The organism is Brevibacillus sp. NL20B1, from assembly GCF_018195675.1.
Lineage (GTDB): Bacteria > Bacillota > Bacilli > Brevibacillales > Brevibacillaceae > Brevibacillus > Brevibacillus aydinogluensis.
In genome coordinates, this window is the sequence record NZ_JAGTPT010000017.1 from 1 (window position 1) to 56,560 (window position 56,560).

Annotated in this window: 55 protein-coding genes, 1 pseudogene and 2 riboswitches (1 of these 58 cut by a window edge); of the genes and pseudogenes, 12 read left to right on the forward strand and 44 right to left on the reverse strand. The window is 57.3% G+C overall.

The genetic code is table 11. The features are described from left to right. The 3 genes and pseudogenes from KDN35_RS12575 to KDN35_RS12585 all read right to left on the reverse strand — a co-directional run. Positions 1 to 441, reverse strand: a 441-nt coding sequence (locus tag KDN35_RS12575) for a spore germination protein (RefSeq protein WP_212132855.1), incomplete at its 3' end; no start/stop codon positions are given. A gap of 302 nt (positions 442 to 743) precedes the next feature. Then, positions 744 to 1,763, reverse strand: a pseudogene (locus KDN35_RS12580) (flotillin domain-containing protein); the annotation flags it as partial. Between the two features lie 181 nt (positions 1,764 to 1,944). After that, positions 1,945 to 3,402, reverse strand: coding sequence for an aminotransferase-like domain-containing protein (locus KDN35_RS12585; RefSeq protein WP_212132856.1), 1,458 nt, complete (start codon positions 3,400 to 3,402; stop codon positions 1,945 to 1,947). 154 nt (positions 3,403 to 3,556) lie between these two features. Here KDN35_RS12585 and KDN35_RS12590 point away from each other — a divergent pair, with 154 nt between their 5' ends. Beyond that, positions 3,557 to 4,495 carry a DMT family transporter gene (locus KDN35_RS12590; protein ID WP_212132857.1) on the forward strand — a complete coding sequence of 313 codons (939 nt, stop codon included), beginning with the start codon at positions 3,557 to 3,559 and terminating at the stop codon, positions 4,493 to 4,495. 41 nt (positions 4,496 to 4,536) lie between these two features. Here KDN35_RS12590 and KDN35_RS12595 read toward each other — a convergent pair whose 3' ends face one another. The 25 genes from KDN35_RS12595 to KDN35_RS12715 all read right to left on the reverse strand — a co-directional run bounded on the left by KDN35_RS12595 (position 4,537) and on the right by KDN35_RS12715 (position 27,904). Then, positions 4,537 to 5,610 (reverse strand): M42 family metallopeptidase, encoded by a 1,074-nt coding sequence (locus KDN35_RS12595; protein WP_481752775.1) that lies wholly within the window; start codon positions 5,608 to 5,610, stop codon positions 4,537 to 4,539. A 365-nt stretch (positions 5,611 to 5,975) separates the two neighbouring features. After that, complete coding sequence (locus KDN35_RS12600; RefSeq protein ID WP_171566873.1) at positions 5,976 to 6,437, reverse strand: NUDIX domain-containing protein; 462 nt, start codon at positions 6,435 to 6,437, stop codon at positions 5,976 to 5,978. A gap of 16 nt (positions 6,438 to 6,453) precedes the next feature. After that, positions 6,454 to 6,990 (reverse strand): suppressor of fused domain protein, encoded by a 537-nt coding sequence (locus KDN35_RS12605; protein WP_171566872.1) that lies wholly within the window; start codon positions 6,988 to 6,990, stop codon positions 6,454 to 6,456. Positions 6,991 to 7,715: 725 nt separating this feature from the next. After that, positions 7,716 to 8,036 carry a hypothetical protein gene (locus KDN35_RS12610; protein ID WP_212132859.1) on the reverse strand — a complete coding sequence of 107 codons (321 nt, stop codon included), beginning with the start codon at positions 8,034 to 8,036 and terminating at the stop codon, positions 7,716 to 7,718. Between the two features lie 400 nt (positions 8,037 to 8,436). Beyond that, a complete protein-coding gene (locus KDN35_RS12615; RefSeq protein ID WP_171566870.1) occupies positions 8,437 to 8,598 on the reverse strand; it encodes a hypothetical protein in 162 nt (53 codons plus the stop codon). Positions 8,599 to 8,869: 271 nt separating this feature from the next. Then, complete coding sequence (locus KDN35_RS19915) at positions 8,870 to 9,718, reverse strand: N-acetylmuramoyl-L-alanine amidase (RefSeq protein WP_304415113.1); 849 nt, start codon at positions 9,716 to 9,718, stop codon at positions 8,870 to 8,872. A gap of 169 nt (positions 9,719 to 9,887) precedes the next feature. Further along, positions 9,888 to 11,657 carry a CocE/NonD family hydrolase gene (locus tag KDN35_RS12625; protein ID WP_212132860.1) on the reverse strand — a complete coding sequence of 590 codons (1,770 nt, stop codon included), beginning with the start codon at positions 11,655 to 11,657 and terminating at the stop codon, positions 9,888 to 9,890. Positions 11,658 to 11,673: 16 nt separating this feature from the next. Continuing rightward, positions 11,674 to 12,498 (reverse strand): MerR family transcriptional regulator, encoded by an 825-nt coding sequence (locus KDN35_RS12630; RefSeq protein ID WP_212132861.1) that lies wholly within the window; start codon positions 12,496 to 12,498, stop codon positions 11,674 to 11,676. A 242-nt stretch (positions 12,499 to 12,740) separates the two neighbouring features. After that, positions 12,741 to 14,138, reverse strand: coding sequence for a Fe-S cluster assembly protein SufB (sufB, locus tag KDN35_RS12635; protein ID WP_171566861.1), 1,398 nt, complete (start codon positions 14,136 to 14,138; stop codon positions 12,741 to 12,743). Positions 14,139 to 14,187: 49 nt separating this feature from the next. Continuing rightward, complete coding sequence (gene sufU, locus KDN35_RS12640; protein ID WP_171566860.1) at positions 14,188 to 14,625, reverse strand: Fe-S cluster assembly sulfur transfer protein SufU; 438 nt, start codon at positions 14,623 to 14,625, stop codon at positions 14,188 to 14,190. Continuing rightward, positions 14,612 to 15,838, reverse strand: coding sequence for a cysteine desulfurase (locus tag KDN35_RS12645; RefSeq protein WP_171566859.1), 1,227 nt, complete (start codon positions 15,836 to 15,838; stop codon positions 14,612 to 14,614). Before KDN35_RS12645 ends, sufU begins: the two co-directional genes overlap by 14 nt. Next, the gene (gene sufD / locus KDN35_RS12650) at positions 15,838 to 17,136 is read right to left on the reverse strand and encodes a Fe-S cluster assembly protein SufD (protein ID WP_212132862.1); all 1,299 of its coding nucleotides are present in this window, start codon (positions 17,134 to 17,136) and stop codon (positions 15,838 to 15,840) included. The genes KDN35_RS12645 and sufD overlap by 1 nt, the downstream gene beginning before the upstream one ends. A gap of 21 nt (positions 17,137 to 17,157) precedes the next feature. Beyond that, complete coding sequence (gene sufC, locus KDN35_RS12655) at positions 17,158 to 17,946, reverse strand: Fe-S cluster assembly ATPase SufC (RefSeq protein ID WP_212132863.1); 789 nt, start codon at positions 17,944 to 17,946, stop codon at positions 17,158 to 17,160. Positions 17,947 to 18,276: 330 nt separating this feature from the next. Then, a complete protein-coding gene (pckA, locus tag KDN35_RS12660; protein WP_171566857.1) occupies positions 18,277 to 19,857 on the reverse strand; it encodes a phosphoenolpyruvate carboxykinase (ATP) in 1,581 nt (526 codons plus the stop codon). A 303-nt stretch (positions 19,858 to 20,160) separates the two neighbouring features. After that, positions 20,161 to 21,321, reverse strand: a complete 1,161-nt coding sequence (locus KDN35_RS12665; protein ID WP_171566856.1) for a M20 peptidase aminoacylase family protein — start codon at positions 21,319 to 21,321, stop codon at positions 20,161 to 20,163. A 198-nt stretch (positions 21,322 to 21,519) separates the two neighbouring features. Next, the gene (locus KDN35_RS12670) at positions 21,520 to 21,855 is read right to left on the reverse strand and encodes an SCP-2 sterol transfer family protein (RefSeq protein WP_171566855.1); all 336 of its coding nucleotides are present in this window, start codon (positions 21,853 to 21,855) and stop codon (positions 21,520 to 21,522) included. A 230-nt stretch (positions 21,856 to 22,085) separates the two neighbouring features. Beyond that, on the reverse strand, positions 22,086 to 22,478 hold the full coding sequence (locus tag KDN35_RS12675) for a VOC family protein (protein WP_171566854.1): 393 nt from the start codon (positions 22,476 to 22,478) through the stop codon (positions 22,086 to 22,088). Between the two features lie 22 nt (positions 22,479 to 22,500). Further along, the gene (locus KDN35_RS12680; protein ID WP_171566853.1) at positions 22,501 to 22,932 is read right to left on the reverse strand and encodes a hypothetical protein; all 432 of its coding nucleotides are present in this window, start codon (positions 22,930 to 22,932) and stop codon (positions 22,501 to 22,503) included. 388 nt (positions 22,933 to 23,320) lie between these two features. Further along, the gene (gcvH, locus tag KDN35_RS12685) at positions 23,321 to 23,701 is read right to left on the reverse strand and encodes a glycine cleavage system protein GcvH (protein WP_029098324.1); all 381 of its coding nucleotides are present in this window, start codon (positions 23,699 to 23,701) and stop codon (positions 23,321 to 23,323) included. A gap of 59 nt (positions 23,702 to 23,760) precedes the next feature. After that, positions 23,761 to 24,213, reverse strand: coding sequence for a redoxin domain-containing protein (locus KDN35_RS12690; RefSeq protein ID WP_212132864.1), 453 nt, complete (start codon positions 24,211 to 24,213; stop codon positions 23,761 to 23,763). Between the two features lie 149 nt (positions 24,214 to 24,362). Next, entirely contained in the window at positions 24,363 to 24,911 is a 549-nt protein-coding gene (locus KDN35_RS12695) for a peroxiredoxin (RefSeq protein WP_171566845.1), read from the reverse strand. A gap of 149 nt (positions 24,912 to 25,060) precedes the next feature. Beyond that, positions 25,061 to 26,251: an aminotransferase class I/II-fold pyridoxal phosphate-dependent enzyme gene (locus tag KDN35_RS12700; RefSeq protein ID WP_212132865.1), complete on the reverse strand. Its 1,191-nt coding sequence runs from the start codon at positions 26,249 to 26,251 to the stop codon at positions 25,061 to 25,063. Positions 26,252 to 26,253: 2 nt separating this feature from the next. Further along, the gene (locus KDN35_RS12705; protein ID WP_171566843.1) at positions 26,254 to 26,616 is read right to left on the reverse strand and encodes an arsenate reductase family protein; all 363 of its coding nucleotides are present in this window, start codon (positions 26,614 to 26,616) and stop codon (positions 26,254 to 26,256) included. 237 nt (positions 26,617 to 26,853) lie between these two features. Next, entirely contained in the window at positions 26,854 to 27,033 is a 180-nt protein-coding gene (locus KDN35_RS12710; RefSeq protein ID WP_171566842.1) for a hypothetical protein, read from the reverse strand. 64 nt (positions 27,034 to 27,097) lie between these two features. Further along, positions 27,098 to 27,904, reverse strand: coding sequence for a DUF2797 domain-containing protein (locus KDN35_RS12715; protein ID WP_212132895.1), 807 nt, complete (start codon positions 27,902 to 27,904; stop codon positions 27,098 to 27,100). Between the two features lie 156 nt (positions 27,905 to 28,060). Between KDN35_RS12715 and KDN35_RS12720 the strand changes: the two genes are divergently transcribed. Next, a complete protein-coding gene (locus KDN35_RS12720) occupies positions 28,061 to 28,750 on the forward strand; it encodes a polysaccharide deacetylase family protein (protein WP_371808911.1) in 690 nt (229 codons plus the stop codon). Positions 28,751 to 28,993: 243 nt separating this feature from the next. On the opposite strand, the gene KDN35_RS12725 is transcribed toward KDN35_RS12720, so the two are convergent. Both KDN35_RS12725 and KDN35_RS12730 read right to left on the reverse strand, forming a co-directional pair. Continuing rightward, the gene (locus KDN35_RS12725; protein WP_304415109.1) at positions 28,994 to 29,722 is read right to left on the reverse strand and encodes an amino acid ABC transporter ATP-binding protein; all 729 of its coding nucleotides are present in this window, start codon (positions 29,720 to 29,722) and stop codon (positions 28,994 to 28,996) included. 128 nt (positions 29,723 to 29,850) lie between these two features. Then, a complete protein-coding gene (locus KDN35_RS12730; protein WP_171566840.1) occupies positions 29,851 to 30,054 on the reverse strand; it encodes a hypothetical protein in 204 nt (67 codons plus the stop codon). Positions 30,055 to 30,111: 57 nt separating this feature from the next. Between KDN35_RS12730 and KDN35_RS12735 the strand changes: the two genes are divergently transcribed. Beyond that, positions 30,112 to 30,303, forward strand: a complete 192-nt coding sequence (locus tag KDN35_RS12735) for a hypothetical protein (protein WP_212132866.1) — start codon at positions 30,112 to 30,114, stop codon at positions 30,301 to 30,303. 369 nt (positions 30,304 to 30,672) lie between these two features. Here KDN35_RS12735 and KDN35_RS12740 read toward each other — a convergent pair whose 3' ends face one another. The 7 genes from KDN35_RS12740 to KDN35_RS12770 form a co-directional block, all read right to left on the reverse strand. After that, a complete protein-coding gene (locus KDN35_RS12740; RefSeq protein ID WP_212132900.1) occupies positions 30,673 to 30,831 on the reverse strand; it encodes a hypothetical protein in 159 nt (52 codons plus the stop codon). A gap of 161 nt (positions 30,832 to 30,992) precedes the next feature. Next, complete coding sequence (locus KDN35_RS12745; RefSeq protein ID WP_171566838.1) at positions 30,993 to 32,171, reverse strand: MFS transporter; 1,179 nt, start codon at positions 32,169 to 32,171, stop codon at positions 30,993 to 30,995. 321 nt (positions 32,172 to 32,492) lie between these two features. Further along, positions 32,493 to 33,071 carry a GNAT family N-acetyltransferase gene (locus KDN35_RS12750; RefSeq protein WP_171566837.1) on the reverse strand — a complete coding sequence of 193 codons (579 nt, stop codon included), beginning with the start codon at positions 33,069 to 33,071 and terminating at the stop codon, positions 32,493 to 32,495. A gap of 108 nt (positions 33,072 to 33,179) precedes the next feature. Then, positions 33,180 to 34,223 carry an S-methyl-5-thioribose-1-phosphate isomerase gene (mtnA, locus tag KDN35_RS12755; RefSeq protein WP_212132867.1) on the reverse strand — a complete coding sequence of 348 codons (1,044 nt, stop codon included), beginning with the start codon at positions 34,221 to 34,223 and terminating at the stop codon, positions 33,180 to 33,182. Next, a complete protein-coding gene (gene mtnK, locus KDN35_RS12760) occupies positions 34,220 to 35,446 on the reverse strand; it encodes an S-methyl-5-thioribose kinase (protein WP_171566835.1) in 1,227 nt (408 codons plus the stop codon). Before mtnK ends, mtnA begins: the two co-directional genes overlap by 4 nt. Before the next feature lie 196 nt (positions 35,447 to 35,642). Further along, a riboswitch (SAM riboswitch) is annotated at positions 35,643 to 35,785 on the reverse strand. Positions 35,786 to 35,875: 90 nt separating this feature from the next. Next, the gene (locus KDN35_RS12765; RefSeq protein WP_171566834.1) at positions 35,876 to 37,057 is read right to left on the reverse strand and encodes an anti-sigma factor; all 1,182 of its coding nucleotides are present in this window, start codon (positions 37,055 to 37,057) and stop codon (positions 35,876 to 35,878) included. After that, positions 37,029 to 37,544 (reverse strand): RNA polymerase sigma factor, encoded by a 516-nt coding sequence (locus KDN35_RS12770; RefSeq protein WP_230077387.1) that lies wholly within the window; start codon positions 37,542 to 37,544, stop codon positions 37,029 to 37,031. The genes KDN35_RS12765 and KDN35_RS12770 overlap by 29 nt, the downstream gene beginning before the upstream one ends. 133 nt (positions 37,545 to 37,677) lie before the next feature. Here KDN35_RS12770 and KDN35_RS12775 point away from each other — a divergent pair, with 133 nt between their 5' ends. From KDN35_RS12775 to KDN35_RS12795, 5 genes are all read left to right on the forward strand, one after another. After that, the gene (locus KDN35_RS12775; RefSeq protein WP_171566833.1) at positions 37,678 to 38,484 is read left to right on the forward strand and encodes a hypothetical protein; all 807 of its coding nucleotides are present in this window, start codon (positions 37,678 to 37,680) and stop codon (positions 38,482 to 38,484) included. Positions 38,485 to 38,650: 166 nt separating this feature from the next. Beyond that, positions 38,651 to 38,765, forward strand: a riboswitch (SAM riboswitch). A 148-nt stretch (positions 38,766 to 38,913) separates the two neighbouring features. After that, positions 38,914 to 40,128 (forward strand): 2,3-diketo-5-methylthiopentyl-1-phosphate enolase, encoded by a 1,215-nt coding sequence (locus KDN35_RS12780; protein ID WP_212132868.1) that lies wholly within the window; start codon positions 38,914 to 38,916, stop codon positions 40,126 to 40,128. After that, positions 40,125 to 40,802, forward strand: a complete 678-nt coding sequence (locus KDN35_RS12785) for a 2-hydroxy-3-keto-5-methylthiopentenyl-1-phosphate phosphatase (protein WP_171566831.1) — start codon at positions 40,125 to 40,127, stop codon at positions 40,800 to 40,802. Before KDN35_RS12780 ends, KDN35_RS12785 begins: the two co-directional genes overlap by 4 nt. Next, a complete protein-coding gene (locus KDN35_RS12790; protein ID WP_212132869.1) occupies positions 40,799 to 41,455 on the forward strand; it encodes a methylthioribulose 1-phosphate dehydratase in 657 nt (218 codons plus the stop codon). Before KDN35_RS12785 ends, KDN35_RS12790 begins: the two co-directional genes overlap by 4 nt. Positions 41,456 to 41,485: 30 nt before the next feature. Beyond that, the gene (locus KDN35_RS12795) at positions 41,486 to 41,998 is read left to right on the forward strand and encodes a 1,2-dihydroxy-3-keto-5-methylthiopentene dioxygenase (RefSeq protein ID WP_171566829.1); all 513 of its coding nucleotides are present in this window, start codon (positions 41,486 to 41,488) and stop codon (positions 41,996 to 41,998) included. Between the two features lie 61 nt (positions 41,999 to 42,059). Here the strand turns inward: KDN35_RS12795 and KDN35_RS12800 are convergent, their stop codons facing one another. The 7 genes from KDN35_RS12800 to KDN35_RS12830 all read right to left on the reverse strand — a co-directional run bounded on the left by KDN35_RS12800 (position 42,060) and on the right by KDN35_RS12830 (position 52,323). Next, positions 42,060 to 43,838 (reverse strand): acyl-CoA dehydrogenase family protein, encoded by a 1,779-nt coding sequence (locus KDN35_RS12800; RefSeq protein WP_171566828.1) that lies wholly within the window; start codon positions 43,836 to 43,838, stop codon positions 42,060 to 42,062. Between the two features lie 43 nt (positions 43,839 to 43,881). Then, positions 43,882 to 45,060, reverse strand: a complete 1,179-nt coding sequence (locus tag KDN35_RS12805) for an acetyl-CoA C-acetyltransferase (protein WP_171566827.1) — start codon at positions 45,058 to 45,060, stop codon at positions 43,882 to 43,884. A gap of 14 nt (positions 45,061 to 45,074) precedes the next feature. Then, positions 45,075 to 47,483: a 3-hydroxyacyl-CoA dehydrogenase/enoyl-CoA hydratase family protein gene (locus KDN35_RS12810; RefSeq protein WP_212132870.1), complete on the reverse strand. Its 2,409-nt coding sequence runs from the start codon at positions 47,481 to 47,483 to the stop codon at positions 45,075 to 45,077. Positions 47,484 to 47,876: 393 nt separating this feature from the next. Next, positions 47,877 to 48,971 (reverse strand): S-layer homology domain-containing protein, encoded by a 1,095-nt coding sequence (locus KDN35_RS12815; RefSeq protein ID WP_212132871.1) that lies wholly within the window; start codon positions 48,969 to 48,971, stop codon positions 47,877 to 47,879. 417 nt (positions 48,972 to 49,388) lie between these two features. Beyond that, positions 49,389 to 51,053: a putative ABC transporter permease subunit gene (locus tag KDN35_RS12820; RefSeq protein WP_212132872.1), complete on the reverse strand. Its 1,665-nt coding sequence runs from the start codon at positions 51,051 to 51,053 to the stop codon at positions 49,389 to 49,391. After that, complete coding sequence (locus KDN35_RS12825; protein ID WP_212132873.1) at positions 51,046 to 51,771, reverse strand: ABC transporter ATP-binding protein; 726 nt, start codon at positions 51,769 to 51,771, stop codon at positions 51,046 to 51,048. Before KDN35_RS12825 ends, KDN35_RS12820 begins: the two co-directional genes overlap by 8 nt. 138 nt (positions 51,772 to 51,909) lie before the next feature. After that, a complete protein-coding gene (locus KDN35_RS12830) occupies positions 51,910 to 52,323 on the reverse strand; it encodes a hypothetical protein (RefSeq protein WP_171566822.1) in 414 nt (137 codons plus the stop codon). A gap of 602 nt (positions 52,324 to 52,925) precedes the next feature. On the opposite strand from KDN35_RS12830, the gene proB reads away from it, so the two are divergent. From proB to KDN35_RS12850, 4 genes are all read left to right on the forward strand, one after another. Then, positions 52,926 to 54,053, forward strand: coding sequence for a glutamate 5-kinase (gene proB / locus KDN35_RS12835; protein ID WP_212132874.1), 1,128 nt, complete (start codon positions 52,926 to 52,928; stop codon positions 54,051 to 54,053). Between the two features lie 32 nt (positions 54,054 to 54,085). Continuing rightward, the gene (locus KDN35_RS12840; RefSeq protein WP_171566849.1) at positions 54,086 to 55,399 is read left to right on the forward strand and encodes a glutamate-5-semialdehyde dehydrogenase; all 1,314 of its coding nucleotides are present in this window, start codon (positions 54,086 to 54,088) and stop codon (positions 55,397 to 55,399) included. A gap of 17 nt (positions 55,400 to 55,416) precedes the next feature. After that, entirely contained in the window at positions 55,417 to 56,259 is an 843-nt protein-coding gene (gene proC, locus KDN35_RS12845) for a pyrroline-5-carboxylate reductase (protein ID WP_212132875.1), read from the forward strand. 62 nt (positions 56,260 to 56,321) lie between these two features. Beyond that, on the forward strand, positions 56,322 to 56,560 hold the 5' portion of the coding sequence (locus tag KDN35_RS12850) for an isopentenyl transferase family protein (RefSeq protein ID WP_171566819.1). The gene runs 568 nt beyond the window's last position; 239 of the gene's 807 nt are visible here — the first part of the coding sequence; its start codon is at positions 56,322 to 56,324; its stop codon lies off the right edge, out of view.

Here is a 56,560-nt window from a genome sequence, read left to right on the forward strand (position 1 = left end):
CACCAGGAGCAGCGCTTTGCCGTGCAGGATCTGCTCAATCGCGGCCTGCCAGTCCTCTACCCGCAGTATGTCACTTGCGGATATGATGTTCTCCTGGATAAACACGATCAGGCTTTTTTCCTCGTCCTCGGCCAAAGACGTCTCCACAGCAGTCGGGAACATGCCCGCTCTCTGCTGGAGGGGAACGATCACCTGCCGGTTCAGGCGGTCGGAATCAGCCAGGCTGTACAGAAAGAACAGGCTGACATTCCTGTTCATACACGTGAAGTGGCAGGCGGCAAAATCGCTGTTGCGGCCGAGCCGCTCCGTCAGCACCTCCGCATTTTTAACCAGCGACGCGTGAAGGGGCGTCTTCTCGATTGTGTTCACCGCTTGTGTCTCGCGTAACAGGAACCGTTTCGATCTATCCACCGATTTGCGCCAAAACAGGTTGAACTTCATAGGGGGTTCAAACCTTTCCTTCCATTCATTCCCTTCAAGCCTCTATAGTGTTGGCGAAATGCGGTCCAATTATGAATAAAATCTCCGGGATTTATGCATGCTGCTTCGATTCCCATTACGGGGCCTGCACGTTGATAAACAAAGTTGGAGTAAAGCATGATGCTTGGAGGGATGGCACCTTTGCCGACCTGCTCAGAACAAACAAAAGCAGGCTTCCCACCTGCGAGGGAAACCTGCTTGTGATGTACGTAATCCGATGAACGTATTGAAAATGTCCCAACCCTGTCAAGGGAGAGTCTGGTCTATTGTTCCGCTGCGGAACTTGCCGGACGTTGGTCTTGGTCCGCAGTCGGGAGCGGCTCGGCCGCGGCCGCAGCCTGCTGAGCCGCCGGCTGCGTCACGGGCGGGGCCTCCGGTTGGGACGGCTGCATAAAGCTGGCGATCATTTTGTTCATGTCCAGTCCGGAGACGTCCTTCAACATTTCCGGAAGTTGGGCCATCAGCTTGGTCACGTTGCCGCTCAGCCGATTCACACCGTCGCCCTGCCCGCCGCCGGTGTCGATGATCGTCACCTTGTCAATCGCTTTCATCGGCTCGGCCACCTTCGCAGCCAATTCAGGCAGCATCTTGGCGATGATGTCCAGCACGGCTGCCTGTCCGAACTTTTCGAACGCTTCGGCCAATTTCTCCTTCCCTTCCGCCTCCGCTTCCAGTTTCAGGCGGGTAACCTCCGCCTCGGCGCTGCCTCGTGCCTTTTCCGCCTCGGCGATGGCCAGACCTTCCAGCCGCTTCTGTTCAGCCAGCGCTTTCGCTTCTGCCTCGATCCGATACTTCAGCGCGTCGGCTTCGCGGATTTTCTTTGCCTTCTCCGCTTCCGCCGCCTGTTCCACGGCATATCGTTCGGCGTCTGCCTTTTTCTTCACTTCGGCGTCGTACTGCCGCTCGCGGCGCAGGATTTCCTTTTCCTCCAGCTCGATTTGCTTTTGCTTGCGGACGAGGTCGATTTTCATCTCCTCTTCCGTCACCTTTTGCTTCGCGACGGCTTCCTGCAGCTTGTAGGCCTGGTCGGCGACTGCTCTCGCCTTGTCCTGCTCCTGCTTGAAAGCGGCGATCTTCAGTTCCTTGTCCTTCTCGGCCTCGGCGATGTTCGTCTCTTTCAGCAGTTCCGCCTTGCGCGCCTCTTCTTCCGCCTGGGCCTGGCGAATGCGCGCTTCCTTGTCCGCTTCTGCCTGAGAAATCATGGCATCCCGCTTGACGGCCGCAATCTGCGGAATCCCCAGCGCCGCCAGGTAGCCGTTTTTGTCGCGCACATCTAAAGCTGTTCCAGCCAATCGGAGACAGCATCGCCAAAAAACAATGTCGTCAACGTATAGACAAGGCCAAATACGATGCAGATGAGGTAGACGGTATCCATCACGCCCATGTTTGTCACCCCTTTCCATTCCTGTCACCTCTTTCATACGAATGGATAGGCCAAATGTTTCGATTTTTCGGCACGATTCTTCACCGACAGGGGGACAAACGTACCGGTGCCGCCTTTTTGATCGCCCCCGCCAACCTGCGTATCCCCTCCTCCAACGCCTCACTGCTCTCCCACGAATACGTCAAACGCATCCAGCCGGGCTCCGCTCCAAACACCTCGCCAGGCGTCATCAACACGCCGGCCTGGATCGCCGCCTCCAGCAGGTCCAGTCCGTCAATGGGCGTGTTCAGTCGGCACCAGATGTGGCAGCTGCCCGCCGGCACGTTCCACGATGCCTCCTGCCTCAGGTGCGTATCCAGTGCGGCCAGCATCCGGTCCCGCTGGGCGGTGAGAAACGGACGCAGCCGCTCCATCTGCCGCTCCCACAGCCCGCCTTCCAGAGCCAGCCGGGCCAACTGCTGCGATACCGAGCTGGTGCCGTAGTCCATCTGCTGTTTGGCGTCAGCCAGCCGTTCGATGACTGCACGCGGCCCGACCAGCCAGCCGATCCGGAGTCCGGACGCGATCGTCTTGGACAAACTGCCGACGTACAGGACGGAATCGCCGCTGTCCAGCGCCTTCAGCGGCAGCGGCGGACGCTTGTCCTCGTCCAGAGCGAGCGCTCCGTACGCGTCGTCCTCCACCACCGGAATCCGCAGTTCGCGGCAGACGGTCAACAGCTGCCGGCGACGCGCTTCACTCAGCACGGTGCCGGTGGGATTGTGAAAAGTGGGGTTGAGAAACACCATGCGAATCCGGTGTTTTTTGTACAGCGTCCACATCTCGTCAGGAATCACCCCATCCGCGTCCATCGGAAGCTGGTAGAGGCGAAGGCCCGCCGACGCGAACAAGGGCAGCGAATAAGTGTATGAGGGTCCCTCCATGGCGATGGCATCGCCCGGGGCCAGCAGGCAGAGCGAAATGAGATGGAGCGCCTGTTGAGCGCCCGAGGTAATCAGGATCTCTTCGGAAGAGACAGCAATCCCGTAATGGGTCCGCAGGTGAGCAGACACGGCTTCGCGCAGCTGCGGCTCCCCTTTGGGATGGACGTACCCCAAATCGATAGCCTCCATCTTCCCCCCGGTCAAACGCTCAAACTCCAGTGTCGGGATCATTTCCGTCGCCAGTTCTGCCTTGGCCAGATTGATGATCGCCGGATTCCACCCGGCTTCGCGGATTCGCCTGACGAGCGGCAGCGCCGGCAAAAACGCCCCGCCGGTGGTGTACTGGTGCCAGTTGGGCACTTTTTGTACGCCCCACAGGTGCCGGCTGACCCACGTCCCGCTTCCCTGCAGGGACTGGATCAACCCGGCGGCGCGCAGCTCCTCGTAAGCTGCCGAAACCGTCCCCCGATTGACGCCGTACTGGCGGGCCAGCGTCCGCTCTGGCGGCAGCGGAGCCCCCGGCGGCAGCGCCCCGCTGACGATCTCACGTTCCAGATGCGCTGCAATCTGCTTGTAGACCGGCATTTCCGCATGCTTGTCCGGCTTCCAATCCATGTCACATTCCCTCCCGTGGCCCTCGTTTCGTTTCTTGTTCTCTCGTTCGACAAATTGGCCTATCAACCCTGCGACCAATTGGCTCAAGACTTTTCACGCAGCCTCCCCTACCATGGAAAGTGCCAGAGCATGCTGAGAAAAGGATGGGATCATCATGAAAATTCAAGTCCGAAGCCGGATTCGTCAACCTTCGTCACGGGAAACCTCAGTTCAACGGCAGGAACGTGTGGGCCTGGCCTGGGGACTGCTCGGCGGCTTCAGCTTCAGCCTGACGCTTCCGGCCACCAAGGCAGCCTTGGCCTCCCTCTCTCCGCTCACCGTCGGGCTGGGGCGGGCGCTGGTTGCCGCTGTGCTGGCCGGAGTGGTGCTGCTGCTAAAGCGGGAGCGGGTACCAACCTGGCAGGAAACCAGGCAGCTTTTGATCGTCGCCGCGGGAGTGGTCGGCGGCTTTCCATTTTTATCCGCCTGGGCGATGGAACGTGTACCGGCCACCCACGGCGCAATCGTACTGGCGCTGCTTCCGCTGGCGACTGCGGGAATGGCTGCGTTTTTCGCCGGGGAGCGTCCTTCTCGGCGGTATTGGCTCTCCAGCGCGGCGGCCTGTCTGACGATCCTGGCGTACGCAGCCGGCACCGGACTGGGCGGACTGCAGCTGGCCGATCTGGCGCTGCTCGGTGCCGTGCTGGCCGCTGCCGTTGGCTACGCCGTGGGCGGACAGCTGGCGCGCACGATGGGCAGCTGGCAGGTGATCAGTTGGGCACTGGTCTTTTCCTTGCCACTCCTCGTCGTCACCATGACCGGCCCGCTCATCTCCGAACTCCGTAACGCCTCATGGAGTGCGTGGCTGGGTTTTGGCTATGTCAGCGTGGTCAGCCAGTATCTCGGTTTCTTCGCCTGGTATCACGGCCTGGCTGTTGGGGGCGTGGCTCGTGTCGGCCAGACGCAGTACCTCCAGCCGTTTTTCACGATTGCCGCTTCTGCCCTGCTGTTAGGCGAATCCATCACGCTGGGGGCTATCGCCGCTGCCGTCATCGTCGTAGCCGCCGTAGCCCAGGGACGCCGTGCCGCTGTCATGCGCATCGAGCGGTCGTGAATGAGATCCCAGCAAAAACGAAAACGGTTTGCTCGCGTCCGTCATTGTCTGGCCGGGTCATGTGGTCCCAAGCCCTTGATCGACTGGACCGCCGCTGCATCCAGCTTCTTCAGAAGGGCGACGAGGAGTTTTACCGCATGGTCCAAATCATCCCGGTGGACGACGGAGACGTGGCTGTGAATGTAGCGGGCCGGCACGCCGATCACCATGGAGGGGATGCCGTTGTAAGCGGTGTGAATCTTTCCGGCGTCGGTGCCGCCGCCCGGCATCACGTCGATCTGAAACGGGATGTTGTGTTCCCGCGCCGTCTCGATGACGAAGTTTCTGAGCTTCAGATGGGGAATCATTGTACGATCCAAAAATCCCAACAGCGGCCCTTTGCCCAATCGGGTCCGCCCGTCCTTTTGGGCCATGCCCGGCGTATCCCCGGCCACGCCGACATCCAGTGCAAACGCGATGTCCGGCGATATCTTGTGCGCCAGCGTCTCGGCGCCGCGAAGTCCCACTTCCTCCTGAACGGTGGCGCCGGCGTATACGGTATTGGACAGGTTTTCCTGTTGAATCTGCTCCATTACTTTCAGCGCGAGATAACAGCCTGCCCGGTTGTCCCATGCTTTTGCCAGCAGCAGTTTGGGGTTGGGGAGGACTTCAAACGGACACACGGGAACCGCCGGGTCCCCCACCTGGACGCCGAATTTCTCCGCCTCCTCCCGGCTGGACGCTCCGATGTCGATGAACATGTTGTCGATCTCCAGCACGTTCCTGCGCTCTTCCAGGGAAAGGACGTGAGGCGCTTTGGAACCAATCACCCCGGTCAGGTCACCTGCGCCGGTCAGCACTTTCACCCGTTGGGCCAGCATCACGTGTCCCCACCAGCCACCGAGCGGCAGAAACCGCAAAAACCCGTCATCGGTGATGTGCGTAATCAGAAACGCCACTTCGTCAAGATGCGCCGCCAACAGGATTTTTGGTCCCGAATCCCCTTTTTTCCCGACGATGCTGCCCAAGTTGTCGGTAATCAGCTCCGCTTGCAGATCGGCCAGGTGTTTTCGCATCACCTCGTGGATGCGCACCTCAAATCCGGGCGGCCCGGCCGTCTCCGTCAGTTCCTTCATCAGCAGCAAATCCTTCTCCAAAACCCATACCTCCTTTTGGCACCTCATAGTCGTTGACTTCCCCATTTGGTCAGCCGCCATGTTTACCGACACGTGTTTCCCTCCTATTGTCACCCTGTCGTGCGGAGGTTCATTCCGGTCCAACTGCTGATTCCGACAAAAAAACCCTTCCCGGTTTCGGAAAGGGCTCGTATCCATTACTCATTTTTCATATTTCTCTTTTCGTTCAAACCAAAATCTAAATAGAAACGGAGAAAACATAATCAGCAGAGGAACCCAGACTAAAACAGAATCAAGGATCCGATCAAGTATCTGAGAAAACATGCAGAACCCCTCACCCCCGGATTGGTAAACCTGGCACCGCTTCATTCCTGTTGGGAATGGCTGCCGATGTAGCCGGGGATGTACCCCGTTGTCGTCAGCGCCTGGATCACCTGCTCGCGACGCAGCGGATTGTACTCCGGACACGTGCAAAACTCCTCCACCGGCACCCACCCGGCCCAGTCAATCTCTTCGTCGTCCAGCCCGCCGGGGATGGGCGCCGTCTCCTCCCCGACCAACCGGGCCAGTACACCGATGCCAATCGTGTGCTTGCCTTCACCGGCGGTATCAATCCGTTCATCCACCCAGAGCATCCGCTCAAACTCCACCAATAGGCCAGTCTCTTCCCATACCTCGCGCCGCACCGCCTCCGGAATGGTCTCCAGAAACTCCACGCTGCCGCCTGGCAGGCTGTAACAGGGCTTTCCGTCGCTTTTTTCCCTGATCAACAAAATCGCGCCCTGGTGTTCCACCACGACGGTGACCCGCATACGAATTGCTTTCATTCCGCTCGCTCCCTTTTTATAAGACAGGGGGACGCGTTACATCCAGAGAATTGACTCCGGTCTCCGCAAAGCGTCTCTCCAGTGCGTCAAGTCCTTCGTTCGTTACAAAAGCGGCCTCCGTTTCGGAGATGGCGTGCAGCATCATCATCCGAATCACATCGCTCCCATTGGTAAACAGCTCAAAGCCGTCCGCTTCAAAATAAGGGGGCGTGGCCAGCGCCCAACGCAGGCAGGAGCCCTCGGCAATGGGTTCCCGGAGCAAAAAGACGTCCCCGTCCCCAAGCCGCCTTCCCTGTTCGCGCCACATCCGGGCCACCTGTCCGGCCACGTGTCCGAGGTGGGTGACCATCGCAGGTGTGAACCGGTAGGAATAGAACACGCACTCCGTTCCTCCCGTTTGATGCAGTTCCAGCGTCGCGTAGGTCCACCAACCCCGTTTGCGCGTAGCCGGATAGACGGCGATCAGCACATCCGCCTCTTCGGATTGATACAGTTCTCCCCGGCTGCCAAACGCGTGATTATAATGGTGAAGCAGTTGGGTTACGACTTGCATATGTACGTCTCCATTCACAGTTATGTCAGCATCCCCGCGGTCCAGTGTATTCGCTAATTCTAGTATATAGAAAGAAATGCGCCATTTGCCATGCCGAGCGGGGAGAAAATCGCGCATCCGCCCCTCACTATCCATCATCCATCAGGCGGCAACCCTCCAACAAAAAAGAAACCCCATACCAGCAGCGCATCTGCTCGTTGGGGGCAATTTGTCTGTATGGGAGAGGCTCCTCAGGAAGCATCCAGGCAACCCGCTGCTGCACTCCCCCGGAAAGATCATGAATTTTCTGCTTGAACGAAATGTTCAACCCGCCCAAAATCGATTGTAATATTGTAAAATAAGGAAAACCAGGCATTTCGCGGATTCGTCCATATGCCCGAATGTAAGGATGTGCACTCAATCATGAGCGAATTTATTCATACCGTAATGGCTATCGTTGGTTTTTTAATCCTTAAGCACTTTTTTGAAAAGAATCCGCCAAAACCATTAAAATACCATTTATTTGATTTAATTGGCATTGTTTCAATGATTTATCTTTTCAAATTCATATTTAGCATATTTTAATAAAGCTGATTTATAGCGTAACCAATCGGGATATTGGGGACTCCCAACAGCACACCGGATAACCTGGCATCCGGCCTGCATCATACCGCAACAGTTCAGGATCAAACCGCTTGCGATCAAGCCAAAGGTCTTCATCCTCCGGCCGCAGAATCACCGAACTTTCACTTATTTTTTGTCTTGCTATTTAGCAGGAACAATACCCACCATACAATTAAAAACAAATAACCTATAATTGCATATATAGACCAAATTGCTCCTTGTTGTAATTGACGAATTAAATGTTCAAATTCATTCAAACCTTCTGCCCTTCCAATACTGTTTATCAAAGCAATGGATGGAACTGTTACAGCAAACATAATGGCTAAAATGGACAACCTTATCATTTTCTTTCGTATAACACCAAATATTGCAGTCACTAATGTTGTTGATAAAATTAAGTAATAAATTACCCAAAACCAATCAGGAAGAGTCTCCCAATTCATTTTTCCACCTCTGTATTTGCAGCAATGTTTCCAGTCAAACCGATGTGTGAGCCCTGCCAAATGGAGCAGCGATTTGCGGGATAAAGGAGCGCCTTCTGGAGTATCAGCGGGGTAACGTTCAAGGCAGGCAGCAATAATCTTACTGTAAGATCAAGGTATGGGGCCGGGAATCTGTGTTAGCAAAAAAGTTTCGTCCGTAAAGTGTCCTGACGTAACACGTTAATCCGTCTAGTCGTCAACCGGTCGCCCTCTTAAAAAATTTTCGACTGTACGGTATCTATCTGTTGACACGCTCAACAGCAGGCGGCTTCCGACACCACATACCTTGAGCTGGCTTTACACCAGCTTTGGAGAATAAACCTCGTCGCCATGGTTTATTCCCCAAAGCTAGTGTAAAACACTAGCGCATGTATTGTTCGACAAACGGAAATTCAAACTCCGCGCGATGGTTGGCACTGTCAATCAAAGAAGAAAGAAAGTTTACCTTACGCTGCATTTTCAACGCTGTCTCACGGACATGATCCGGATTGAACAATGCACGACGATCAATGTAAGTCTGCATTGCCAGGTTACACCTGTAATGACATTCGCTCCCGACTCAAGTGCTATAGTATAATTTTATTAAACTTACAAATTTGCCGATAAACATGCCGAAAATTATTATACCAAATTATAGAAACAATGAAAATGCATAGAATCATAAAATAATGTTTCCAATGATAAGGCAGGCTTGACGACGTGGAGGGGTGGTTTCCCGCCCCCAACGACTCTAACGCCAGCTTGACGGCACCCGACAGGCCAGTAAATTACCGCAAGCTTTCCCGTCTTTTCTGTCACGCACTCCTTTTCTTCATCTTCACGGTTTTCGTCGCCTGTTCCCACTCAACGTCCAACGCGAGGATGGCAGCCAACTCCCGCGCAGGGGCATACGCTGTTCCGTTTTCGATGCTCTCCGTCAGGTCTTGGCCGTTCACCTTAACCTGCCTGGTGGTTGCATTCCACTCCACTGTGGCGCCGACTGCCTCGGCCACGGCCCGGATCGGAAGCCACGATACGCCGTCACGCAGATAACCCTGAACCGGCAGGAGACTGCCGTTTAATTCGATGGACACCTTTTCCACAGGCTTTGCAGGTGGAATGTAGGGCACTCCGATGTAACCGCAAAAGGCCTTAACCACTGCTTCTGCGTAAGTTTTCCAGTTATCTCTTAGCTTTTTTGCATCGACGGGATGGTCAATAAATCCATATTCCAGGATAATCGTTTCCACTTTTCCAGTATCCCGGTGCATGAAAAAATAATCTTTCCCCCCAGGTCCCACCTTGGTGTATATTTTACGAATTTTCTGACCACAATCTGCAACAGCTTGGGCAAGCAGTTTGGGAAGGGTATCTTTTGCGAAAATGGAGTAGATCGCCTCAACCCCCTCTCCCCCACCGGAGTTAATATGGTTGGAAATACAGTAGGTGGCACCGCTGTCTCGTACCAGCTTCGTGCGTTGTGACGGCGTGAGGGACGTATCTGTTGTTCGGGTGAGCACAACAGGAATACCCAACGCGTGGAACCGTGCACTTTGGTAGGTGCTGATCTGCAAGGTGAGGTCCTTCTCCCTTAGACCATTCCCCATTGCGCCCGGATCAGTCCCGCCGTGACCGGGGTCGATAATCAAAATGGGTGTTGTCACACGTTTTCACCCCCTCCGATTATCGTATTCACAAAGCTTGTACTGTTCGATTATTCGCATCCGTTCCATGCAGTAATTCCGCTCATGCAGTGCAGTATGTGCGTGGAAATAAAAAAAGAATCCGCATAAAAAAATATACGGATTTCATCATGGATGTAATGTTTTGGTTTCATCTTCTTGGTATGATCGGCAGAATAATGCAAGAAGGATGTTCGGCATCATGAAAGACGGTTTGCCGCGCGATCACAACATCCTCAGCCCGATCCTCACCGAATTGTCTTCCGGTATTGGGATTTCGGTCCCAACGCGGAAAATTACTGCTCGTTATATCCAGGCGGATTCGATGTCCTTTTTTGAATACATTGCTTGTTGACCATAAATCGATTTCATATAAATAAGCTTTTCCAGGCTCGATTAAGCTTGGAGCCTCTCCTTTGGCAGCATTCCGATAACGGGCACGGATAATGCCGTCTGTTAGATTTTGTGCATACCCGTCGGGATGAACATCTACCAATCGTGCGACAAAATCTGTATCTACGGCACTTGAACTTGCCCACAGTTTCACTTTAACCGGTCCTGTAACTTCTACATCATTTTCTAATACGGGGGTTGTATAAACCAATACGTCATTGCGTGATTCAATCTCTCTCTGATCAAATGCACCGCTGCTGAAATCGGGAGGCATCATGATCGCTCCGCCTTTCGTTATGACCGGATTCAACGGATCATACGTATAATGATCGGCTGGCTCTTGATCTGGCATGATTGTACTAAGCACACCATCGCCGTGAAGCGTATTCGCATGTCCCTGGCTGTGCAGGTAGTACGACGTATAATTTGTCCGGGCAAGCGGCCATTCATATTCATCGCGCCAAACATTCTCGCCCATCACAAATATCTTGACAGGCGCTTCATTGATGATACCGGTGTCCTTTCCTTTTACGAAATGATCAAACCATCGCAACTGGAGTCCGACCATATCCGCGACAGCGTAGTTTGCAGCCAATCCAAAATTTATTTCGCCAGCTTGATGACTGTGATCCAAATGCATCCATGGCCCGATGACTAATTTGCTCTGCCGAGCTTCCGGACTGCCGCCTTTGTTACGCATTTTAAGAAAATTTTCTATGGTTCCTTGCAAAAATATATCGTACCAACCTGCAATGTTGAGTGCAGGGACTGTGAATTTGTCATATTTCCCCTTCAACGATAACGCATCCACATAATCTTGATCCATGCCGCGCTCAACATGTTCAAGAATGAAGGGAGCCACTTTATTTCGGGCAAAGGGAGCAAACTGTTTCAATGGCAGTGTTTTCATCTCCGTTTTTAGTTGATCAATATCTGAAACTAACTGCGCCAAAGCATCAGCTCGTTCTTGCTCATCCGCATAACGTCTTGAGAGCGTGTCCAGATACATCCCTAATTGCCAATAGGACAAAAAGCCGAGTTCAAGCGCTCCTCCCCGGTACATGAATCCATCAAAGGGATCGCTCCAGGAAAAAGAAGGAGTCGCTGCTTTGAGTACACGTGGATTCTTCAGCATGCCTGCCCACTGTACAAATGCGGAATAAGATTCACCAAACATGCCAACTTTACCGTTGCTGTAAGGAAGCGTGCTTGCCCATTGAATGGTCTCAAAGGTATCAGAAGCTTCTTGTTTACTGGTCGAAATCAGCTCCCATTCTCCCTCAGAAGCGAATCTCCCCCTTGTATCTTGAACGATGACCACATATCCCTGCCGAACTGCACGGGAAATATCATACAATCCAAAAGAAATGGGGGGAGTATCTTTATTATAAGGATGGCGATGGAGCAGAACGGGCCATTTTCCTTCCTGATTGGGCCGATAAATATTAGCGCGCAACACGATTCCGTCTCGCATCTCAACGGGAACATCAAATTCTGCAATCATCTGGTTTTCCAATTGTTCTGACATATCGAGCACTCCTTTTTCATTGCATGAACCCTGCTCGCAAAATGGGCATATGACTCTCGGTCACATACCACAATTTGTTACCTTCTTGAGGCGATAAATAAATCTCTCTGCTTGGCATTTCCGGGCTGATCTGGTAGCCGTTCTCTTCAATCCAAGATCCTAGATCAATGCTCACTGGCGTATCCATGTCTGGACGGCTTATATGGGTCACCGCCGCAACGGTCAATTCCGGCAGCTCCATCGTCCGAAAACGAGCTGTGTCCTGAAGCTTGCGCGGGATTGGGCAAGCTATTTCCAGATCGATGCTGCTTTCACATTCCGGACAACCATGCCACATCACGATATGGGGGACAGGCAGCGGAATTCCATTCCATTTTAAATATTCATCGATTTCTTCGAATAACCCGGGAATATTTGCTCTGCTTGTGGTTTCTTTCAGCGTTGCAACCATTAAGGGCTCAACCTTCTTAACTACAACCTCACAATGAGAAAGACTGTCACTTTTCCGTTCAATTTGTTCCAGTCTCACCTCAATACGTCGTAAACGCTCCATTTCCGACTGAATCAGCGAGTGAAGTTCCGCCTGCTTGAGTCGAAGCATTCCTCGAATTTCCGCAGTAGATACGTTATCATTCAGAAGCTGTTTGATTTGTTCAAGTGTAAAACCGAGGTCCTTAAACGCCAGAATTCGGTGCAGATCAAGCAGCTGTTCGCTCTTGTAGTAACGGTAACCGCTTTGCTGATCCGTGTAGGCAGGTTTTAAAAGATCAATTTGATCATAAAACCGCAGCGTTTTAGCAGGCACCTGGCTTAATTTTGAGAACTCGCTGATTTTAAACATGGGGTTCACTCCTTTCCGTACTCGAATTATAAACCTTCCATCCAAGTGGAAAGTCAAGCAATAAAAAATGTTGCCAACCGACAGAAAACGTCAGTTTGCAACAAATGAATGTTCGTCAATGGCTGGATTCCACCATAAAATCATAAATGCCCAAATAAAATACGTGTCCGAGCGACTCGGACATGCAAGTGTCAAAGTCACTGCGGACACGTACGTAAAACATTACCAGGAAAGATTGAGGATTAACCGATAGAACCTTCCATCTCAAACTTGATCAGACGGTTCATCTCTACCGCGTACTCCATCGGCAGTTCCTTGGTGAACGGCTCGATGAAGCCCATGACGATCATCTCGGTCGCTTCTGCTTCAGTCAGACCGCGGCTCATCAGGTAGAAGAGCTGGTCTTCGGACACCTTGGAGACGGTCGCTTCGTGCTCCAGGGTGATGTTGTCGTTCATGATCTCGTTGTACGGGATCGTGTCGGACGTGGACAGTTTATCCAGAATCAGCGTGTCGCATTTGATGTTGGACTTGGAGCCGTCCGACTTGCGGCCAAACTGGGCCAGACCTCGGTAGGTCACTTTGCCGCCGTCGCGGGAAATAGACTTGGAAATGATCGTAGACGTGCAGTCCGGCGCCAGGTGAACCATTTTCGCGCCAGCGTCTTGATGCTGTCCTTTCCCCGCCACCGCGATGGAGAGAACGGTCCCTTTGGCGCGCGGTCCTTTCATGATTACCGCCGGGTATTTCATCGTCAGCTTGGAGCCGATGTTGCCGTCGATCCACTCCATCGTCGCGTCCGCGTATGCGACAGCGCGCTTGGTCACGAGGTTGTAGACGTTGTTGGACCAGTTTTGGATGGTCGTGTAACGGCAGCGGGCGCGCTCTTTCACGATGATTTCCACCACGGCCGAGTGCAGCGAGTCGGTGCTGTAGATCGGAGCGGTACAGCCTTCTACGTAGTGCACAAAGGCGTCCTCATCCACGATGATCAGCGTGCGCTCAAACTGCCCCATGTTTTCCGAGTTGATGCGGAAGTACGCCTGCAGCGGGGTCTCCACCTTCACGCCCTTCGGCACGTAGATGAAGGAGCCGCCGGACCATACTGCCGAGTTGAGCGCCGCGAACTTGTTGTCCGCCGGCGGAATGACGGTGGCAAAGTACTCCTTGACGATGTCCGGGTAGAGCTTCACTGCGGAGTCCATGTCACAGAAGAGCACACCCAGCTTTTCCAGGTCTTCCTGCATGTTGTGGTAGACAACCTCGGATTCGTACTGGGCGGAGACGCCGGCGAGGAACTTCTGCTCCGCTTCCGGAATGCCCAGCTTATCAAAGGTCGCCTTGATTTCTTCCGGCACTTCGTCCCAACTGCGTCCGGTCTTTTCGGACGGCTTGACGTAGTACGTGATGTCGTCGAAGTTGAGGTCATCCAGGTTGCCGCCCCACTTCGGCATCGGCAATTTCAAAAAGATGTCCAGTGCTTTCAGACGGAATTCGAGCATCCACTCCGGTTCGCCCTTGATCCGGGAGATTTCCTCTACGATCTCGCGGGTCAAGCCCTTTTTCGTCCGGAAGACGGAGACGTCCTTGTCGTGAAAGCCGTACTGGTATTCCTGCAATTCAGGGGCTTTCTTCGCCATCCTTACTCACTCCTTTTGTTGAACATGGTGGCTTGACAGCCTGACGGACTTACGACTCTCCGGCCTGTCTGATTCCTTGCTCCAGCGCCTTCCAGGCCAGCGTGGCGCACTTGATCCGCGCCGGAAATTTGGCGACCCCGGACAGTGCCTCGATATCACCCAGGTCGATCGAATCGTCGATTTCCTTGCCCTGCATCATGTCGGAGAAGATGCTCGCCAGTTTCAGCGCCTCTTCCACCGACCTGCCCTTGATCGCCTCCGTCATCATCGAGGCGGATGACATGCTGATCGAGCATCCTTCACCAAGAAACCTGGCATCGACCACCTTGCCCTCCTCCACTTTCAGGGAGAGCGAGATGCTGTCGCCACAGGTCGGGTTATTCAAATTGACTACAAGTCCTTCCGATTCATCCAGCTTGCCGCGGTTGCGCGGCTTCTGGTAGTGGTCCATGATCACGCGGCGGTACAGATCATCAAGAGAAGACATTGCCAAAGAACTCCTTCGCCTTTTTCAACCCCGCCACCAACGCATCCACTTCTTCTTCCGTGTTGTACAGGTAGAAGCTGGCCCGGGCAGTAGCTGTGACGTTCAGCCAGCGCATCAGCGGCTGGGCGCAGTGATGGCCCGCGCGAATGGCGATGCCGTGGCTGTCCAGCACAGTCGCCAGATCGTGTGGATGGACCTCGGCCAGGTTGAAAGTAATCAAGCTGCTGCGGTTTTCCAGTGGGCCGTAAATTGTCAGCCCTTCGATTTCCCGCATCTGCTCCAAAGCATATGCCACCAGTTTTTTCTCATGCCGTTCAATGTTGTCCAGTCCGATTTCCTGCAAGAAGTCGATAGCCGCTCCCAATCCGATGGCACCGGCAATGATCGGCGTTCCGCCCTCGAACTTCCAGGGAAGCTCTTTCCAGGTGGAATCGAAGTGCTCCACAAAGTCGATCATCTCGCCGCCGAATTCAACCGGCTCCATCCGCTCCAGGATCGCGCGTTTGCCGTAGAGCACGCCGATGCCGGTCGGACCGCACATCTTGTGGCTGGAAAACGCGTAAAAGTCGCAGTCCAAATCCTGCACGTCGATCTTTTTATGGGGAGCCCCCTGGGCGCCGTCAACGAACAGCAGCGCACCGTGACGGTGGGCAATTTCGGCGATCTCCTTCACCGGTGTGGTGTCGCCAAGCACGTTGGAGATGTGGTGGATGGCGACCAGTTTGGTGTTGGGGGTAATCGTCTGCTCCACCGCTTCCAGCGTCACCGTGCCGTCCTCTGCCAAGGGAATGAACTTGAACGTCGCGCCGGTCGCCTTGGCCGCCTGCTGCCAGGGAATGAAGTTGCTGTGGTGCTCCACCAGGGTGGTCACGATCTCGTCGCCCGGCTTGAGAAACGTACGGGCGAATCCGTAAGCCACCATGTTGGCAGCGGTGGTCGTTCCCCGGGTAAAGACGACTTCTGCCGCCTCGCGGGCGTTGATGAAGGCGCGGACCTTCTCACGCGCGCCCTCGTATCCGTCTGTCGCCCGGCTGCCCAGCGTATGCACGCCGCGGTGCACGTTGGAGTTGTACTCCTTGTAGTATTTGTCGACCGCTTCGATCACCTGGATCGGCTTTTGCGAGGTAGCCGCGTTGTCCAGATAGACGAGCGGGTGGCCGTTTACCTCTTGGTGCAGGATGGGAAAGTATTGACGAAGCTCCTTGGCGTTCATCAGCCCAACTTCCTTTCGAGCGCCTGGCGCAGCCGGTTCTTCACTTCATCAATCGGAATTTCAGCGACGACCGGTTCCAGGAAGCCCAAGATGATCAAACGCTCCGCTTCCTCGCGGTCGATCCCGCGGGACATCAGGTAGTAGATGCTCTCTTCGCTCACCCGACCCACCGACGCGGCGTGACCCGCTTTCACGTCATCCTCGTCGATCAGCAGAATCGGATTGGCGTCGCCGCGCGCTTTTTCGCTGAGCATGAGAATGTTTTCCGCCTGCTCGCCGTTGGCCTTTTCGGCGCCTTTTTCGATTTTGGTGATGCCGTTCAAAATGGTCGTTGCTTCACCGGTCATAACTGCCTTGCTGACCATGTCGGACTCGGAATGCGTGCCGATGTGCTGCACCTGGGAGGTCAGGTTCTGACGCTGATCGCCGGTTCCCACGGAGACAGTCTTGGTCGCGGCGGAGGAAGCAGTGCCCTTGAGGATGGTCGTGTTGTTGGCGACGGTGTTGCCATCGTTCATCTCACCCAGGATCCACTCCATCTTGCCGTCGCGGTCAACGGTGGCGCGGCGGAACGTGTAGTCGTGGACGTCCTTGGACAGGGAGCGAACGGATGCCACCTGCACGGACGCGCCCGGGCCGACGTACACTTCCACGATGCTGTTGGCCACCATGTTGCGGCCTTCGCCGGAGACGTAGGTATCCACGTAGGTCACTTTGCTGTTCGCTTCCGCCACGATCAGCACGTGCGGGCAGAGCAGCGCGTTGTCGCCTGCCACTTCAAATACGGCCTGCAGCGGCACGTCCAGCTCCACGTTTTTCGGGACGTAGAGGAAAACCCCGCCGTTGACCAAAGCCGTGTGCAGCGCCGTCAGCTTGTGCTCGTCGTACGCCACGACGTTCAGCAGGTATTGCTGCACCAGTTCGCCGTGCTCGCGCAGTGCGGTCGCCAGGTCGGTAAAGATGACACCCTTGCTCTTCAGCTCGTCTGCTGCTGCGTGAAACACAGGGGAGGCGTTTTTCTGCACGATCAGGCTTTTTACCGCGTTTGCGTCGATCTGCGCCTTCACTACGTCGTCCAGTTCGATTGCGGCAGATACCCGGGCGCTGGTCACAAACGGTTCATACTGATCGATGTTCCAATTGTCGATTTTCGTTTTCTCCAAAGCGGGCAGCGGCAGTTCGCCCGCCGCCTTCAAACCGGCCAGTCGCTTTTCCAGAAACCAGGCAGGCTCCTGGTTGGCCTTGGAGAACTCGGTGATCGCTTCACGGTCGAAGCGGAGCTGTACATCCACACTCATCTGACTGCTGCCTCCTTCTTCCTACACGTTCGCGTTTACGGTTTCATCCACGATGCCGAGCTCTTCTTTGATCCAGTCGTAGCCTTCCGCCTCGAGGCGCTCTGCCAGCTCCGGACCTCCGGATTTCACGATGCGGCCCTGCATCATCACGTGTACGAAGTCAGGCTTGATGTAGTTCAGCAGGCGCTGGTAGTGGGTGATGATCAAGAAACCGCGTTCGGGGGAACGCATTTCGTTGACACCGTTAGCCACCACTTTCAGCGCGTCGATGTCGAGACCGGAGTCGATCTCGTCAAGAATACAGATCTTCGGTTCCAGCATCATCATTTGCAGGATTTCGTTGCGCTTCTTCTCACCGCCGGAGAAGCCTTCGTTCAGGTAGCGGTGAGCAAAGGATTCGTCCATTTCCAGCGTTTTCATTTTCTTGTCAAGTTCACGGATGAACTTCATCAGCGAAATCTCGTTGCCTTCACCGCGGCGCGCGTTGATCGCGGAGCGCAGGAAGTCGGAGTTGGTCACCCCGCTGATTTCAGACGGATACTGCATGGCCAGGAACAGACCGGCGCGGGCGCGCTCGTCCACTTCCATCTCAAGCAGGTTTTCTCCATTAAGGATGACTTCGCCTTCGGTAACTTCGTATTTCGGGTGCCCCATCAGCGTGGACGCCAGCGTGGATTTCCCAGTACCGTTCGGACCCATGATCGCGTGCACTTCGCCGCCTTTGATTTCCAGGGTGAGACCCTTGATGATTTCCTTGTCCTCGATTTTGGCGCGAAGGTTTTTTATTTGCAAATGCGGTACTGCTGTCATGTGCTTTCCCTCCATCAGTATCGTGAAATGAATGGGTTATTCTCAATTCATTCTCAATGACTATCTTATAATAAGAATAATTTTAAATCAAGGAATGGAACATATCTGTAATTTTTAAATAATTATGTTTAGTATATTGGGGAAGTCGTTTCTGCGTACTGGGCATTCATATCATTTTTACTTGCTTTGTAATGAAAAATCAATTCCATCTGATTGAAAAAAATTGCCAAGAATCATCCGGGCAGCAGTCTGCCATGCAGGCCTTTCCCCTGCTCGCGAAAAAAGGCGCCCGGCGGCCATGTTCGGCCGGGGCGCCTTTGCGTATGCTGGTTATTGAACGCGCGGACCCGCCTTGGCGATCTCTGTCGCGTCGGGGAATTTCTTCTCGAAGTTCTCGATAAAGCGGGCTGCCAGTTCGCGCGCCTGCTTGTCGTACGCTTCCTTGTCCGCCCAGGTGTTGCGCGGCTGCAGCACATCCGCCGGCACGTTCGGGCAAGATGTCGGCACCTGCACGCCAAAGACGGGATCGGTCACGTAGTCCACGTTTTCCAGTTCGCCGTTCAGCGCGGCAGTTACCATCGCGCGGGTGTAGGCCAGCTTCATGCGCGAACCCACGCCGACCGGTCCGCCGGTCCAGCCGGTGTTGACCAGGTAGACCCGCACGTCGCGCTCGTCAATCTTTTTGCCCAGCATCTCGGCGTAGACGACCGGATGCAGCGGCAGGAATGGAGAACCGAAGCAGGTGGAAAACTCCGTCTGCGGAGTGGTCACGCCGCGCTCAGTGCCGGCCATTTTGCTGGTGTAGCCGGACAGGAAGTGATACATTGCCTGTTCCTTCGTCAGTTTGGAGATCGGCGGCAGCACTCCAAAGGAATCAGCGGTCAGGAAGATGATCACGTTCGGGTGGCCTCCGACGCCCGGGATGACAGCGCCCGGAATCGCTTCAACCGGGTAGGCGGCGCGAGTGTTTTCCGTGTAGGCATCGCTGTCGTAATCGGCGACGCGGCTCACCGGGTCGACCACCACGTTTTCCAGCACGGTGCCGAACTGGATCGCCTTCCAGATTTGCGGCTCGCCTTCTTCGGACAGGCGAATGCACTTGGCGTAGCAGCCGCCTTCGATGTTGAAGACGCCGTCGTCCGACCAGCCGTGCTCGTCATCGCCGATCAGGAAGCGGTTCGGGTCAGCCGACAGCGTCGTCTTGCCCGTGCCGGAGAGTCCGAAGAACAGCGCCACATCGCCATCTTTGCCCACGTTGGCGGAGCAGTGCATGGACAGCACGTTGCGCTCGGGCAGCAGCAGATTCATCACGCTGAAAATGGATTTTTTCATTTCGCCGGCGTACTCGGTCCCGCCGATCAGCACGGTTTTTTGCTCAAAGCTGATGATGATGAACGTCTCCGAGTTGGTTCCGTGCACAGCCGGGTCGGCCTTGAACGTCGGCGCGTAAATGACGGTGAACTCCGGTTTGTGCTCGGCCAGTTCTTCCGCGGTCGGGCGAATGAAAAGCTGGCGGGCAAACAGATTGTGCCACGCGTATTCATTTACCACGCGAATCGGCAGACGGTAGGTTTTGTCCGCGCCGGCAAAGCCGTCAAAGACGAACAGCTCTTTCGTCTGCAGATACTCCAGCACGTCCTGGTAGAGAGCCTGAAACTTCTCCGGAGAGATCGGCTGATTAACCGGTCCCCAGTTGACTTTATCATGCACGGAGACTTCGTCCACCACAAATTTGTCTTTGGGCGAGCGGCCGGTAAACTTACCCGTTAACGCGTTGAGCGCTCCCTTGTCGGTCAGAATACCTTCACCGCGTTTTACCGCCATCTCAACGAGTTGGGCGACAGGCAGGTTTGCGTGGACGGTCGCCGTCGCCAGTACGTCAGCAAGTTTGTAAACCGTCTTGGTTTCCATGTGTGAACGATCTCCTTCCCATAAAAATCCGAGTCATGCCTTTTTCATGTCACGTGATTTGTAATTAGTATATCACATTTCGCCAAATAAGCTACAAGATTTTATTTTTTTGGGTGTGAACAAACTGTGAAGACGCTCTGACAACAGCTACGGCCGGGGTTTCCCCATCTTTAGGGTTCCCCGGCACGTCCGCTTCCTCCGCCTCTATATCGATTTTGTCTGTTCCAGATCATGGCTGCGCTGCCTGCACAGCGTCAAACGACAAATGCCCCCGCCGGATGACGGAGGCACCGTTGCCTGTGATTACGTTGATTGCTCCCCGTGGAGGTGGGCAAATGTCCGAACCACGACACGCGCGAGGATTTCCGCACCGGCAAGCAGAGCGGTGCGATCGAAGCGCATGTGCGGATGGTGCAGCCCAGGCGTCAGATCGCAGCCGAGCGCGAGCATCGTCGCCTTGATGTGCGGCCGCTGCACGGTGTAGAAATGAAAGTCTTCCGCGCCGGGACTGACCGGAGCAGGCCGCAGGTGCTCCGCTCCCAGGACGTCCACGATCGCCTGTTCCATCAGCCGTCTGGCTTCTTCGTCCACTTCCGCCGCCACCATCTGCGAACCGGTCGTCACGCTGATGTCGGCCCCAAACATCGCGGCCGCGCCGTCAATCACCTGCCGGACGCGGGCGGTCAGCTCCTCCATCGCCTGATTGGTCTGCGCCCGCAAGTCCAGCGCGAAGCGGGCCTTGTCGGGAATGATGTTGTAGCTGTCCCCTCCTGCCTGCAGCATGGTCATTTTCACGGTCGCTGGCACCATCGGATTGGTGTGCACCTGCCCCAACCCGTTGAGAATGGCCCCCGCCACCTCGATGGCGTTTACGCCCAGGTGCGGCCGGGCACCGTGCGCCGACACGCCGGTAATCTCTCCGGTCATGAACATCGCTGCGCCGTTGTAGATTGCCGGCCCTGCTTCGCCTGCAGCCATTTCCTGAATGGGCCGCAGGTGGACGCCGTAGAGGAAGTCGATATCATCCACCACCCCTTTTTCCACCAGCTTGAGCGCGCCCTCTCCCTTTTCCTCGGCAGGCTGAAACAGGATTTTCACGGTCCCTTGCGGCTGGTATCCGGAAGCGATCAGCGTCTCCACCGCCTCCAGCACGATCGTCATGTGAGCGTCGTGACCACACGAATGATTGGCCCGCCATACGCCGTCCACTTCCTGCCAAAGCGCGTCGATGTCGGTCCGAAGGCCCACGACCGGCTTACCCTCGCCCCACTCTGCCACCAGTCCGGTACAGTCGTCAAACGTTGTCACGCGCAGCCCCAGGGCGCGCATCCGCTCGGCCAGATAGCGGGTCGTCTCCCATTCGTTCCAACTGGTTTCCGGATGGGTGTGCAGATGGTCAAACGTGCGGTATACCTGGGCTTCCCGCGCGGCCAGCGTCTCTTTCAACGGCAACGCTGTCGTCATGTTCCCCTCTCCTTCTTTCATTTTTTTGCGAATGTTCCGTCATTATCAACCATAGCTGCTCCCTGCTGTCTCGTCTTCCGACCGGAACGTTCTCCCGGCACCATTATAACACAAGACCCACCGGGCTCCGCAGCGTACCGTCACGGCACCCACGACGACACCAGGTCCCTTCCTGGCCAGCCATCCGCGATAGATCGTTCAGCTCGATAAGCGGATCAGTGCCTCCAGTTTCAGCCGATCGCCGATCCGTCCCTTGGTGGACACCTGCTGCCTGGCGTACTGGTAGGCCAGCTCATCGCCCCCGAACAGCATCGCCAGATCACTCGCGCGCCCCCGCACTTCCAGATGGACCGGTTCCTGCCAGGCCGTACACGTCACAGCGCCGCCGGAAAACATCAGGCAGTAGCGCGCCGGCACATCTTCCGCGACAATCCCCACGATGCGCTCCCATCCGGCCGTCAAGGGTTTCAAGTGGGGTTTTTGCCCTACCCGCTCCGCCTTCTCCGCCAACAGCCGCTCCAGAGACTTCGCCAACGCCATCTCCCCCTTTGCTTCTTCCCTTACGTTCGCGGAGGTCCGGGTCGAATCCTTTGACGAGCAGTCGGAACCGATGTCGGCTGGTGTCAGCCGCTCCCATTTTTTCTCGACACTTATCCGCAGGGCAGAGGGACGGCAATTGGCCCTCGGAACAGCAAAACGGCACCCAGCGCTGCCTGCAGGTGCCGTTCTCCATATCTCTCACATATCTCCAAGCCATTGTCTGGCTACTCGTCAAACTCGTCCTTGTCCAGGCGTACCTCCAGATGGTGGCCGTCCGGCGTTTCAAAATAGAGGTTATAGCTGGTCGGCCGGGCAATGGGGCCGCGGTAGCAGATATTGCACGCCTCCAGCTTGTCAACCAGGTAATCCAACTCAGCCCGGCTGGTCACGGAAAAGGCGATGTGATCCACCTGTCCGATGCCGCCTTTTCCTTCGTTATCGGTGCAGGGATGGAGACCAATCCGCGTGTAAGTGCCAATTTGAAAGTAGATAGGTGCTCCTTCTGTCATGTGTTCTTCAGGGATGGGAACTTCCAATATGTCTTTGAAAAAACGAGCTACCTTCACGACATCGCGGCAATTTAAGGCGATGTGGTGTACACCTTTCAAATGAAACATTTACACTGCCTCCTACGTCAACTCAATCACACGCTGCGCTTTCCCTTCGCTTGTTGTACTGCTTCAGTCGTTCGCTCAATCGCTTGAGGCGCAGCATCAGCGTTTCCCGCCAGTCGTCGTCGTTCAGCTCTTTGGCCACGCCCAGCAGGTCAAGGGAAATGTCAATCTGCTGTTTCAGCACGTCGGCGAAGCTGGCCGCTTCGTCCGTCATGCTACAATTCTCAAACAACTCGGATGTATTGTCAACACTCACAAAGTCGGCAAAGTCGACTTCCGGTGCGTTATCACCTTGCGCATATTCTACCAGGATCTCGTACTCTCCCTCAATGGCCGGATGGACTTCGATCCGGTCGCAAACCGGACAAAACAGGATGGGCACGTTGTGCACAACCGTCTTGTAATGGCGCACGGTTCCGATCGAACCGACCATTCCGGCTCCGCAGCAAAAGCTCATTCCTCTCCCTCCTTTTCGCCAAACGCTTGCACGTTTGCACGAATGTACCTCTGTATAGGCATTGTAGCCTACAAACGGACGTCAACTCCAGACGCAAATGATACCAGTCCCTGTTCGGAAGCGTACATTCGTATTCCCATTGTATCTGAAAACAACAGCAGCGACCACTTTTTTCTGACTAATCAAAACATTACAGGCGCGATTTTCCGCTCCCGCCTGGACGCCGCCGACCGCAGCCGCTGGCGTTTTCTCCCCTCGTCCGGGCAGCAGTTGCGCTTGGCCCCGGGGCCCGGGACCCGAAACCCGCCGCTTGTCCCGCCCCGGAGCACGGCCCGCCCCGTGAGAAAAAGGCCGGAGCATGCTGCTTCCGGCCTTTTCGTGCACATTCCTATTCTTTTACCATTGCTTCGTATTTGTCCGCATCCAGCAGCTTATCCAGTTCGCTCGGATCAGACATTTCCACGACGATCATCCACGCCTGCTCGTACGGCGACGTGTTGACCAGTTCCGGCGCGTTTTCCAACTCGCCGTTTACTTCCACCACTTTTCCGCTGACAGGAGCATACAGCTCGGATACAGTCTTGACCGACTCCACGCTGCCAAACGGTTCATCCTGCTTGATCTCGGCCCCTACTTCCGGCAATTCGACGAACACGATGTCGCCCAGCTCGGATTGGGCAAAAGCCGTAATACCGATATACGCCTTGTTTCCTTCTACGCGCACCCATTCGTGCTCTTCACTGTAACGAAGGTGTTTCGGGAATTCCATCGCTTACGTATCCTCCTATCAGGTACATTCGGTTACCCCTTACTTATTGGACAAACGTTCTAGGATTCCTCTTCAATCCCCAAAATTCGATGAAGGCGTTTTTTTACCAAATTGAGCCCCTTCTCGCCCGCCTGGAAGTGACGGAGCTGCAGGTTTTCGTCAAACAGGTAGAAAGCCGGGACGTATTCGTTTTGGAACGCGTCGGTGGTCTTCATCTGGTTGTCGATGGCAATCGGGTGCGTCAGCTTGTACTCGGCAATGGTTTCCTTGATGGCCTCCACGTTGGTGTCCGCTTCGGAGCGCGGCATGTGGATGCCTACCACCTGCAGGCCGTTGGCGGCGTATTTTTCGCGCCACTCGTTCACCTGCGGCAGCGACTCCTTGCACATGTAGCAGCTAATCGACCAGAAGTGAACCAGGACCGGTTTGCCGGCCAGTTCGGACTTGCTCGCCTGTCCGTTGATCCATTCGGTCACACCGGGGAAATCAGGCAGTTCTTCGCGCAAACGCATGGAAAGCACATCTCCTTTCGGTTCCCTACAGAAAAGCTTATGCCAAAAACGGCCCTTCTATTGAAACAGGAGTCGCTTGCTCATCGCTCCTGCAAAAAAAGGGTCTAACAGCAGGTTGTTAGACCCTTTTTCATCTGATGCCGCGATGCTTAGTTCGCCGTCAGGTGAGCTTCACCCGGACGCCAGTTGGCCGGGCACAGACCGCCGGATTGCAGTGCTTGAAGCACGCGCAGCGTTTCGTCTACGGAGCGGCCGATGTTCAGATCGGTTACGACTTGGTAGCGCAGAACGCCTTCCGGATCGATGATGAACAGACCGCGGAATGCTACGCCAGCTTCTTCATCCAGCACGCCGTAAGCACGAGCGGTGGTTTTGTTGAAGTCGGAAGCGAGCGGGTAGTTCAGGCCGCCCAGACCGTTTTTGTCGCGCGGGGTGTTGATCCATGCACGGTGGGAGTGCTTGGAGTCAACGGATACGCCGAGCACTTCCGCATCCAGATCTTTGAAGTCTTCAATCGCATCGCTCAGCGCGATAATTTCCGTCGGGCACACGAACGTGAAGTCGAGCGGATAGAAGAACAGTACCAGCCATTTGCCACGGTAGTCGGAGAGGGAAACCTTACCGAAATCCTTGCCGTTGCCAAGAGCGGTTTCCAGCGTAAAGTCAGGGGCCGGAAGACCAACAAGACGTTGTGCCATATGTAACAACCTCCTTAGGATTTGTTTTATTGCCTACAGTTCTCATCATATCAACGTAGCTCTTTATAGTCAATATAATGTAGGAATCATTTCAACCTGTAATTCCATCTCAATGGCACAACAAATAGCATTCCCACTCGCAGGAACGTTTATGCGCCGGTCGGTTTTCGAGACAATATGCCGGATGCCGCGATTCTGTCGGCCGCTTCCCGCAGCACGTCCGGCGGCTGCACCAGAGCAATGCGCACGTAGCCTTCTCCTTCCGCGCCGAATGCGCTGCCGGGGACGACCACCACGCCCGCTTCTTCCAACAGGGCAAAGGCAAACGCCCGCGAACTCCATCCGGCCGGCACCGGCGCCCAGACAAACATGGTCGCCTTGGGCGGCTCGATCGCCCAGCCCGCTTCCCGCAGCGCAGCGAGCAACACGTCACGCCGTTCCTGGTAGAGGGGGCCCACCGCGTTTGACGAACCCGACTCCCTGTCCAGCCGCAGCGCCGCCACCGCCATCTGCTGCACGGGGAGAAAGACGCCGTAATCCACGTTGGATTTGACCGCGGCCAGCGGCTTGATGATCTCTTCATTGCCCACCACGTAGGCGATCCGGCAGCCGGCCATGTTGAAGCTTTTGGAAAACGAGTTGAACTCGATGCCCACGTCTTTGGCTCCGGGCGCCTGCAGAAAACTGGGCGGCCGATAACCGTCAAACGCCATTTCCGAGTAGGCCAGGTCGTGCACCACGATGATGTCGTGCCGTTTGGCAAAGGACACCACCTGTTCAAAAAAGGAGAGCGGCGCCACGGCAGACACCGGGTTGTTCGGATAGTTGAGAATCATGAAGCGGGCGCGCCGGGCCACCTCTTCCGGAATTTTCGCCAGATCGGGCAGGAAGCCGTTTTCCGCCCGCAGCGGCATCGGGTACAGGTCGGCCCCCGCCAAACGGACGCTGCCGGCGTAGATGGGATACCCCGGGTCCGGCACCAGCACCACGTCCCCGGGGTCGGCCCAGGCCAGGGCAAAGTGGGCCAGACCGTCCTGGGAGCCCATCAACGAGTGTACCTCCCTGTCGGGATCGAGCGCGACGCCGAACCGGTACCGGTACCAGCGGGCCACTTCGGCGCGAAATTCGTCCGTCCCGTCGGTCATCGGATAGCCGAACGCTCCCGGCTGCCGCACGGCTTCGACCAGCGCGTCCACCAGTTCAGGCGCGGGCGGCTGGTCCGGACTGCCGATGCTCAGGTCGATGACGGGACGACGCTGCGCCGCGCTCCGCTTGCGCCTCGCGAGTTCGGAAAATATCGCCGACGACAGGTGCTCCAAACGCCGCGACGGGGTCCGCATCGTCAGCGCGCCCCCCAGGCTTTTTCGAACTCATCTTCCTTAAAGCCAACTGTCACCGTGTTGCCGTCCGTCACCAGCGGGCGCTTGATCAGTTTGCCGTTGGACGAAAGCAGCTCCAGCATCTCTTCCTCGCTCATCGCGGGCAGCTTGTCCTTCAGTCCCAACTCGCGGTAGTGCTGGCCGCTGGTGTTGAAAAACTTGCGCAGGTCAAGCCCGCTCGCCTGCCACATCCGGCGCAGCTCCTCCTTGGACGGCGGAGCCTCGACAATCGGAATCTCCTCAAAGGCGACACCGTGCTGATTCAGCCACTGCTTCGCTTTGCGGCAGGTGCCGCATCTGTCGTAGAGGTATGCCTTGATCGTCATACTGATTCACCTCGAACGCGTGATAATTAACAATGGAAAGAATTGTTCCTGCTACTAGCATACCACGATGTCCCTCGCGGCAAAAACGATTCAGACTGGAGCCCGCAAGTAACGTGCAGGAGAGGACAGGTGCCCCCCTCCCGAAGTTACGCGGGCTTTTTTTCATGCGACCAGGGCAGTCCTTAAAAAACGGCAGCCACACATCGCTGCTGGCTGCCATACCCTGTCATCCGTCTTTTAATTGGTTGTCCGTACCGGTTCACCAGGCTCGCCGCCCGGCTCCGCCGTTTCCGTACCCGGATTGACCTGCCACGTCTGCGCCAGCGGCGAAAAGGGCACCCCCAGCGGGTCTGCTTCTGCCGCTTCTGCGAGCGTGCCGGTCAGCGGTTCCGTGTATTGGATCTGCTCTCGGGTCACGTGCGTTCGCCTCCTCCGCTCCGATTTCTTTCAGTGTGGAGCGAAGGGGGCTGGTTTATGCACGTCAGGCGGTGACGGTCACCTGCACCTGGTAACCGGCGTGTTTTTTCGCCTGGAAGACGCCGTTTTCAAAAATCAGGTACTGGGCCTTCACGCCGATCAGCTTGCCGCCGAGACTCTCCTGCTTGTCCAGCGTCAGCGATTTGATCTTGTCCAGCGACTCCAGGATCGGATAGGTGATGTCTATCCATTCGTCTTCCCGGTACTGAAACGGCTTGAACTCCTCAGGGAAGTGGGCGTACACCTCTTCGCGAAGGGCGAGGAGATCCACTTCCTTGACATCCCCTTTCAGCATTTTTCGCCAGTTGGTCTTGTCGGGCAAAAACTGGCTCAGGTGCACCTCCAGCTCTCCCGCCATGCGCCGGGTCGGCACCTCCGCGATCGGGATGGCGCGGATGGCTCCCTGGTCCACCCAGCGCTTGAGCTCGTTGTTTTTTCGCGTCAGCCCCACCTTCACGTCGCTGGATACGGCCAGGTAGACGTAGTGCGGAATCATGCAGTGCGCCTCTCCAAAGCTGGCGTCTCGACAAGTCCCCTGATCATAGTGGCATTCGTGCGGTTTGACGATGCACAAGTCGTTTTCCGGCAGCTTGGTAAAACAGGGGTAACAGTACCCGTTGTTAAACGTCTTGTTGGTCTTGCGTCCGCAGGCGATGCAGTTTTTCTCGCCGAGAAAGGCGATCGTCAGTTCGCGGCCCAGCCATTCATTCAACGGCAGCCGGTCTTCCCCCACCTGCAGATAGTAGTCAACAGGATGATCCTTGCCGTGGTACTGGTGGACCAGCCCATGCAGAACACCGCGGAGTTCCACCATTACTCTCTCCTCCCCTATGTACGGTCCCTTCATTCTACCACATCCCGCTTTCCCGCAGACCGCTGTTTTCTTTTGGCAGCATGTTTTCCCGGGGCCCGGTGAAGCTAGAAAAAGACCATTCATGCAAAGGAGGCGGTAGTCTTGCGCCGCAGGATGCTGTTTGCCTGTCTGCTCCTCTGCCTCTTCGGATGGACGTCCCGCACCGCCGCGTCTGGTCTGCCTGTCCCCGCCTACGAGCCCATCCATCGCATCGACACCCAGAAAAAAGTGGTGGCGCTCACCTTTGACGACGGACCGGATGCCGTCTACACGCCGAAGATCCTGGAAGTGCTGCACCGCAACAACGTGTTAGCCACCTTTTTCGTGCTCGGTTCCAAAGCGGAGCAATATCCCAAGATCATGCAGTGGATCCAGAAAGCCGGGCACGAGATCGGCAATCACGGGTACCACCATTACGACCTGAACAAGCTGACCGAACAGGAGATTTACGACGAGATCAAGCGCGCCGAGCAGTCGATCCTGCGCACGACCGGCGTGCTGGCCCAGTACTACCGGCCGCCCGGCGGCGTCATGACCCACGACGTGTTGAACGCCGTCCAGTCATGCGGGTACGACATCATCCACTGGTCGGTCGATCCGCGCGACTGGTCGTTGGCCCGCACCGCCTCGGTGATTGCCAAAAGCGTTAAAAGCAGCGTCTCGGCCGGAGACATCATCCTGTTTCACGACGGCGGGCTGAACCAGCGGCAGACCGTAGCGGCACTGCAAGAGCTGATTACCGATCTCCGCTCCCAGGGCTACCGGTTTGTCACTGTGAGCCAGCTTCTCGATGCGGCACAATAGGTGCTTGTCTTGCGCGCACCAAACCGCAGGAGGTATATTTTTCTACATTTTTCATTTGGTTTCAATGAAATACGCAATCATTGGAAACCGATTTGAAAGTAAACCGCCAAGCATTGCGCACAAAAAAGGCTGGCTCAAAAGAGGCTGTCCCCGATTAAAATGAAAAACCCAGGAATGTTGATTTTCCAGCATTCCTGGGTTTTGTCTTTGTTAGTTATCGGGTTGAAAATCATGTTTGCACGCTTACGCCGACGTCCTGCCCAAAAAGGCGCGCAGCCGGTCGTTTCGCGGACTGGAAAAAATCTGTTCGGGCGTTCCTTCTTCGACAATGACGCCTTGATCCATGAAAATCACCCGGTCGCTCACCTCGCGGGCAAAGCCCATCTCGTGGGTGACGACGATCATGGTCATGCCTTCCCTGGCCAGGTCTTTCATCACACCCAGCACTTCGCCGACCAGCTCCGGATCAAGTGCGGAGGTGGGCTCGTCAAACAGCATCACTTTGGGGTTCATGGCCAGTGCACGGGCAATCGCCACCCGCTGCATCTGTCCGCCTGAGAGGCGGTCCGGGTAGACGTCCGCCTTGTCTTCCAGCCCCACCTTTTTCAACAGGGCCAGTCCATGCTGCCGCGCTTCCTCCAGCGGCATCTTCTTCACCTTGATGGGAGCGAGGATGACGTTTTCCAGCACGGTCTTGTGCGGGAACAGATTGAACCGCTGGAACACCATGCCGACTTCTTCCCGCACCTTGTTGATGTCCACCTTGGGATCGCTCAGGTCGCGACCGGCGATGACGATCCGTCCGCCCGACATCTCCTCCAACTGGTTGAGACAGCGCAAAAACGTGCTTTTCCCCGAGCCGGACGGCCCGATCACGCACACTACTTCCCGTTCCGCCACCTGGGTGGTGATGCCTTTCAGCACTTCCAGCTTTCCGTAATTTTTTCGCAGGTCTGTCACTTGGATGATCACGACTTGTACCCCCTGGTTCCGTCTGTCTGTATTCCTGTCTCCCTATTGTAGCCTAATGTTTCGAAAATTTCAGCAGTTTAACATATTTTATCAGCGGGTACTCCACCTTCGTGCATCAGATGACAGGATTAGTGCAGTTGGCTATAATCATGAATTTTATTTTGCTGTTCATGTAAAAACGTCTCTTTGTATACCATATTAGACGGGCTTGAGTTTTTCATTGCTGTATCCAAATCCTTCACGTTCGCTTTTCTTTTTGTTACGCGGTCATACACTACCCCAAAAACCAAAAGACCCCCAACAATGATGGACAGGAAGATCCACGTCGACATGATAATTCCCTCCTTATACTTGGGTTCGCGAAGGCAAAGGGAGCCAACTGCAGCGGGATGCGTCAGTGGCAGATGAAAAAAAAAGCGAAGAGATATGGAACGCCAAAAATATCTAAACATATTTTTAGGGAAGATAATATTTTTCTTTATGTTGTTTCCACTTATACCATACGAGGTTCATTAGAAAAACGACAACCAACTGGATTAAAAAAACTAGTTCATCATTTTTCCCATCATAGAAAAACCTAAAAAACAATAGGCTTGAAAGTGCAAAGGTAGCAAGAAAGATTAAAGCAATCCTGATAATAGTAAAAATATCCCTGACCAAGTTTTTCATGAATCCAGTTCACACCTTGTGTTACCGTTTTTTTATGTCAGCGAGTGCCTGCCATTCAATCGTTCTTTTTTTTAAAGTCTAGCTCTTTAACAAACTTCATGAATTTTATGCCCTTCCTTCCTGAGCCTTTCGACGTATTCATTGATATCTCCTTCCCCTCCCGGACAGCCCCCCAAACGTAAACATCCCGCACCACGTGGATTGTGGATACGGGATGCCGGGGCACGCCATGCATCTCGCCGGCCGGACTGGCCGTGAACGCGGGTATGTGTGCCGTCGCCCTATCGGACTGTCGCCTGCGGAGCGGCGGGAGCGGGCGCCGGATTGCTGTCATCTGTAAAGAAGGGAGCGACGACCAGACTCAGCAGAAAAAACAGAATCCAGATAATCCCGCGTTTAAATACGGATGGCGTAAGCATCGGGTCGACCCCTTTCGACAAAAAATGGGACTATCCTTACGTTTCCCCTGCTGTTCTCAGTTTATGCCGGGAGCGCCGCTTATTCTTTGGGTCTGCGCCCAATTTGAAGGACGTTCAGCAAAAACAGCCCGTTAGTCGGGCTGCATGACAGACGATATTGTGACGGCAGAGGGATGCTGCGCCTAGCTTTCCTGGGTATGAAGGCACATCTTTTCTGACTGGGTCCGCTTCAGCAGGCAGGCGACGGCGAAAGCGAGAAGCTGCCCGCCCATCAGCCAGAAGATGGTCCACGGCTCCCACACCTGCATCATGAGACCGTTCAGATTGGGCGCAAGAATGCTGGCCACGCCGAAGTTCACGCCGGCAATGATGCCCGCCGTCGGCACCATGGACGCCGGCAGGATGTCAGCCGCAAAGGCCAGGCCCAGCGAGTAAAACGACCCGACCGCCGCACCCGCCAGGGCCAACAGCAGCATCATCGCCCAGACGCTGTCGCCGCTCAACGGGAACAGCAAAAACGCAGCTGCCCCCACCAATGCGCAGACACCCATCACCAGTCTGCGCCCAATCCGGTCGCTCAACGCCCCCAGCGGCATTTGCAGGATGATGCTGCCCACGACAAACGACGGCAGGATCAGCGACACCCACTCCACTGAGATGCCTGTTCGCAGCGCGTAGACGGGAAAGCTGCCGTTGAGCGACGTCTCCATGAATCCGTACAAAAACGACGGAATCAGCGCCAGCCACCCCAGCCGGAAGACGGCAGCGTAGCGGTTTTCCCGCCTTCCATCCGCAGCCGGCGGTACCGGATCGGGATACGCATTGCGGATACGGGCCAGCAGGCAAAACGCCAGCACGTACAGGACAGTGACCGCCGCAAACGGTGCCCAGATCCCGAACGGCAGCAGATTGATTCCCAGCGGTCCGATGCTAAAACCGATCCCGTATGCCAATCCGTACAGCGACAAATCCCGTCCCCGCCGCTCTGGCGGCGCAATTTTCGTCACCCACATCTGGCTGGCGTAGTGCAGCGAAGTATCGCCCACGCCCATCAGCAGGCGCAGGGCAAACCAGACAGCCAGATGGGTAAAGAACGGGAGCAGCACGGTGGAGGCGGTGACCAGCACCAATCCCCACAAAATGGTGGAACGGTAGCCGATCCGTCTGAGCGGGATCTCCAACCACGGTGAAGCCACTACCATCCCGATGTACAAGGCGGCCGCGTTCAGGCCGTTGGCCAAAGACGACACCCCCTGCTGTTCCAGCAGCACGGCCAAAAGCGGGATGGTCAGACCCTGGCTGACGCCGCCGATCACCACCACCAGGATCAGTACCCAAAAGGTATAACGCGATGACGACATAATTTCCGGTAACTCCTCTCAAACTCTTCCTTATTCATATGTGCAGCCTTCCCGCCACGTCAGCGGCACTCCCTGGCTGCGCCGCAGAGAGAAAACCTGCTGCAACAGGTACCTGTTTGGATGCAGCCCCTCCTGCGCTGGCTGGACAGCCGACTCTGTATCACGGTCAAAGCTGGCAGTGTCCCGCATCAGGCAGGCACGCCGCTTGACCTATTGCTTGTTCGCAACAAAGAAAGGGATGCGCTGCACGCAATCCCTTTTTCGCTAGTCATGTTACGATCGTAAGTTATCCAAATTTTCTTGTCAATCCAACATATTCTCTCAAATCCCGCTCCTGCTCATCCCCGCGGATCTCCGGCCTCGCCACTCGGCAGCGAGCATGCTGTAGACGGCGTGGTCGACGAAATGGTCGTACAAGAATTCGTTGCTGCGCAGCACGCCTTCCAGCTGAAAGCCAAGCCGCTCCGGTATGGCCCGGCTTTTTACATTGCCCGTCGCCGCCTGGATGGCGACGCGCTCCAGATTCCACTCGCCAAACACGAGATGGTCCAGGTAAGCGGCCACTGCCTGAGTCATCAGCCCTTTTCCCTGAAACTGCTCCCCCAGCCAATACCCAATGGACGTCTTCCGATTGTTCCAGTCGATGCTGTGGACGCCCAGCGTCCCGGCCAACCTGCCCTTGTACCAGATGCCGTAATGGGTGCCCTGGCGGCGCTTGTGCTGGTCAATCGTTAAGGCGATGAACTGGGCTGTGTCCTTTACCTCGCGCACGATGTCAAGCCACGGCAGCCACTGGCGCAAATAGGCCCGGTTGACATCCGTCAGCCAGAACAACTCCTCCGCGTCGGCCGGTTCCAGCTGCTTCAGGCAGGCCTCCATCGTCATGGGAATCACTCTCATGTCTCTCCTCCTCCAGGAAACGCAAACAGCGCCCGGGGGCGCTTTATCGGTGGGAAAAAGGACCTCCGGACGAGACGCCCTTCCCTGGGCCGTCCGGGGCTGTTTGCGTCAGCGTTTGCAGTTGCGGATTTCGTCCGGTTTGTAGATGCCGTTTTCGGTGACAATGGCCGTGATGTAGCGGGCCGGAGTGACGTCAAACGCAGGATTGTACACCTTGATGCCGTCCGGCGCCACCTGTTTGCCCAGTCCATGTGTAATCTCCTCCGCCGGCCGCTCCTCGATCGGAATGTCTGCGCCCGTCGGCGTGTCGAGATCGATAGAAGACAGCGGGGCCGCCACGTAAAACGGTATGCCGTGCGCGTGTGCCAGAACGGCAACACCGTAGGTCCCGATCTTGTTGGCGACGTCACCGCTGGCAGCCACGCGGTCCGTGCCGACGATGACTGCCTGCACCTTGCCCTGGGCCATCACCATCGCCGCCATGTTGTCACAAATCAGCGTGACGTCGATGCCCGCCTGCTGCAGCTCGTAGGCGGTGAGGCGCGCCCCCTGCAGCACAGGCCGAGTCTCGTCAGCGTACACTTTCAGGTTCCAGCCGCGCTCCTTGGCGAGGTAGAGCGGGGCCGTCGCCGTGCCGTAGGCTGCTGTCGCGAGCGCCCCCGGATTGCAGTGCGTCAGGATGCCCATGCCGTCTTTCAGCAGGGTGAGCAGATGCTCTCCGATCCGGCGGCACACTTCCGCGTCTTCCCGCTGGATGGACAGGGCTTCATTCAGGACTGCTGCCTTCAGCTCTGCCACCGGTTTGCCGGACTCGCGCTGCACGCGTGCTTTGATCCTGTCCAGGGCCCAGAACAGGTTGACTGCCGTCGGGCGAGAGGTGCCGAGGTAGTCAGCCTGTTCGCTCAGGTGTTGCCAAAACGTATCGAAATCGTTGGCGTCGCTGTTGCGGATGCCGAGGTACAAACCGTAGGCGGCCGCCATGCCGATGGCCGGTGCCCCGCGTACCTGCAGATGGCGGATGGCCGCCCACACTTCTTGTGCAGTCGTCAGTGTCAGGTATGTCGTTTCAACGGGCAGCCGGGTCTGGTCCAGCAGGACGAGCGCGTCATCCTGCCACTTGACCGGCGCAAATGGCGTGCTGGTCGTTGTCATACTACAGCCTCCTGGTAGTATCGTGCGGTAACCGTCCGAACGATATCTGTGATGTCTGTCGATACTTCCACCTTGTTCCGCTCCAGAATCAGCGCCTGGCCAATCGCCAGCGCCAGCCGTTCTGCTTCCGCGCGGGTCTGGTCATCGGCGATGCTGTTCAGGTCGGCGACGCCCGCCAGTCCGATGACGCGGCGCAGGATTTTACAGCCGGCAAAGCCTGCTGCGTCGCGGATCAGCCGCTGCACGTAGCCCTGCCAGAAGCCTTCGGTGTGGGCGCTCCGCTCTTTCGCCTGTTTGTGCCAGAGCTGGACGAACTGGGAGACAAACTCGTTCCAAACGTCTTCCACCGTTGCCAACAGATATTCTCGATAATCCCCCCGCTTTCCTGCGTCCGGCTGCAGACCGTGCTGGCCCGCGTAGTTCAGCAGCAGGTTGGCGATCACCGCGCCAATGTCGAAGCCGATCGGGCCGTAGTAGGCAAATTCAGGGTCGATTACCTTGACCGACGTCGGCGATACAAAGATGCTGCCGGTATGCAGGTCGCCGTGTATCAGCGCCTCCGCCCGGGTGAGAAAATCGTACTTGAGCTGCGCAATTTCCAGCTTCAGCTGCTTGTTGTTCCAGATCGCCTCCACCTCCCGCTTGATCAGCGGGTTGAAATTGTTGGTCGGCGCGTCTTCGTAAGGATCGGTAAAGACGAGGTCTTCCGTGATTTTGCACAATTCCGGATTTATGAATCTTCCGACAAGCGCTTTTTTGTCGTAGGGATGCGCCCCCAAGTCGGACGTGTAAAACAGCGTATGGGCGAGAAAGCGGCCGATCTGTTTGGCGAACAGCGGGTAGCGGTTGCCCTCGATCAAGCCTTTTCGCATAATCACGTGGTCGCTGACGTCTTCCATCACGGTCAGGGCCAGCTCCTCGTCGTAGTGATACACCTTCGGCACGAGATCCGGCACGTATTTGTGCTGGATGCGCAACGCCTCGCTTTCGATTCGGGCGCGGTCCAGCGTGAGCGGCCAGGATTCACCCACTACGCGGGCGTAGGGCAGTGCCTGCTTGACGACGACGCTTTTGCCCGTCGCTTCCTCCCTGATGTGGAATACCAGGTTGAGATTGCCGTCACCAATCTCCCGGCTGGTCAGTTCCGCTTCCGGCGCAAACAGGTCCGGCAGTTGTTTTACGTACTGCACTGCTTCTTGTTCGCTCAATGCGCGATACGCCATGGTCCAATCCCCTCTCCTTTGACAGATTCTCTTGTCTTCACATTCACTTGTCTTTGCACTTTCGCTTTGTCTATGTTGGCGGCCGCCGGGCGGCGTGTGTGCTGCTGCCGCCTCCAGCCGGAGCATTCCGCACATACAAAAAACCTCTTTTCCCGAAGAAAAGAGGTCTGTTCATACGCGTCTGCGTGTCGTCTCCCCCTTATCTTCCAGAATACTTTTGTTTCTGCAGGAATTAGCACCGTGCATGCGCTGCACGTCTGTCGCCAGAATCGCTCGAACAGCGTCATGTCGGTTGCCGGGTTTCATCGGGCCAGTCCCTCCACCTTCTCTGGATAAGGTATCCAACGTATGCGGTTTTGACGTTTGTTTGAATCATACAACCCCGTCTTCTCGCTGTCAACACCCTTTTTTGGGCGAATTGTCCAGTCTTCACGGACTGGTTCGCTGGCCCGAAGCACTCGGCCGGTCCCAGTTCCACCAGTCGATCCGGCCCACGAAGGCAGCCGTGATCGACGGCTCCTGCCGCAGCTTTAGCAGTTCCTTGACAGGGCCCGTCACGACCGCCCCGTAGAGGCGCACACCGTTCTGCTGCAGGTAGCGGCAGCGTTCCTCGATGCGCAGCCGGTTTCGGGCGGTCACAAGCCGCTCGCCAATGGCGTTCGTCAGCCGTTCCTGTCCCGCGAGATACTCCATTTCCGCCAGGTACGCCCGGGCGCGCCGCTCACCTTCGCCATGTGCCTGAATCGGTGCTTCGCCGTAATCGAGTTCTCTTTCCGCGTATCCCCACACGTCACCGGCCGACAGCAGCAGACTGCCTTCCGCCGCGTCCGGATGGTTTCGCTCCTGCCCCGTGTCCACGGCGAACCAGGTGGTATCCAAATCGTAGCCGGAAAAAAGGGCGTAGTACTCATCATGGGTCAGCAGCCGGTCAAACGAGACGGCGAGCTGCGCCACCGTTCCCTCCGGCAGCTTTTCCAGCGTGTTCCAGGCAGGATTTCTGCGGATGGCGCTTTCTTCCCGATCGTCCGCTGACAACGGAAAGAGAAAAAAGAGCCGCTCTTTCCGCAAACCGTCGGTCCATGCCGGCTTCGCGGAAATGATCGAGAAGACGTTGCTGATCGAAAAGGTTCCGGCGTTCTGATCGTCTCTCCCCACCTGTTCACGCAGTTCCATGGTTATCTCCCCGTACAAAAATCCGATTTGCGAACCGCTGCTGCCCACCGTGAGCCCCGGCTGGGTAAAGTGCACCATGTCCCGGGCCACCCGGTAGGCGTCCTCGTACAAATACCAGCCGATCCACCCGTTGGTGAACATCAGGACGGCCCCGACGAGAAGCGAGATGGCCACCGTGTAAGCCGCGTTGCCGAGCCTGTGGCGCCATTTGCTGCGGCGGAGGATGGCGCGCTGCGTCTCTTCGGACAGCACGTCCGTTTCTCTCTCCTCCTCTCCGCCGCTGCCCAGCAAAAGCTCCTCCAAGCGTTCCGCATACAGTTCGTCCGCTGCAATCCTCGCACGGAAAGAGGCAGCTTCTTCCTTCGTCATTTCACCGCGCAGATATGCCAGCAGTTCCCGTTCCCGATCCTCATTTGCCTTGTCCGTCGTCAAGTTCATCCCTCCACATTCTGCGTAATTTTTGCCGCCCGCGAAACAATGAGCGCTTTACGTCCCCCGTGTCGATGCCCAGCACCTCGGCGATTTCCGCGTAGCTGAGCTGTTCGTAATGCAGCAGGATCACCTGTTTTTGCTTCTCCGGCAGCCGGTCCAGGCACGTCCGCAGCGATGACCACGCCTCTTGGCTCAGCAGCGTCCGCACCGGGTCCGCCGCCGCCCCGTCCGGCTGTTCCGGAATCTTCTCCACCAATCGCCACGGACGCTTCTTCCGCCTCCGATGCCAGTCCACAAACGTGTGGTAGGCCGCCTTGTACAGCCAGGGGCGCACCTTTTCCCCACGATAGTCATCCAGGTATTGATACGCCCGAAAAAAGGTCTCCTGCGTCAGGTCTTCCGCCTGCACCCGGTCAACGGTCAATCGGCAGAGGTAGCGGTATATGTCGTTGACGTACAAGCGGTACACGTCTTCCAGTCCGACCTTTTCCACGGATTCACACCCTTTCACTCCTATCCACGCACATGGCGGGGAAAAGTTCCACCGCGCCGCAGCATTTTTTCAAAATATTGAGGTTTATGGTAAAATAAGGGGTATTATAACACGGTGTCCAAGGGGCGATTTGATGGGGTATGGCATCGACCTGCTGGAGCACATGCGGGCATTGGAGCAGAAACTGATACGGGAAGGACTGGACAGACCGCTGGAGTATATCCATTTCCGGTTTGCAGACAATTCCTTCCGCTACACGATTACGCCGCCCGACCTGCACGTCTTTGCCGAGACCGGCTGCGACGGCATTCATTACGGCTTTTTGACCGATTTCGGCCGCATCACAGATCTGGAAGAGGCCTCGATTGTTTGTGTCAGCCCGACGGACGACCCACCTTTGCGCATTATCGCACGTAATCTGGAAGACTTTTTCCGCCTGGTGGTGACGATCGGATCCGCCGGCGAACTTGGCAGTCTGGTGTCCGTCCGCACACCCCGGCAATGGGAGCGGTATTGGGCCGATCTCGCAGAAAGCAGGCATGAAGAGGCAACAGACCCGCAGTTACGAAACTTCGTTACGTGCCGCCAGACCGTTTTGCATCACATGCAGACAGACCTGGGCCTCGAACCGATTCCCGACGTCATGCGGTATCTGAACGACCTGGAGAGCCAGCGCCGATCCGCTGGCTGGATTCCGACCATCGACGGGCTGGGGGTCGTGCCAATTGACGGACCGGACGGAAAGCCTGCTGCTGACTACGTGTTTCCCTTTGCCGACACCAGCAGGGATCACATACCGCTGGACGACATACGCGCCTATCTGGCCGCCGCTCCGCCTGCACACCGATGCGCCTTTGCACGCGATGCCTTTTTCTGGTGGGTGGTGGACGAAACATCTGAACTGTGGCTCCTTCTCCATAACGTACACATCCAGCACTGAATCGGCGCCAGGGCCGGATTTACTACCGGCCGGACAACGCCAGGCCCGGCTCCCTGCAGCGTGACAACAGCCTGCACATTTCCACCGATCAAGGGTTGACTCCCTGCAAGGAACGTCATATCATGGGGGTAACTGCCAAGCAAAACCGCATAGCAGACGATTCACACTCTTATCACGAGCTGGCTGAGGGACTGGCCCTATGATGCCCGGCAACCGGCGCTTTCCCGTCTGGGGGCGTAACGGTGCTAAATCCTGCGGAAATGTTTTCCGAAAGATGAGAGGAGACGCTGACTGAACGACAACCGCCTCCCCTCCTCCATGGGGAGGTTTTTTGTTGGAACACAGCGGCCCTGTCCGGCTCGTCCACAGCACGGCGGCAATCCCGCCCGCAAGCCGGGAGGGCACAGCACAAGGAGGATCATCCCATCCATGAACGAACAACGCATCCTCGTCACCTATCTGACACAAGCGAAAGACCTGCGCAAAAAAGCAGAGGGGATCGCCGTCGGGATGACCGTCGGCACCTGGACTGACCTGCCCGCCGCCAAACAGGCGGAACTGAAACCGTACCTGGGCGAAGCGGTGGACGCTCAACCGCTGGAGACGCTGGAAAACGGGGAAACGCGCGGTCTGATCACCGTCAGCTACCCGGTGCGCAACTTTACCGCCGACATCCCGTCGCTGCTGACCGGCATCTTCGGCAAGCTCTCCATGGACGGCAAGATCAAGCTGATCGACGTGCAGTTCCCGGAAGCGTTTCTCAACGGCTTTCCCGGTCCCCGTTTCGGCATCGATGGCCTGCGCAAACGGCTCGGCGTGCATGACCGCCCGCTGCTGATGAGCATTTTCAAGTCCTGCCTGGGTATGCCGTTTGACGATCTGAAAGCCCAGTTCCGCGCGCAGGCGCTGGGCGGCGTGGACTTGGTCAAGGACGATGAAATCTTTTTCGCCGATGACCGCGCCCCGTTTCTGGAACGGATCAAGGCGTTTAAACAGATTGCCGCGGAAACGGAAGTACAGACCGGCAAACCTGTCCTCTACGCTGCCAATCTGACCGGTCCGGTGCACGAGTTGAACGAGCGGGCCAAGCGGGCCGTGGAGGCTGGCGCGGACTGCCTGCTGTTCAACGTGCTGGCGTTCGGCTTTGACGCCCTGCACCGCCTGAGTGCCGACCCGGACGTCCACGTGCCGATCATGGCCCATCCGGCACTGGCAGGCGCATTCTACCCGTCGCCCGACTACGGCATCGCCACGCCGCTGCTCTTGGGCAAAATGATGCGGATCGCCGGCGCCGACCTGGTGCTCTTCCCGTCGCCATACGGCAGCGTGGCTCTGGACAAGACGGAAGCCCTGCAGCTGGCCGAGCATCTGACCGCTCCCCTGAACGGCTTGCGGCGCGCCTTCCCGGTCCCGTCTGCAGGCATTCATCCCGGCCTGGTGCCCCAACTGTACGAAGATTTTGGACAGGATCAGGTGGTCAATGCGGGCGGCGGCATCCACGGCCATCCCGGCGGGGCGACCGCAGGCGGACGCGCGTTTGTCGCCGCGATTGACGCGGTCGTCGCCGGACGTTCGCTTGCCGACGCGGCAGCCGAGTCGCCGGAGCTGGCGGCAGCCCTGGAGAAATGGGGGGGCGGACGATGAGCAAATCGCTCGTGCTGTTCTGCGACTTTGACGGCACCATTACGGAAAAGGACAACATCGTCGCCATCATGCGCCGCTTTGCTCCCCCGCAGTGGGAGGCGCTGACGGAACAAATCCTCTCCCAGCAGGTGAGCATACGCGAAGGCGTGGGCAGGCTGTTTCAGCTCCTCCCTTCCTCGCTTAAGCAGGAGATTGTCGACTTCATCGTCGAGGATGCGGTGATCCGTCCCGGCTTTGCCGAATTTGTCCGCTTTTGCCGGGACGAAGGCATTGAACTGTTGATCACCAGCGGCGGCATCGACTTTTTCGTGGAGCCGATCCTCGCCCCGTTTGAGCTGAACGTGCCCATCTACTGCAACGGCAGCGACTTCAGCGGCGAGCACATCACCATCACGTGGCCGCACCGCTGCGACGAACACTGTGACAACGACTGCGGCATGTGCAAGACGTCGATCATCCGGAGATACGACCCGGACCGCCACTTCCGCGTGGTCATCGGCGATTCCGTCACTGATCTGGCGGGCGCCAAGATTGCCGATTTCGTCATCGCCCGTTCGCTGCTGGCGCAAAAATGTGCGGAACTGGGCCTTGCGCATCGGACGTTTGCCACCTTCCACGACGTCATCGACATTGTAAAAGATTTACGTACCAAACAGGAGGTCGGCTCACCATGACAGTGACTCTGGAACAACGCGCAGACGCGTTTCGCCGGCTGGACGAAGCGAAGCTGACGTTTGCCCGCCGCGATTGGTTTCCCGGCACCAGCGGCAATCTTTCGATCAAGCTCTCTAATGACCCGCTGCAGTTTGCCGTGACGGCCAGTGGAAAAGACAAGACCAAGCTCTCCCCGGAAGACTACCTGGTGGTCGACGGGGAGTCCCGCCCGGTCGAACCGACGACGCTCAAGCCCTCGGCGGAAACGCTGATCCACGCCGTGGTCTACAAGCGCATTCCGCAGGCGGGCGCCTGCTTCCACGTGCACACCGTGTGGAACAACCTCGTGTCCGAACTCTACTTCGGGCAGCGCGCCTTTTCCATTCAGGGGCAGGAGCTGATCAAGGGACTGGGCATCTGGGAAGAAAACGCGCGCATTACCATTCCGATTGTCGAGAATTTTGCCCACATTCCGACACTGGCAGCTGCGATCGAAAAAGTGATCACACCTGATGTCCCCGGCGTGCTGATCCGCAACCACGGCATCTACGCCTGGGGTGCCAACGACTTCGAGGCGAAGCGCCACCTGGAGTCGTTTGAGTTCCTGTTTGAGTACCACGTGCGCTGGCTGCAGCTTCGCCAGACCGCCGTGTCCCTCACACACCCTCAATAAATTGAAAATCATTAAAGGAGGTATTGCATCATGGCAAAAGTACGGTTTCACGACAACAACGAGTACATTACGGCACCGGAGGAAGTTTCTAAATTCCTGCAATCCCAAGAAATCATCTATGAGCACTGGGGAGTAGACCGCCTGGATGCCAATCTGCGCGACAACTACAACCTGACCGACGAGGAAAAGCAGCAGATTCTCGACGCGTTCCGCCCGGAAATCGAGGACATCAGCAAGCGGCGCGGCTATCTCACGGCCGACATCGTCGTCCTGTCCGATCAGACGCCCAACCTTGATGAACTGCTGGTCAAATTTAAAGCAGAACATCATCACACCGACGACGAGTGCCGCTTCTGCGTGGACGGCCACGGCATCTTTGCGATCAAAGGCAAGGACGGCCGCTACTTTGACGTGGAAATGGAGCCGGGCGACCTGATCTCCGTCCCGTCCTACTCCCGCCACTACTTCACGCTGATGGACGACCGCAAGATCAAGGCGATCCGCCTGTTCGTCACTCCGGCCGGCTGGGAAGCCATCTACTAATCCGAAAACGAAAAAAAACGAAGCCGAGGGACATCCCCTCGGCTTCTGTTCATTTCACCCGTTACAGCACGTATCCGTCCGCTTCGATAACGCGGTCGGCGATGGCCCGTTTCAGGTGGACGGTGTTGATCGGCGTCCGGCGGGTCAGCTTTTTCAGGATGGACAGGCGCATGCGCAGTTCGTCGCCCTCTTCCATCGCCGCCAGCGCCTCTTTTGCCCAGCCCTCGATCCGGTCAAACGCTTCGTGTACATACAGGGTGGCGAGATCCAGCTTTTGCCGCTCGTTTTCCACGCCGTTTTTCTCGATTGCCTTTTCCGTCCGCTTCACGACGCTGTCCATCGCGTACAGCTCGATCAGCATGTCGGCGGCCAGCGCCAGGAGTTCCTGCTCCTTGGCAATCGCCTGCTGGTACTTCATCAGCGCGGAACCGGCCACCATCAGGATGATCTTGCGGGTCATCTCGATCAGGTGTTTTTCTGCCGCCAGCGGCGCTTCCTCGATTTCTTCCGGATAGTAGCTCATCAGCTCTTCCTGCAGGCCGGCGGCTGCCTGCATCAGCGGCAGTTCCCCTTTCATCGCCTTTTTCACCAGCATGTCGGGGATCAGCAGGCGGTTGATTTCGTTCGTACCTTCAAAAATCCGGTTGATGCGCGAATCGCGGTACATGCCCTCGATCTCGTATTCCTGGATATAGCCGTATCCGCCGTGGATCTGTACGCCTTCGTCCACGCAGTAATCCAGCACTTCCGAAGCAAATACCTTGTTGATGGAGCATTCGATCGCGTATTCGGCGATGGCCTTGGCCACTTCACGGCCGTCCTCCGCCTTTTCGCCAAGAGCGGAGAGGGCGGCATCGAACAGGCCGACCGTGCGGTACACCAAGGATTCCGCGGCGTAGATTTTTGCCGCCATGGTGCCCAATTTGTTCTTGATGATGGAGAAGTTGGCGATCGGCGTTTTGAACTGTTTGCGCTCCTTGGCGTAGGTGGTCGCCAGATGCAGGGCGTGTTTCGCCGAGCCAACCGCGCCGACAGCCAGTTTGTAGCGACCGACGTTCAAGATGTTGAACGCGATCACATGCCCTCTTCCCGGCTCGCCCAGCAGGTTTTCCACCGGCACGCGGGCGTCTTCGAGAATGAGCGGACGGGTCGAGGAGCACTTGATGCCCATTTTCTTCTCTTCGGCGCCGACCGATACCCCCGGGAAGTCGCGCTCCACGATGAACGCGGAGAAGTGTTCCCCGTCAATTTTCGCATAAACGATGAAGATATCGGCAAAACCGGCGTTTGTGATGAACTGCTTGGTCCCGTTCAACACGTAATGCGTGCCGTCTTCGGACAATTTGGCCGTCGTTTTGGCGCCGAGCGCGTCCGAACCGGAGCCCGGTTCCGTCAGGCAGTACGCGGCAATCCGCTTTCCGGTGGCGAGATCGGGCAAGTAGCGCTGCTTTTGTTCTTCCGTGCCGAAGTACACGATCGGCAGGGAACCAATGCCGACGTGCGCCCCAAACGTAATCGCAAACCCGCGCCCCAGCGCAAATTTTTCGCCGATCAGAGCGGAACTGATCTTATCCAGGCTGACACCGCCGTACTTCTCCGGCACGTCGGCAGCCAGGAGGCCCAGTTCCCCCGCTTTTTTCAGCAGCGATACGGACAGCTCAAAGTTTTGCTGTTCCAGCTCTTCCATATGCGGACGCACTTCATTGTTGATGAAATCCTCTGTCGTCTGCGCGATCAGTTTTTGCTCGTCGGTGATTTCCTCCAGCACAAACACGTCGTCCGGCGAACCGGCATTGATCAGAAAGCTGCCGCCGCGAATCAGATCTTTCGTTTCAGCCATCAAATCCCTCTCCCTTTTTATAAAATGTGGTGTTTCTCCGTGCCTACAGCATTTCGAACACGCCGGCGGCCCCCATGCCGCCGCCAATGCACATCGTCACGACGCCGTACTTGCCGCCGCGCCGCTTCAACTCATTCAACAGGGAAACGGTCAGCTTCGCCCCGGTGCAGCCCAGCGGATGGCCCAGGGCAATCGCACCGCCGTTGACGTTTACTTTTGCCGGGTCGAGGCCCAGTTCGCGGATGACGGCGAGTGACTGGGAGGCAAACGCCTCGTTCAGCTCAAACAGGTCCACATCGGCCAGGCTCAATCCAGCCATTTTCAGCGCTTTTGGAATGGCGACTACCGGACCGATCCCCATCACGTCGGGATCGACGCCGCCCACCGTAAACGAGCGGAATCTGGCGATCGGGCGAACGCCCAGACTGTCCGCCTTTTCCGCCGACATCACCAGTACGGCGGCTGCGCCGTCGCTCGTCTGCGAAGAGTTGCCTGCCGTGACCGTGCCCTGCACGTGGAACACCGGCTTCAGCTTGGCCAGCGCTTCCAGCGAGGTGTCAGCCCGCACGCCCTCGTCCGTGTCAAAGACGCGCTCCGTGACGTGCAGCTTGCCGTCATCGTCCACGCGGTGCTGCTTGACGGTCAGCGGCACAATCTCGTCCCGGAACTTGCCGGCGGCGATGGCGGCTGCAGCCCGCTGATGGCTTTGCAGCGCAAACGCGTCCTGGTCTTCGCGGCTGACGCCGTAGCGCTTTGCCACTTCCTCGGCTGTGTGCCCCATGCTCATGTACGCTTCCGGCATTGTCTCCATCAGCGTCGGATTGAGCGCCACCTTGTGGCCGGCCATCGGCAGCAGGCTCATGCTCTCCACCCCGCCGGCCACGATCACGTCAGCCCCGCCGGCGATAATCTGCTGGGCGGCGTAGGCGATGGTCTGCAGGCCGGACGAGCAAAAGCGGTTGACGGTAATGCCGGGAACGTTGGTCGGCAATCCGGCGCGCAGGCCGATCAGGCGGGCCATGTTCATCCCCTGCTCGGCTTCCGGTACGGCCGTCCCCATGATCACGTCCTCGATCTCGGCCGGATTAAGCTCGGGGACGCGGCGCAACAGGTCGCTCACGACCGCAGCCCCCATGTCGACGGGATGCACGTCCTTCAGGCTGCCTCGCTTCGCTTTTCCCACCGCGGTGCGGGCGCCGGCGACGATCACTGCTTCTCTCATGTCTTTCCCCCTCCCTAGTTACGCAATGGCTTGTTTTTCATCAGCATGTGCTGCATGCGCTGCTGCGTCTTGGGCGTCTTGATCAGCTCGAGGAACGCCTGCCGCTCCAGCTCCAGGATGTAGGATTCCGTCACCTCGGTGCCGGCCGGCACGCTGCCGCCGGACATGACGTAGGCGATCTTGCTGGCGATCAGTTCGTCGTGATCGCTGATGTAGCCGCTCTTTTTCATCGAATAGATGCTTTGCCGCAGGGTGGCATACCCCGACTCGCCGATGACGCGAATCTTGCGCGGCCGCTGCGGTGTATACCCCTCCTTGACCATCGTCAACACGAGCTGCTTGGCGTCGTAGAGGAGGTGATCCTGATTGATGCTGATCCGGTCGCTCGGGCGCAGGTAGCCCAGATTGATCGCTTCCTTCCCGCTGGTAGAGACTTTGGCCATGGCAATCGTCTCGAACGCACGGGCCACGAACGGGAATGGATCAACCGGCACGGTGCCGCCTTCCGGTACTTGTTCCATCGCCCGGAACAGCATCTCCTTGGTGCCGCCGCCGCCGGGCAAGAGGCCTACGCCCACTTCCACCAGCCCCATGTAGGTCTCGGCGGCCGCCTGCACGCGGTCGGCCAGGAAGCAGACTTCCACACCGCCGCCGAGCGTCATGCCGAACGGCGCCGCTACGACCGGACGGTGCATGGTGCGCAGCGCGTTCCCCACCTTGTGAAACTGTCTGACCAACATGTCCAGTTCAAACCAGTTTTCGTCCTGCGCCTCCATCAAGGCCAGAGCCAGGTTCATGCCGACACAGAAGTTTTTGCCCTGATTGCCGATCACCAGTCCGAGGAAGTTGCGCTGCACCTCTTCCACGGCGAAGGCCGCCATCTGCAGCACATCCATGCCCAGCGCGTTGTGCGGAGAGGTAAACTCCAGGCAGGCCACACCGTCGCCCAGGTCCACCAGCGCGGCACCCGCGTTTTTCCTGATCAGCCGGCCCTGTTCCTTGAGTGCCGCCAGGTTGATCTGCTCTTTCTTTTCCTCGACGTCCTTGTAGCGGCCGCCGACGGCAAATACAGCCACACGCCCGTCCTGTTTCTGATAGAACGAGGTCTTGCCGCTCGCCAGCAGTTCCTCCACCAGCGCCGGGATTGTCTCGCCCTCTTCGCGCATGCGGGCCACCGATTTTTCCACACCGATCGCGTCCCAGGTCTCAAATGGTCCCAGTTCCCAGCCGAAGCCCCATTTCATCGCCCGGTCGACAGCCACGATGTCGTCGGCGATTTCGTACGCCTTGGCCGCCGAGTAGAGCAGCACCTTCTTGAAGACGCTCCAGAGAAACTCGCTCCCCTTGTCCTTGCCGTACACAAGCGCTTTCAGCTTTTCCGGCAGCGTCTTCGCCGTCTTGGCCGCCTCCAGCGACGGAAACTTCGCCTTGACGCGCGGACGGTATTCCAGCGTGTTGTAGTCGAGTACGAGAATCTCTTTGCCATTCTCCGTCTTTACCTGCTTGAAGAAGCCCTGACCTGCCTTTTGGCCGAGCCAGCCCTTTTCCACCAACTGCAGCACCAGGGACGGCACTTCGAAGATCGCTTTTTCCGCGTCATCCGCGGTCTTGTTTTTCACGTTGTTGGCCACGTGCACATACGTGTCCAGCCCGACCACGTCCAGCGTGCGGAAGGTGGCGCTTTTCGGACGACCGATCACCGGACCCGTCAGCGCGTCTACCTCGTCGATGCCCAGTCCGAGCCGCATCATCTCCTGGATCGAGACCTGCAGGCCGAACGTCCCGATGCGGTTGGCGATGAAGTTGGGGGTGTCCTTGCAGAGCACCGTTCCTTTGCCCAGCACGAATTCGCCAAAGTGCATCATGTAGTCGACAATCGCCGGATCCGTGTCGTTTCCGGGAATAATCTCAAGAAGTTTCAGATAACGGGGCGGATTAAAAAAGTGCGTGCCCAGGAAATGCTTGCGAAACTCGTCGGAACGTCCCGCGCATATCTCGTTGATGGAAACGCCCGACGTATTGGAGGAGACGATGGTGCCCGGCCTGCGGTGCGCCTCGACCAGTTCAAACACCTTTTTCTTTACGTCGAGGTTTTCCACGACCGCCTCGATGATCCAGTCAGCCTCGCCGAGATAGGACAGGTGGTCTTCCATGTTGCCGACAGTGATCAGGTCCAGGTTCGCCTTGTCGTAGAGCGGAGCCGGCTTTTCTTTCAGCAGCCGGTCCTTGCCGGACTGGGCGATGCGGTTGCGGACGACGGGATCAGCCAGCGTCAGTCCTTTCTTTCTCTCGTCCTCTGTCAACTCTCGCGGCACGATGTCCAGCAGGTAAACGGGGATGCCGACGTTGGCCAGATGAGCGGCGATGCTTGCTCCCATCACGCCGGAACCGAGCACGGCCGCTTTGTAGATGTTGCGTTCCATCCATTACCCTCCTCACTAAAGAAATGGGGTCCTGCGAAAAAGGCAAAACAGTCTGAACTTGCAGAGTTTTTCACGAAGGATTTCTACCTGTTCAAACGTATTCCTTTTTTTCGCCGCACATGTCACCCCTTGAATGAATGCTCATTCATTTTGCTGGTGTAAAAAAACACCCCACCGTATAAGCCCTCGCACCTGTGAGATGTTTGGCGATTCAGACGCGACTGAATGATCGCTCAGTTTTATTGTAAACGAAAAGGAGAGCGGTTGCAATCTTCATTTGCTGCTTATTCGCTCTCTCCCCTTCCCGGAAGTTTTCCCGCCGCAACAGCCAAAGACAGGGCAGGCGGCCACGTACAGGCAGCAAAGACGCAGCCGCCCCTGCCGTTTATGCCGTTACTTATGGATGATGTTGATCGACATCACCTTGCGGCCAAACGGATTTCCGTCATCCGGTTCCAGCAGGTACTCCAGCTCGTATTTGCCCACTTTGCTGTCTACGTAAGCTGCCGTGACCCACAGCTTGTTCTTGTCGGTGTCATCCTTGCGCAGCGTGAGCGTCACGCGATAGTCATGCAGCGGCACGCCGATTTTGTCGATGCTCTCCTGCGCAGACTTGCTCAGATACGCGTCCAGCCATTTCTCATTCTTTGTTTGGTGCGCATAGTTGGCGGCGGTTAGCAGCATGTTCACCGCTGTTTGCTGCCGATTTTGCGATTCCCGGAACTGTTTGGCGGCGTCTTCCGTGTAAAAATCGTACAGGCGCTTCAGTACGGTTGCAAACTCTGCGCGTGTCATGTTTTTGTACGGGTTAAACAGGCGCGTTTCGTTGAACAGATGGAATTCGCGAATCGCTCCCGCATAAGGCGAGGCAGTATCAGGATAATAGCTTGGCTGTTTCCATCCTTGGTACCCGGCGAAAAACGAGGCGACATCCTGCGACTTTGCATTCATGGTTCTCAACTTGTACGGGGCGAGCAGGTGAAAGAAGATCATGCTGGCTTCTTCCCGCGAAAGCGGATACTGCAGGAACTGGGTCGGCACCCACCAGTCGACCAGTTCTTTCTGCGGTGTTTTCATCAACTGCCCCTGCGAAACCAGATGGAGATAATAGAGAATCTTGTCACCCGGCCGGTATTCGTTGACAAAGCCTGTCTGGACGTCCAGCAGCACCTGCAGGTTGGCCGTCATCGCTTCGATTTCCTTTCGGAGCGGATACCTGTAATCGAGGTAAGCCTTCTGCTCGGGAGCAGCCAACGGTCCGTAGACGGCTTCAAAGACGCGGTTCGCCAGCACCAGCGCCTCGCCGCGGGTAATTGGCTTGTCCGGGTAAAAATGGCGCGTGCCGTTTCCCTTGTATATGCCCCGTTCGGTCAAGAACTGAATCTGCTCGCTGGCCCAGTGCCCCTTGACGTCGTCGTACGCGGTTTCGGCGTTTGCGCAGGGCACGATGACGACCTGGAACAACAGGCAAACCATGAGTACCCACAAAAGACTTCTCTTGAACATGATTTCTCCTTTCCTCTCCAAGTGAATTTGCGTCGAATGGTATGATTTGTACAGATGATTTCCGGGAAAAACTGCCTGTTTTACCGCCCAACCGCTGCTAAGTTATGAGAAAAAAATACCAACAGTTCCCACCTTTGTAAAGATAGCTTAAAAAATTTAGGATGGGATGCACAAGCTCTCCGCCTGACCCAATAGTCCGATCATCCTGCAATCAGGAAACATCATCCAGTTTTTAAGCTCTGTGTCGTGTGTCTTTCCGCTCCCTGTGCCGCACCAGGCCAAGCAAAAAACCGAAGGAATGACTCCTCCGGTTCAGCGTGCAGACAAAGTCCGCGGCACATGAGTGATGGGGCCCGCTTGGCTTTCTTTGCCCCATTTCTCCTTGCCATGCACTTTTTCTTACGACTTGATCTTCTCCATCCATTCTGGTCCTTTGGTCACCAGCACCCGCCAGAGCACCAGGTCGAAGACGGCAAACAAGCCAAACAGCAACAGGCTGATGCCGTACAGCGACGGCGTCACCTGGAACACCAGGTACAGCGTTGGCGCTGCGATGACCACCACGGCCGCCAACGAGAACAGCGTGTTCCAGTTCTGCTTGACCGCCTTCTGCTCTGAATCCCAGTCCAGTTTGGGCATCCTGAGGTCTATCATGATCCCGAACAGGTTGAGGAATACGATGCCCGGCAGGCTGGCAAGCAACGCGATCACGAGAAATTGCAGCGGCGGATGAAACACCAGCCCGAGGACGGCACACAGCAGCAGCATACTGATGATGCCCAGTATCGTGCCCGGCACCACTTTGGCCGCGATGATCTGCACGTAAGAAACAGGCAGGTACTTGTTGACGAAATAGGACTGCCCGTCGCGCGAGAAGGCCGTGGCGGAGACGCTGTTCATGACCGTCATGAAAATGGCGAGCACAAACAAGACCGCCACGCCAATTCCGGCAAAGGCGTCTTTCTGGAGAAACCGCCCCCACTCGCCCACTGTTTCAAACCCGTCCGGGCGGCTGAGCACGGGAATGAACACCAGCAAGGGAAACAAGAAGCAGGACAGGACGCAGTTGAGGAAAAAGGCGGGGGTGCGCAGCAGCACCTTCCATTCCTTGCTGGCGAACGCCAGCACAGGCGACCTTCGTCCGGTCAGCTTGTCAAACTCATCCCCGCTGACACGCCTGCGCCTGGCCGCCGTCTCGGAGATCCCCATGACACCCTTCAGGTACAAGCGGTCTCCCAGCATGACAAAGCCCGCGGCAAACACCGCCGACACCAGCACAAAGGCGAGCAGGTACCATAGGCCGGCGAGAGCTCCCGACTCGACAAGCGCCAACGCCCCCAGCCTGGTGTTCGGGAACAGTCGGGTGACCAGCGAAAGCAGGGCGTTATTATCCGAGATCAGCATTTGTGCCAACTGCTCGAAGCTGTGTTCCCCTGCGTTGTTCCGATTGATGGCAACTTGAACGCCAATCACGGCCGCGATCCCGATTACGCCGCTGATCAGGCGGAGCCGGTCCCTGCTTTTCCCCACGCTTGTCACCCGCATGAACAGCATGGCCACCAGCGAGGCGATGACCAGCGGAATGACCGGCAGCGTCAAAAAGACGACGGCCGCGTACAGGTAGTAGAGCGGTCCGGCGCCACTTTTCACCCCGTACGTAATCAGCAGCGGCAGCAGCAAAAACGCGGTCGGCACGTACTCGTACACCAGCGTGACGAGGAACTTTGCCCCGAGAATGTCGGACGGCTTGAGCGGCAGGGGCAGCAGGTGCTCCACGTCCTGCGAGTAGTAGTATACAGTCAGAACGTAAAAAAGGGCGAAAATCAGGATGCCCATACTGGCAATTGCCATCCCCATCCCCAAGAGCGCGCTCTGCTGCCCGCTCGCCGCCAGTCCGTCGTACAGGCCCATGACCCCCATCACGTATCCGGATATCATCGGAAAAAAGGCGACAGCCAACAGCAGGATAATCAGCGCATTTTTCCACCAATTCCCCCGCTTCCCGCTCAAAAGGCCGCTGCCGTTTTTCATCAACACCTTGGTCAACTTCCAGGTCCTATTCATGCTTCGTCAGCTCCAGGAACAGCCGTTCCAGCGATTCGCTGGAGCGGAAGTGCTCTTGCATCTCCTTGAACGTGCCGCAGAACAGAATCTCGCCCTTGTTGATGATGGCGACGCGGTCACACAGCTTCTCCGCCACTTCCAGCACGTGTGTGGAGAAAAACACGGTCCGGCCGCTGTCAGCGTGTTCCCGCATCATTTCCTTCAGGGTGAACGCTGATTTTGGGTCCAGCCCGGTCAGCGGTTCGTCGAGAATCCAGACTTCCGGATGGTGGACGAGGGCCCCCATGATTACGATTTTTTGCCTCATGCCGTGCGAATAACTCTGAATCGGATCAGAGAGGGCGTCGGTCATGTCAAACCGTTCGGCCAGCCGGGCGATCCGCTCCTTGCGCACGTCCTGCGGCACTCCGTACATGTCGGCCATAAAGGTGACGTATTCCAGCCCTTTCAGGCGCAAAAACAAGTCGGGACTGTCCGGCACATAACCGAACTGCCGCTTGGCCTCCAGCGGTTCGGTCCCGATATCTCGGCCGTTCACCCGGATGGTTCCCTCGTCCGGCCGGACGATGCCGGTAATCATCTTGATCGTCGTTGTCTTGCCCGCCCCGTTTGGCCCGAGAAAACCGAAAATTTCCCCGCGGGGAACGGTCAGGGTGAGGCGGTCAACCGCCTTGACAGTACCGCCGTAGCTCTTGCTCACGTCCACGAGTTCGATCATGGTCGTCCTCCTTTTGCCGGGAAGTGCGTCGTACTTACACGTAATACGAACCAGCCGATAATGAGTTTCGTATCTCCCCTGCCGCCTGCGGTTCTCCTGCGCCTGAGAAAAGAGCCGGCAAGAATGCCGGCTTGCGTGTTACTGCGGGATAAAACTTCCGTCGCGAAGCATGGTCAGCTCGCCCATGAAGAACGCCACGTCTTCCGATTCAGGCAGCTGGCCGTTTGCCTCCAGCGTCTCCAGACGGCGCAGCAGAAAGTTGGCAAAGTCGCTGATTTGCAGCGGATGCGCCTCCATGTCCGCATCGTCCAGCACCTCATATCGGGTCATGGCCTCCAGGTGGATCATGATGCGGAATCCGCCCAGTTCCCCCAGGTATTCCCGATTGTTCAGCGGCGATTTTTCCAGCTTTTGCAGCATGCTGACAATGTCATTGGCATACATGCTGGGAAACGCGACCATGTAGATGTCGCGAAGTTGCGATTCTTCCGTCTTAATCAGCAATACATCGATGCCGTCCATCTTTTTTTCCTTTTTCCCAAAACCGAACATGCCTATTCCACCTCAACTGTTTTTCAACCTCATTCCATGATAGCCATAATTTCTCCACGGAAACAACCCCTATCTCGCAACCAGCTCACATCGTTTTGCCGCACCGTGTTTGCGCGCTGTTTTTCGCGGGAAACATAAGCGCAATCACGAGTCAGACGGTGTCGGGAGCGGCAGCCGTAATCCGGACATGCGAAAAAAATATGTGCGCAAACCCCCTTGACATTTGCACAGGCCCACGCGAATAATTATGAATTAACAAACGCGATTGAACAAAAGTGTATAGCCTATGGCGATGACGGGGATCAGTAAAACCGCCCTTCAGGTACAGAGAGCGAGATTCAGCGGCTGAGAGATTTCGCCCATGAACCGGTTTGAACCCACCCCTGAGCGGCCAGGGATGACCTGGACAGGTTTCTTTCACCTGTTATCAAAGAAAGAGAGCCGAACGGTTTGGCGGCTGAACACGAGGACAACGCCTCGTGCTTTACGCCTGCATACCGTTAAATAAGGTGGTACCGCGGAAGAGAGATACCCTTTCGTCCTTATGTGTGGGATGAAAGGGTTTTTTGCTTTTTTGTTGCTGGAATGAGGAGGGTTACACGATGAAGAAGGGAAAAATGCGGCTGGTGGTAAAAGTGGGCAGCAGTTCGCTGGCGGCGCCGGGCGGCGGGTGCGATCCGGCGAAAATGTCCCTGCTCGTATCGGCCGTCAGCCGTCTTAGAGACGCCGGCCATCAGGTCGTGCTCGTCTCCTCGGGAGCGGTGGCGAGCGGCTTTCGGAAGCTGGGGTACCAACAGCGTCCCCGCACGCTGGCGGCCAAACAGGCAGCTGCGGCCATCGGGCAAAGCCTCCTGATGCAAACCTACACCGAACTGTTCGCCGCATACGGCTACACCGTGGCGCAAATCCTCTTGACCCGGGGCGACTTTTCCGACCGCGAACGCTATCAGCACGCCTTTCAGACGCTGTCTCTGCTGCTGGAGAAAAACGTCCTGCCGATCATCAACGAAAATGACACCGTCTCCGTGGCGGAGCTGACCTTTGGCGACAACGACATGCTGGGCGCGCTGGTTGCCGGTCTGGTACACGCCGACCTGTACCTGATCCTGACGGATACCGACGGGCTGTACGACAAGGACCCGCGCACCCACGCGGACGCGGTCCGCATTCCCTATCTGTCCGCCGTCACCGACGAAGTGGAGGCGCTGGCTGGCGGAGCCTCCCGATTGGGCACAGGCGGGATGCGCTCCAAGCTGATTGCCGCCAAGACTGCCCGGCAGTTGGGCGTTCCCAGCTTTATCGGCCGCCTGGCGCAGCCGTCCGACCTGCTTGACGTGCTGGATGGCAGCGGCAGCGGCACCTACGTCGGCTTCCGTCCCGAATCGCCCGCCGGCCACGCGCTGCCGACCCGCAAGCAGTGGATCGCGCTTCACTCCCCCGTCCGCGGGCGGATCAGCGTGGACCACGGCGCCGCCGAAGCTGTGCTGCTACACCAGCGCAGCCTGCTTTTGGCCGGCGTGCGGGACGTGGATGGCGCGTTTGCCTCCGGCGAGGTGATCGAGGTGTACTGCGACGGCCAAATGATCGGTCGCGGCGTCAGCCGCTGGAGCGCCGCCGAGCTGCGGGCAAAGCTCTCTGCCGCCAGTCCGCCGAAAGGCATCGTCATCCACCGCGACCAATGGACGGAAGCAGCGTGCTTTGCGGCAATCGGCGGCAGCGAGAGAACGTGAAGCAGGCGGGGGATTCCCTCGCGTTAAAGGAGATGAGGAATGTGGAGAAGAGCCAAACTGAGAAAAAACCACACATGGAGCAAAACCTGAAGGAACGCGTGTACGAACAGATCCGCCTGGCCAAACAGGCGTCGCGGCACCTGGCCTTGCTGTCCCGCCCGGAAAAGGACCGCGCCCTAAAGGCAATCGGCGAACGTCTGCTGGCTGACGAAGCAGCCATCCTCGCCGCCAACGAGCGGGATATGGCCCGTGCGGAAGCGGACGGTCAACCGGCTGCCTATCTGGACCGGCTGCGCCTGACGCCGGATCGGCTGCGCGATCTGGTCGAAGGGCTTGGCCAACTGGTCGCGCTGAACGATCCGGTGGGCGAAGTGACAGCCCAATGGACCCGGCCAAACGGTCTGGTGATTCAGCAGGTGCGGGTCCCGCTGGGCGTGATCGGCATGGTCTACGAGGCCCGGCCAAACGTCACCGTGGACGCCGCGGCGATTGCGCTCAAGACAGGCAATGCGATCGTCCTGCGCGGCAGCCGCAGTGCCCGGGAAAGCAACCTCGCCCTGACGCACAGCATCCGCGCCGCTCTGGCGGACAGCGGGCTGCCGGCAGAGGCCGTGCAGTACCTGCCCTATGACGCACACGAATCGGTCGATCTCTTGTGCACGGCCAACGGCTTGATCGACGTCGTCATTCCGCGCGGCGGCGCCTCGCTGATCAGCCGCGTACTGCGCACCTCCACCGTCCCGGTGCTGGAGACGGGCGTGGGCAACTGCCACATCTACATCGACCGAACCGCCGAGTACGCCATGGCGGAAACGATCACCCTCAACGCCAAAACGAGCCGCCCTGCCGTCTGCAACGCGGCCGAAACCCTGCTCCTGCACCGCGCCTGGCCTGAAGCGCACCGGCGCGACCTGTTGGCCCGTCTTATGGAGGCCGGCATCGAACTGCGCGCCTGCGAGGAGACGCGGCGGCTCCATCCGGAGCTGGCGGACCGGCTCGTACCCGCCACGCCGGCGGACTGGGATGCGGAATACCTTGGCTTGATCCTGGCCGTGCGCACGGTAGACAGCATGGACGACGCACTGGACCATATCTCCCGCCACGGCACCGGCCACTCTGAAGCGATCGTGGCGCAGGACGCCGCGCGAGCGGAACGGTTTCTCGCCGCCGTCGATGCGGCCGCCGTCTACCACAACGCGTCCACCCGCTTTACGGACGGCGGGGAATTCGGCTTTGGCGCGGAGATCGGCATCAGCACGCAAAAGCTGCACGCCCGCGGTCCGATGGGCCTGCCCGCGCTTACGTCCAGCAAGTACGTCGTGCGCGGCAGCGGACAGATTCGCTAACGGAAGGAGAATGCAGCATGAGTGAACATTCAACGCTCTCTTTCGATACGCGGCTCGGCTTTCTCGGAGCCGGTTCGATCGTCGAGGCCATGCTGGCCGGCATATTGAAAAACGAACTCATTGCACCGGAGCGGATTTTTGTCGCCAACCGCAGCGACCAGGCGCGGCTCAGGCATCTGGCAGAGACGTTCGGGGTGAACGCCTGTGAGGACAAAGCCGCTCTGGTGGAGCAATCCGATATTCTCATCCTGGCGATGAAGCCCAAAGACGCTCCGGATGCGTGCCGCAGCCTGCGCGGACTCGTCCGTCCCGATCAACTGGTGATTTCCGTCGTCGCCGGCGTTTCCACGGCTTGCATCAGCGACTGGCTGGGCACCAATGGCCCGATCGTCAGAACGATGCCGAACACGTCGTCCGCCGTCGGGCTGTCCGTCACAGGCCTCTCCGCCAACCACGCCGTGAGTGAGCAGCAGCTTGGCTCCGCCACTGCCCTGTTTGAAGCGATCGGCTCCGTCCACATCGTGTCTGAAGACGAGCTGGACATCATCACCGGCCTCTCCGGCAGCGGCCCGGCCTACGTGTACTACCTGGCAGAAGCGATGGAAGGCGCGGGCGCGAAAGCCGGCCTGTCCCGCGAAATGGCCCGGCAGCTCACCGTCCAGACCCTGCTGGGAGCAGCGCAGATGCTGCTCCACTCCAGCGATGAGCCCGCCCTTTTGCGGAAAAAAGTAACCAGTCCGGGCGGCACCACCCAGGCCGGTCTGGAAGTCCTGGATTCGTACCGCTTTCAACACGCCGTCACCTCCGCGGTGCTGCGCGCCGCTGAACGGGCCCGCGAGCTTGGCGCCCAGTACCGGTGATCCGTTTTGCGCCTGCGCCCGATCGTGTATACTAAAGAAAAAACACGGACGAGGAGGAGCCGATGGAGATTTACGCCCTCTACGGTACGAGCGGGACGGGAAAAAGCACGAGTGCGCTGCAGCTGGCCCACCAGATGGACATCAGCGCCATCATTGACGACGGCATCCTGATTTACCAGGGCCGCAAGGTGGCCGGCACCTCCGCCAAGTACGAAAAAACGAAAATCCAGGCGGTCAAGCGGGCCATTTTCCACTACCGCGACCACGCGGAGGAAGTGCGCCGCGCTCTCGCCGCCCTCCG

Coding starts and splice junctions, on each gene's coding strand:
- KDN35_RS12790 (WP_212132869.1), top strand. CDS start 40,799: ATGACAGTGACTCTGGAACAACGCGCAGACGCGTTTCGCCGGCTGGAC.
- KDN35_RS12610 (WP_212132859.1), bottom strand. CDS start 8,036: ATGAATTGGGAGACTCTTCCTGATTGGTTTTGGGTAATTTATTACTTA.
- KDN35_RS12830 (WP_171566822.1), bottom strand. CDS start 52,323: ATGTTCGGTTTTGGGAAAAAGGAAAAAAAGATGGACGGCATCGATGTA.
- KDN35_RS12800 (WP_171566828.1), bottom strand. CDS start 43,838: ATGGCTGAAACGAAAGATCTGATTCGCGGCGGCAGCTTTCTGATCAAT.
- KDN35_RS12630 (WP_212132861.1), bottom strand. CDS start 12,498: ATGTTTAAAATCAGCGAGTTCTCAAAATTAAGCCAGGTGCCTGCTAAA.
- KDN35_RS12775 (WP_171566833.1), top strand. CDS start 37,678: ATGGGGTATGGCATCGACCTGCTGGAGCACATGCGGGCATTGGAGCAG.
- KDN35_RS12720 (WP_371808911.1), top strand. CDS start 28,061: ATGCTGTTTGCCTGTCTGCTCCTCTGCCTCTTCGGATGGACGTCCCGC.
- proB (WP_212132874.1), top strand. CDS start 52,926: ATGAAGAAGGGAAAAATGCGGCTGGTGGTAAAAGTGGGCAGCAGTTCG.
- KDN35_RS12730 (WP_171566840.1), bottom strand. CDS start 30,054: ATGTCGACGTGGATCTTCCTGTCCATCATTGTTGGGGGTCTTTTGGTT.
- pckA (WP_171566857.1), bottom strand. CDS start 19,857: ATGGAAACCAAGACGGTTTACAAACTTGCTGACGTACTGGCGACGGCG.
- KDN35_RS12705 (WP_171566843.1), bottom strand. CDS start 26,616: ATGACGATCAAGGCATACCTCTACGACAGATGCGGCACCTGCCGCAAA.
- gcvH (WP_029098324.1), bottom strand. CDS start 23,701: ATGGAATTCCCGAAACACCTTCGTTACAGTGAAGAGCACGAATGGGTG.
- KDN35_RS12795 (WP_171566829.1), top strand. CDS start 41,486: ATGGCAAAAGTACGGTTTCACGACAACAACGAGTACATTACGGCACCG.
- KDN35_RS12765 (WP_171566834.1), bottom strand. CDS start 37,057: ATGAACTTGACGACGGACAAGGCAAATGAGGATCGGGAACGGGAACTG.
- KDN35_RS12690 (WP_212132864.1), bottom strand. CDS start 24,213: ATGCGTTTGCGCGAAGAACTGCCTGATTTCCCCGGTGTGACCGAATGG.
- KDN35_RS12820 (WP_212132872.1), bottom strand. CDS start 51,053: ATGAATAGGACCTGGAAGTTGACCAAGGTGTTGATGAAAAACGGCAGC.
- KDN35_RS12595 (WP_481752775.1), bottom strand. CDS start 5,610: ATGAAGGAACTGACGGAGACGGCCGGGCCGCCCGGATTTGAGGTGCGC.
- KDN35_RS12600 (WP_171566873.1), bottom strand. CDS start 6,437: ATGAAAGCAATTCGTATGCGGGTCACCGTCGTGGTGGAACACCAGGGC.
- KDN35_RS12750 (WP_171566837.1), bottom strand. CDS start 33,071: ATGAGAGTGATTCCCATGACGATGGAGGCCTGCCTGAAGCAGCTGGAA.
- KDN35_RS12675 (WP_171566854.1), bottom strand. CDS start 22,478: ATGTTTCATTTGAAAGGTGTACACCACATCGCCTTAAATTGCCGCGAT.
- KDN35_RS12785 (WP_171566831.1), top strand. CDS start 40,125: ATGAGCAAATCGCTCGTGCTGTTCTGCGACTTTGACGGCACCATTACG.
- KDN35_RS12615 (WP_171566870.1), bottom strand. CDS start 8,598: ATGCAGACTTACATTGATCGTCGTGCATTGTTCAATCCGGATCATGTC.
- mtnK (WP_171566835.1), bottom strand. CDS start 35,446: ATGGCGTATCGCGCATTGAGCGAACAAGAAGCAGTGCAGTACGTAAAA.
- sufB (WP_171566861.1), bottom strand. CDS start 14,138: ATGGCGAAGAAAGCCCCTGAATTGCAGGAATACCAGTACGGCTTTCAC.
- KDN35_RS12825 (WP_212132873.1), bottom strand. CDS start 51,771: ATGATCGAACTCGTGGACGTGAGCAAGAGCTACGGCGGTACTGTCAAG.
- KDN35_RS12840 (WP_171566849.1), top strand. CDS start 54,086: ATGAGGAATGTGGAGAAGAGCCAAACTGAGAAAAAACCACACATGGAG.
- KDN35_RS12780 (WP_212132868.1), top strand. CDS start 38,914: ATGAACGAACAACGCATCCTCGTCACCTATCTGACACAAGCGAAAGAC.
- proC (WP_212132875.1), top strand. CDS start 55,417: ATGAGTGAACATTCAACGCTCTCTTTCGATACGCGGCTCGGCTTTCTC.
- sufD (WP_212132862.1), bottom strand. CDS start 17,136: ATGAGTGTGGATGTACAGCTCCGCTTCGACCGTGAAGCGATCACCGAG.
- KDN35_RS12680 (WP_171566853.1), bottom strand. CDS start 22,932: ATGAGCTTTTGCTGCGGAGCCGGAATGGTCGGTTCGATCGGAACCGTG.
- KDN35_RS12735 (WP_212132866.1), top strand. CDS start 30,112: ATGCGTCAGTGGCAGATGAAAAAAAAAGCGAAGAGATATGGAACGCCA.
- KDN35_RS12590 (WP_212132857.1), top strand. CDS start 3,557: ATGAAAATTCAAGTCCGAAGCCGGATTCGTCAACCTTCGTCACGGGAA.
- KDN35_RS12695 (WP_171566845.1), bottom strand. CDS start 24,911: ATGGCACAACGTCTTGTTGGTCTTCCGGCCCCTGACTTTACGCTGGAA.
- KDN35_RS12700 (WP_212132865.1), bottom strand. CDS start 26,251: ATGCGGACCCCGTCGCGGCGTTTGGAGCACCTGTCGTCGGCGATATTT.
- KDN35_RS12810 (WP_212132870.1), bottom strand. CDS start 47,483: ATGGAACGCAACATCTACAAAGCGGCCGTGCTCGGTTCCGGCGTGATG.
- KDN35_RS12665 (WP_171566856.1), bottom strand. CDS start 21,321: ATGACGACAGCGTTGCCGTTGAAAGAGACGCTGGCCGCGCGGGAAGCC.
- KDN35_RS12645 (WP_171566859.1), bottom strand. CDS start 15,838: ATGAACGCCAAGGAGCTTCGTCAATACTTTCCCATCCTGCACCAAGAG.
- KDN35_RS12585 (WP_212132856.1), bottom strand. CDS start 3,402: ATGGATTGGAAGCCGGACAAGCATGCGGAAATGCCGGTCTACAAGCAG.
- KDN35_RS12745 (WP_171566838.1), bottom strand. CDS start 32,171: ATGTCGTCATCGCGTTATACCTTTTGGGTACTGATCCTGGTGGTGGTG.
- mtnA (WP_212132867.1), bottom strand. CDS start 34,223: ATGACAACGACCAGCACGCCATTTGCGCCGGTCAAGTGGCAGGATGAC.
- KDN35_RS12625 (WP_212132860.1), bottom strand. CDS start 11,657: ATGTCAGAACAATTGGAAAACCAGATGATTGCAGAATTTGATGTTCCC.
- KDN35_RS12605 (WP_171566872.1), bottom strand. CDS start 6,990: ATGCAAGTCGTAACCCAACTGCTTCACCATTATAATCACGCGTTTGGC.
- sufU (WP_171566860.1), bottom strand. CDS start 14,625: ATGTCTTCTCTTGATGATCTGTACCGCCGCGTGATCATGGACCACTAC.
- sufC (WP_212132863.1), bottom strand. CDS start 17,946: ATGACAGCAGTACCGCATTTGCAAATAAAAAACCTTCGCGCCAAAATC.
- KDN35_RS12805 (WP_171566827.1), bottom strand. CDS start 45,060: ATGAGAGAAGCAGTGATCGTCGCCGGCGCCCGCACCGCGGTGGGAAAA.